At 42.9% G+C, this 57671-nt stretch carries 56 protein-coding genes, 3 tRNA genes and 2 pseudogenes (1 of these 61 only partly in view); 19 read left to right on the top strand and 42 right to left on the bottom strand.

Annotated features, from left to right (window positions below):
- The first annotated feature begins 106 nt into the window (after positions 1 to 106).
- From AXW61_RS01625 to AXW61_RS01610, 4 genes are read left to right on the top strand one after another with little or no spacing between them, the layout of a single operon-like run.
- Positions 107 to 601, top strand: a complete 495-nt coding sequence (locus AXW61_RS01625) for a transcriptional repressor (RefSeq protein ID WP_058868677.1) — start codon at positions 107 to 109, stop codon at positions 599 to 601.
- Positions 586 to 1368 carry a zinc ABC transporter ATP-binding protein ZnuC gene (gene znuC, locus AXW61_RS01620; protein WP_062031753.1) on the top strand — a complete coding sequence of 261 codons (783 nt, stop codon included), beginning with the start codon at positions 586 to 588 and terminating at the stop codon, positions 1366 to 1368. Before AXW61_RS01625 ends, znuC begins: the two co-directional genes overlap by 16 nt.
- Positions 1369 to 1371: 3 nt before the next feature.
- Positions 1372 to 2172: a zinc ABC transporter permease subunit ZnuB gene (gene znuB, locus AXW61_RS01615; RefSeq protein WP_062031750.1), complete on the top strand. Its 801-nt coding sequence runs from the start codon at positions 1372 to 1374 to the stop codon at positions 2170 to 2172.
- Between the two features lie 4 nt (positions 2173 to 2176).
- Positions 2177 to 2674, top strand: coding sequence for a DUF523 domain-containing protein (locus tag AXW61_RS01610; protein WP_062031748.1), 498 nt, complete (start codon positions 2177 to 2179; stop codon positions 2672 to 2674).
- Here the strand turns inward: AXW61_RS01610 and AXW61_RS01605 are convergent.
- The gene (locus AXW61_RS01605) at positions 2655 to 3275 is read right to left on the bottom strand and encodes a LysE family transporter (RefSeq protein ID WP_062031744.1); all 621 of its coding nucleotides are present in this window, start codon (positions 3273 to 3275) and stop codon (positions 2655 to 2657) included. The genes AXW61_RS01610 and AXW61_RS01605 overlap by 20 nt on opposite strands.
- A 161-nt stretch (positions 3276 to 3436) precedes the next feature.
- Between AXW61_RS01605 and AXW61_RS01600 the strand changes: the two genes are divergently transcribed.
- A complete protein-coding gene (locus AXW61_RS01600; protein WP_062031741.1) occupies positions 3437 to 4357 on the top strand; it encodes a Dyp-type peroxidase in 921 nt (306 codons plus the stop codon).
- 45 nt (positions 4358 to 4402) lie between these two features.
- On the opposite strand, the gene AXW61_RS01595 is transcribed toward AXW61_RS01600, so the two are convergent.
- From AXW61_RS01595 to AXW61_RS01580, 4 genes are all read right to left on the bottom strand, one after another.
- The gene (locus AXW61_RS01595; protein WP_062031737.1) at positions 4403 to 5161 is read right to left on the bottom strand and encodes a hypothetical protein; all 759 of its coding nucleotides are present in this window, start codon (positions 5159 to 5161) and stop codon (positions 4403 to 4405) included.
- A gap of 4 nt (positions 5162 to 5165) precedes the next feature.
- Positions 5166 to 7352 (bottom strand): LysM peptidoglycan-binding domain-containing protein, encoded by a 2187-nt coding sequence (locus AXW61_RS01590; RefSeq protein ID WP_062031735.1) that lies wholly within the window; start codon positions 7350 to 7352, stop codon positions 5166 to 5168.
- 2 nt (positions 7353 to 7354) lie between these two features.
- On the bottom strand, positions 7355 to 10669 hold the full coding sequence (locus AXW61_RS01585; protein ID WP_062031732.1) for a type VI secretion system Vgr family protein: 3315 nt from the start codon (positions 10667 to 10669) through the stop codon (positions 7355 to 7357).
- Positions 10670 to 10820: 151 nt separating this feature from the next.
- On the bottom strand, positions 10821 to 12521 hold the full coding sequence (locus tag AXW61_RS01580) for an NAD-dependent malic enzyme (protein WP_062031729.1): 1701 nt from the start codon (positions 12519 to 12521) through the stop codon (positions 10821 to 10823).
- A gap of 250 nt (positions 12522 to 12771) precedes the next feature.
- On the opposite strand from AXW61_RS01580, the gene AXW61_RS01575 reads away from it, so the two are divergent.
- The gene (locus AXW61_RS01575; RefSeq protein WP_062031727.1) at positions 12772 to 13371 is read left to right on the top strand and encodes a hypothetical protein; all 600 of its coding nucleotides are present in this window, start codon (positions 12772 to 12774) and stop codon (positions 13369 to 13371) included.
- Positions 13372 to 13379: 8 nt separating this feature from the next.
- On the opposite strand, the gene AXW61_RS01570 is transcribed toward AXW61_RS01575, so the two are convergent.
- The gene (locus AXW61_RS01570) at positions 13380 to 13664 is read right to left on the bottom strand and encodes a DUF2798 domain-containing protein (RefSeq protein ID WP_004684392.1); all 285 of its coding nucleotides are present in this window, start codon (positions 13662 to 13664) and stop codon (positions 13380 to 13382) included.
- 177 nt (positions 13665 to 13841) lie between these two features.
- Here AXW61_RS01570 and argS point away from each other — a divergent pair, with 177 nt between their 5' ends.
- Positions 13842 to 15647 carry an arginine--tRNA ligase gene (argS, locus tag AXW61_RS01565; protein ID WP_062031724.1) on the top strand — a complete coding sequence of 602 codons (1806 nt, stop codon included), beginning with the start codon at positions 13842 to 13844 and terminating at the stop codon, positions 15645 to 15647.
- Between the two features lie 278 nt (positions 15648 to 15925).
- Positions 15926 to 16528, top strand: coding sequence for an SPOR domain-containing protein (locus tag AXW61_RS01560; RefSeq protein WP_004684390.1), 603 nt, complete (start codon positions 15926 to 15928; stop codon positions 16526 to 16528).
- 30 nt (positions 16529 to 16558) lie between these two features.
- On the opposite strand, the pseudogene AXW61_RS01555 reads toward AXW61_RS01560, so the two are convergent.
- From AXW61_RS01555 to AXW61_RS01520, 8 genes and pseudogenes are all read right to left on the bottom strand, one after another.
- Positions 16559 to 17160 (bottom strand): annotated as a pseudogene (locus AXW61_RS01555) (alpha/beta hydrolase).
- Positions 17161 to 17171: 11 nt separating this feature from the next.
- Positions 17172 to 17813: a glutathione S-transferase gene (locus AXW61_RS01550; protein WP_062031721.1), complete on the bottom strand. Its 642-nt coding sequence runs from the start codon at positions 17811 to 17813 to the stop codon at positions 17172 to 17174.
- 131 nt (positions 17814 to 17944) lie between these two features.
- Positions 17945 to 18343, bottom strand: coding sequence for an OsmC family protein (locus AXW61_RS01545; protein ID WP_062031719.1), 399 nt, complete (start codon positions 18341 to 18343; stop codon positions 17945 to 17947).
- Between the two features lie 102 nt (positions 18344 to 18445).
- On the bottom strand, positions 18446 to 19393 hold the full coding sequence (locus tag AXW61_RS01540; protein ID WP_062031716.1) for a pirin family protein: 948 nt from the start codon (positions 19391 to 19393) through the stop codon (positions 18446 to 18448).
- Positions 19394 to 19623: 230 nt separating this feature from the next.
- A complete protein-coding gene (locus AXW61_RS01535) occupies positions 19624 to 20544 on the bottom strand; it encodes a restriction endonuclease (RefSeq protein ID WP_062031713.1) in 921 nt (306 codons plus the stop codon).
- Between the two features lie 92 nt (positions 20545 to 20636).
- A complete protein-coding gene (guaA, locus tag AXW61_RS01530) occupies positions 20637 to 22205 on the bottom strand; it encodes a glutamine-hydrolyzing GMP synthase (RefSeq protein WP_062031711.1) in 1569 nt (522 codons plus the stop codon).
- A 147-nt stretch (positions 22206 to 22352) separates the two neighbouring features.
- Positions 22353 to 22678, bottom strand: a pseudogene (locus tag AXW61_RS01525) (NirD/YgiW/YdeI family stress tolerance protein).
- 151 nt (positions 22679 to 22829) lie between these two features.
- Entirely contained in the window at positions 22830 to 23246 is a 417-nt protein-coding gene (locus AXW61_RS01520; RefSeq protein ID WP_062031709.1) for a DoxX family protein, read from the bottom strand.
- 194 nt (positions 23247 to 23440) lie between these two features.
- Between AXW61_RS01520 and AXW61_RS01515 the strand changes: the two genes are divergently transcribed.
- The gene (locus AXW61_RS01515; RefSeq protein WP_004684377.1) at positions 23441 to 24085 is read left to right on the top strand and encodes a DedA family protein; all 645 of its coding nucleotides are present in this window, start codon (positions 23441 to 23443) and stop codon (positions 24083 to 24085) included.
- Here the strand turns inward: AXW61_RS01515 and AXW61_RS01510 are convergent.
- The 5 genes from AXW61_RS01510 to AXW61_RS01490 form a co-directional block, all read right to left on the bottom strand.
- Positions 24082 to 24675, bottom strand: coding sequence for a LysE family transporter (locus AXW61_RS01510; RefSeq protein WP_062031706.1), 594 nt, complete (start codon positions 24673 to 24675; stop codon positions 24082 to 24084). The genes AXW61_RS01515 and AXW61_RS01510 overlap by 4 nt on opposite strands.
- A 215-nt stretch (positions 24676 to 24890) precedes the next feature.
- On the bottom strand, positions 24891 to 25280 hold the full coding sequence (locus AXW61_RS01505) for a hypothetical protein (RefSeq protein WP_062031704.1): 390 nt from the start codon (positions 25278 to 25280) through the stop codon (positions 24891 to 24893).
- Positions 25277 to 26131 (bottom strand): ParA family protein, encoded by an 855-nt coding sequence (locus AXW61_RS01500; RefSeq protein ID WP_062031702.1) that lies wholly within the window; start codon positions 26129 to 26131, stop codon positions 25277 to 25279. Before AXW61_RS01500 ends, AXW61_RS01505 begins: the two co-directional genes overlap by 4 nt.
- 86 nt (positions 26132 to 26217) lie before the next feature.
- Positions 26218 to 26610, bottom strand: a complete 393-nt coding sequence (locus AXW61_RS01495) for a SirB2 family protein (RefSeq protein ID WP_062031701.1) — start codon at positions 26608 to 26610, stop codon at positions 26218 to 26220.
- A 14-nt stretch (positions 26611 to 26624) separates the two neighbouring features.
- The gene (locus AXW61_RS01490; protein WP_062031698.1) at positions 26625 to 26933 is read right to left on the bottom strand and encodes a BolA family protein; all 309 of its coding nucleotides are present in this window, start codon (positions 26931 to 26933) and stop codon (positions 26625 to 26627) included.
- A 220-nt stretch (positions 26934 to 27153) separates the two neighbouring features.
- Between AXW61_RS01490 and AXW61_RS01485 the strand changes: the two genes are divergently transcribed.
- The 3 genes from AXW61_RS01485 (at position 27154) to AXW61_RS01475 (ending at position 27461) form a co-directional block, all read left to right on the top strand.
- Positions 27154 to 27229, top strand: a tRNA-Gly gene (locus AXW61_RS01485).
- A gap of 41 nt (positions 27230 to 27270) precedes the next feature.
- A tRNA-Gly gene (locus tag AXW61_RS01480) sits at positions 27271 to 27346 on the top strand.
- 39 nt (positions 27347 to 27385) lie between these two features.
- Positions 27386 to 27461, top strand: a tRNA-Gly gene (locus AXW61_RS01475).
- Between the two features lie 137 nt (positions 27462 to 27598).
- Here AXW61_RS01475 and AXW61_RS01470 read toward each other — a convergent pair.
- The 22 genes from AXW61_RS01470 to AXW61_RS17875 form a co-directional block, all read right to left on the bottom strand.
- Positions 27599 to 30787 (bottom strand): BapA prefix-like domain-containing protein, encoded by a 3189-nt coding sequence (locus AXW61_RS01470; RefSeq protein WP_062031695.1) that lies wholly within the window; start codon positions 30785 to 30787, stop codon positions 27599 to 27601.
- A gap of 827 nt (positions 30788 to 31614) precedes the next feature.
- Positions 31615 to 32049, bottom strand: coding sequence for a hypothetical protein (locus tag AXW61_RS01465; RefSeq protein WP_062031692.1), 435 nt, complete (start codon positions 32047 to 32049; stop codon positions 31615 to 31617).
- Positions 32050 to 32067: 18 nt separating this feature from the next.
- A complete protein-coding gene (locus tag AXW61_RS01460; RefSeq protein ID WP_062031690.1) occupies positions 32068 to 33288 on the bottom strand; it encodes a beta-ketoacyl-ACP synthase in 1221 nt (406 codons plus the stop codon).
- A complete protein-coding gene (locus tag AXW61_RS01455) occupies positions 33288 to 34013 on the bottom strand; it encodes a 3-ketoacyl-ACP reductase FabG2 (protein WP_062031687.1) in 726 nt (241 codons plus the stop codon). The genes AXW61_RS01460 and AXW61_RS01455 overlap by 1 nt, the downstream gene beginning before the upstream one ends.
- Positions 34010 to 34447 (bottom strand): hypothetical protein, encoded by a 438-nt coding sequence (locus AXW61_RS01450; protein ID WP_062031684.1) that lies wholly within the window; start codon positions 34445 to 34447, stop codon positions 34010 to 34012. Before AXW61_RS01450 ends, AXW61_RS01455 begins: the two co-directional genes overlap by 4 nt.
- Entirely contained in the window at positions 34444 to 35640 is a 1197-nt protein-coding gene (locus AXW61_RS01445; RefSeq protein WP_062031682.1) for a beta-ketoacyl-[acyl-carrier-protein] synthase family protein, read from the bottom strand. Before AXW61_RS01445 ends, AXW61_RS01450 begins: the two co-directional genes overlap by 4 nt.
- A complete protein-coding gene (locus AXW61_RS01440) occupies positions 35633 to 36190 on the bottom strand; it encodes a DUF3261 domain-containing protein (RefSeq protein WP_062031679.1) in 558 nt (185 codons plus the stop codon). Before AXW61_RS01440 ends, AXW61_RS01445 begins: the two co-directional genes overlap by 8 nt.
- Entirely contained in the window at positions 36180 to 37481 is a 1302-nt protein-coding gene (locus tag AXW61_RS01435; RefSeq protein ID WP_062031676.1) for an NAD(P)/FAD-dependent oxidoreductase, read from the bottom strand. The genes AXW61_RS01440 and AXW61_RS01435 overlap by 11 nt, the downstream gene beginning before the upstream one ends.
- An 18-nt stretch (positions 37482 to 37499) precedes the next feature.
- Positions 37500 to 39824 (bottom strand): hypothetical protein, encoded by a 2325-nt coding sequence (locus AXW61_RS01430; protein WP_062031674.1) that lies wholly within the window; start codon positions 39822 to 39824, stop codon positions 37500 to 37502.
- Positions 39799 to 40386 carry an outer membrane lipoprotein carrier protein LolA gene (locus AXW61_RS01425; RefSeq protein WP_240487426.1) on the bottom strand — a complete coding sequence of 196 codons (588 nt, stop codon included), beginning with the start codon at positions 40384 to 40386 and terminating at the stop codon, positions 39799 to 39801. The genes AXW61_RS01430 and AXW61_RS01425 overlap by 26 nt, the downstream gene beginning before the upstream one ends.
- A 61-nt stretch (positions 40387 to 40447) precedes the next feature.
- Positions 40448 to 40867, bottom strand: a complete 420-nt coding sequence (locus AXW61_RS01420; RefSeq protein ID WP_062031669.1) for an acyl-CoA thioesterase — start codon at positions 40865 to 40867, stop codon at positions 40448 to 40450.
- A gap of 9 nt (positions 40868 to 40876) precedes the next feature.
- Positions 40877 to 42409: an aromatic amino acid ammonia-lyase gene (locus AXW61_RS01415; RefSeq protein WP_062031666.1), complete on the bottom strand. Its 1533-nt coding sequence runs from the start codon at positions 42407 to 42409 to the stop codon at positions 40877 to 40879.
- 5 nt (positions 42410 to 42414) lie between these two features.
- On the bottom strand, positions 42415 to 43329 hold the full coding sequence (locus AXW61_RS01410) for an acyltransferase (RefSeq protein ID WP_062031663.1): 915 nt from the start codon (positions 43327 to 43329) through the stop codon (positions 42415 to 42417).
- A gap of 17 nt (positions 43330 to 43346) precedes the next feature.
- The gene (locus AXW61_RS01405; RefSeq protein ID WP_062031661.1) at positions 43347 to 44081 is read right to left on the bottom strand and encodes a glycosyltransferase family 2 protein; all 735 of its coding nucleotides are present in this window, start codon (positions 44079 to 44081) and stop codon (positions 43347 to 43349) included.
- A 13-nt stretch (positions 44082 to 44094) separates the two neighbouring features.
- Positions 44095 to 45756: an AMP-binding protein gene (locus AXW61_RS01400; protein ID WP_062031658.1), complete on the bottom strand. Its 1662-nt coding sequence runs from the start codon at positions 45754 to 45756 to the stop codon at positions 44095 to 44097.
- Between the two features lie 78 nt (positions 45757 to 45834).
- Positions 45835 to 46389 carry a septation protein IspZ gene (locus AXW61_RS01395; protein WP_062031656.1) on the bottom strand — a complete coding sequence of 185 codons (555 nt, stop codon included), beginning with the start codon at positions 46387 to 46389 and terminating at the stop codon, positions 45835 to 45837.
- Positions 46386 to 46634, bottom strand: coding sequence for an acyl carrier protein (locus tag AXW61_RS01390; protein WP_005012586.1), 249 nt, complete (start codon positions 46632 to 46634; stop codon positions 46386 to 46388). Before AXW61_RS01390 ends, AXW61_RS01395 begins: the two co-directional genes overlap by 4 nt.
- Before the next feature lie 9 nt (positions 46635 to 46643).
- Positions 46644 to 46904 (bottom strand): phosphopantetheine-binding protein, encoded by a 261-nt coding sequence (locus tag AXW61_RS01385; protein ID WP_005012584.1) that lies wholly within the window; start codon positions 46902 to 46904, stop codon positions 46644 to 46646.
- On the bottom strand, positions 46888 to 47700 hold the full coding sequence (locus AXW61_RS01380) for a lysophospholipid acyltransferase family protein (protein ID WP_062031653.1): 813 nt from the start codon (positions 47698 to 47700) through the stop codon (positions 46888 to 46890). Before AXW61_RS01380 ends, AXW61_RS01385 begins: the two co-directional genes overlap by 17 nt.
- Entirely contained in the window at positions 47694 to 48314 is a 621-nt protein-coding gene (locus tag AXW61_RS01375) for a beta-ketoacyl synthase chain length factor (RefSeq protein ID WP_062031787.1), read from the bottom strand. Before AXW61_RS01375 ends, AXW61_RS01380 begins: the two co-directional genes overlap by 7 nt.
- 144 nt (positions 48315 to 48458) lie before the next feature.
- On the bottom strand, positions 48459 to 49376 hold the full coding sequence (locus tag AXW61_RS01370; protein ID WP_004983930.1) for a LysR family transcriptional regulator: 918 nt from the start codon (positions 49374 to 49376) through the stop codon (positions 48459 to 48461).
- A gap of 696 nt (positions 49377 to 50072) precedes the next feature.
- A complete protein-coding gene (locus AXW61_RS17875) occupies positions 50073 to 50195 on the bottom strand; it encodes a hypothetical protein (RefSeq protein WP_004684300.1) in 123 nt (40 codons plus the stop codon).
- A gap of 376 nt (positions 50196 to 50571) precedes the next feature.
- Here AXW61_RS17875 and AXW61_RS01365 point away from each other — a divergent pair, with 376 nt between their 5' ends.
- On the top strand, positions 50572 to 51237 hold the full coding sequence (locus AXW61_RS01365; protein ID WP_081408242.1) for an epoxyqueuosine reductase QueH: 666 nt from the start codon (positions 50572 to 50574) through the stop codon (positions 51235 to 51237).
- A 2-nt stretch (positions 51238 to 51239) separates the two neighbouring features.
- Here the strand turns inward: AXW61_RS01365 and AXW61_RS01360 are convergent, their stop codons facing one another.
- Positions 51240 to 52634 carry a methylenetetrahydrofolate reductase C-terminal domain-containing protein gene (locus AXW61_RS01360; RefSeq protein WP_062031648.1) on the bottom strand — a complete coding sequence of 465 codons (1395 nt, stop codon included), beginning with the start codon at positions 52632 to 52634 and terminating at the stop codon, positions 51240 to 51242.
- A 520-nt stretch (positions 52635 to 53154) separates the two neighbouring features.
- On the opposite strand from AXW61_RS01360, the gene ribBA reads away from it, so the two are divergent.
- The 6 genes in view from ribBA to glmU are tightly spaced (at most 20 nt apart) and all read left to right on the top strand, a layout consistent with a single transcriptional unit that may run on beyond the window.
- On the top strand, positions 53155 to 54270 hold the full coding sequence (ribBA, locus tag AXW61_RS01355) for a bifunctional 3,4-dihydroxy-2-butanone-4-phosphate synthase/GTP cyclohydrolase II (protein WP_004983924.1): 1116 nt from the start codon (positions 53155 to 53157) through the stop codon (positions 54268 to 54270).
- Positions 54271 to 54288: 18 nt separating this feature from the next.
- A complete protein-coding gene (gene ribE / locus AXW61_RS01350; protein ID WP_004684294.1) occupies positions 54289 to 54759 on the top strand; it encodes a 6,7-dimethyl-8-ribityllumazine synthase in 471 nt (156 codons plus the stop codon).
- 4 nt (positions 54760 to 54763) lie between these two features.
- A complete protein-coding gene (gene nusB / locus AXW61_RS01345; RefSeq protein WP_004983920.1) occupies positions 54764 to 55219 on the top strand; it encodes a transcription antitermination factor NusB in 456 nt (151 codons plus the stop codon).
- A 12-nt stretch (positions 55220 to 55231) separates the two neighbouring features.
- Positions 55232 to 56149 carry a thiamine-phosphate kinase gene (gene thiL, locus AXW61_RS01340; RefSeq protein ID WP_062031645.1) on the top strand — a complete coding sequence of 306 codons (918 nt, stop codon included), beginning with the start codon at positions 55232 to 55234 and terminating at the stop codon, positions 56147 to 56149.
- Positions 56127 to 56648 carry a phosphatidylglycerophosphatase A gene (locus AXW61_RS01335; RefSeq protein ID WP_062031642.1) on the top strand — a complete coding sequence of 174 codons (522 nt, stop codon included), beginning with the start codon at positions 56127 to 56129 and terminating at the stop codon, positions 56646 to 56648. Before thiL ends, AXW61_RS01335 begins: the two co-directional genes overlap by 23 nt.
- A 20-nt stretch (positions 56649 to 56668) precedes the next feature.
- A protein-coding gene (gene glmU / locus AXW61_RS01330) for a bifunctional UDP-N-acetylglucosamine diphosphorylase/glucosamine-1-phosphate N-acetyltransferase GlmU (protein ID WP_062031640.1) crosses the window boundary here: on the top strand, positions 56669 to 57671 show its 5' portion. It continues 362 nt past the right edge of the window; only the first 1003 of its 1365 coding nucleotides appear in the window; it begins with the start codon at positions 56669 to 56671; the stop codon falls past the right edge of the window.

Genomic DNA, 57671 nt, shown 5'->3' with positions numbered 1-57671 from the left:
ATATAACAAATCGACAAAAATACCTATGCCTAATCGAAACTCTCTGCGCTTCATGTTAAGATTTAATGTCGTTTTTCTTTTATAAATTTTGCACTTGAGGTTTGTTATGAGCGCTTGTTCTCACGAACACCACCATGCTTTACATGATGTGCATGGTCATCACAACGTTGAGACGCGTTTGGCTGAAGCAGAAGTCTTGTGCGCAGCAACTGGTGCGCGCCTAACCCCCTTAAGAAAAGAAGTCTTGGCACTGATCCTAAATGCGACAGGCCCGATGGGTGCGTATGATTTGTTGGCTAAAATTAAAAGCAATGCCGACCGCCCTGCTGCCCCACCGACGGTGTACCGCACCTTAGACTTTTTATTAGAAAAAGGCCTCATTCACCGACTCACCTCGATTAATGCCTATATTCCGTGTTGCCATCCCCGTGAAGGCCATCAAGCAGCCTTTCTCATTTGCACTGATTGCAAATCAGTGACAGAGGCCTCTGCACAAGGATTATTACAACAACTCGATGCACTTTCCGCAGCCGATGGTTTTACGGCACAACATAGCATTATCGAAATTTCAGGAATTTGTCAGCAGTGTCGCCACAAATAAGCCTCGATCCTGTTCTGGTCGAACTCTCCCAAATTAGTGTTCGTATCGATGAACGCGACATTTTAAAGCATGTCGATTTTGTCTTACATGAACGGGAAATTGTGACCCTGATTGGGCCAAATGGTGCGGGGAAATCCACACTCATTAAAGTGCTGTTGGGTATTGTTCACCCTAATGCTGGCGACATTAAAACAACAAAGCCACTCAAGTTTTCTTATGTGCCACAAAAGTTTAATCCCTCACATAGCCTACCGCTTAGGGTGAAAGATCTTTTGGCTTTGGAAAAATGCGATCCTGTAATCAAGCAAGAAATTATCCACGATACTGGGATCAGCAAACTTGAAAATTCTAAAGTACAGCAGCTTTCAGGTGGAGAACGACAACGCGTTTTACTGGCTCGTGCGCTGTTACGTCAACCCAATATTTTGGTTCTCGATGAACCGATGCAGGGCTTAGACATTCAGTCTGAGGCTGAGCTGTACGACTATGTGCGCAGTTTACCCGCCAAATATGGTTGTGCTGTGCTCATGGTCTCACATGATTTGCAGTGGGTCATGCAAGGAACTCATCGTGTGGTGTGTTTGAATAAACACATTTGTTGTAGCGGCCTACCTGAAAACGTGCAACAACACCCTGAGTATCAAGCCATTTTTGGTACTAACCGCGTGTTCTATCAACATCATCATGATCACTGCGCACATGGTGATAGTGCAACGCCTTGTCAGCATGACGCTCGCCCACACATTCACCCTGAACCGGAAGCTTAAGTCATGATGGAATGGTTACAACTGCTGTTGCCTGCATGGATTATGGGCACGCTTCTGGTCTTTTTAACTGCGCCACTAGGCTGTTTGATGCTATGGCGCCGCATGTCTTTCTTTGCCGACACCATGGCACATGGCACGTTACTGGGTGTCGCGATTGCAGGAGCAATGGCGTTGCCCCTGTGGATGGGTGTGGCTTTTATTGCGGGCTTGTTAGTGGCAATCCTTTGGATTTTGCATGATCCACGGTTACCGAATGACGCATTACTCGCACTCTGTTCTGCGACCTTGCTCTGCTCGGGTCTGATGTTTATTCAACATATTCCAAGCTTAAGACCTGAGCTACTCAGCTATTTATTTGGTGATTTGCTCACGATCACATGGACAGACCTACCCGTTTTTGCCACTGTTATTGTTGTTGCACTCGCAGTGCTTTATAAAAGTTGGCAGGCTCAAATTCAAATCGCGATCGATCCTGATATGGCTGTTAGTGAAGGCGTCAGTGCGAAATGGCAACGTTTGATTTTTATGTTGCTACTGGCTTTATTTACCATTTTAGCGCTTCGTGCAGTGGGTTCTTTACTGATGGGTGCCTTGCTTGTCATTCCAGCACTTACCGCTCGACTACTTGCCCACTCTCCAAAACAAATGGTGATTTGGGCATTTGTGATTGCGCAAATTGGGGTGACGGTTGGTTTATGGTCCAGTGCAGGGCTGAATACCTCTACAGGACTCAGCATTGTTTTAACCATGTCGATTCTGTTTGCGTTGATTTTTATCGCGCAGAAGTCTAAAAAACTGACATAAATAAATGAGCCATAAACGTTATTTTATCAGCGCATGTCTACTCGGACAAAAAGTCCGTTATGACGGCAAAGACTGCTTAGTCTCTAAGTTAGTTGAAGCTTTGCTCGATAAAAATTATGTCAGCTCATGTCCTGAAGTCAGTGCAGGACTTCCAACCCCGCGTCCCGCAGCAGAAATTCTCCACGGGTCAGGTGCTGATGTTTTATTAGGCCACGCACAGGTTTTTTTCTCAGATGGCCATCAACTTAGTGATGTCTTTATTCAAGGTGCTTACAAAGCTTTAGTATTGGCGCAAGCCAATCACGTCACCCATGCTGTGCTCAAAGCCAATAGTCCGTCCTGTGGCAGCGATGGCATCTATGATGGCTCATTTACTGGGCAAAAAATTGCAGGGGAAGGAATCACTGCCGCCCTATTTCGTCAACACGGTATACATGTGGTTACCGAACAACAGTTTTTAGCAGAATTGACGCGGACTAAACTTACTGATGAACCAAACTAAGCAATCCCGCCGCACAACTAAATAACACTGCGAAAGTACGATTGAGATATTTTTGCTGTCGCGGTGATGTTAAGAGTTTTAAAACTTTCGCTGCCAACCCCGTATATCCTGCCATCACAATCAAATCAATCGTGACCATCGTGACGGCCATCACCGCATATTGACTCCACTGCGGTTTAGACAAATCCAAAAATTGCGGTAAAACTGCCAATAAAAAGACGATTGCTTTGGGATTGCTCATATTGATCAAAAAGCCATACATCACCAATTTGGAACGTGATTTATTCTGTTGTTCTTGTTGAATTTCAATCGATTGAATGGGTGCCATCCATTGTAAATAAGCCAAATACAATAAATAAGCCACACCAAACCACTTCACGGCCCAAAATGCCCAAGGCGTTGTGGCAAAGAGCACCCCTACCCCAGCCGCCACAATACCGATTTGTACCAACAAGGCGAGTTGTAAACCCAGCGCATTCCAATAACCATGCCGAAAACCATAGTTAAGGCCACTCGACATTGACGCAATGGCCCCTGCCCCTGGAGAAATACTAATGATCCAACATGCGAGTACAAAGCCAAGCCAAATTTGAAATGACATAGTGGTATTGAGAAAAAAATGACCTTTAGATTATATGATCTTTCATGCTATTAGGGTTTATTATTCATCAATGAATTTATCACTTAAGGCTATGAAGCAGAAACTGCATAAGGCACAATAAGTACAGCCAATAGAAATAACAATTTTTTTAGGAGCCATGAATGACCGCCCAATCTGTAATTCTACCATTACCTTCAGATCATGCCCGTTTTATTGTTTTACGTTTAAAAGATTTAAGTATTGAAGAGCTTAAAGAAAAATTAGAAGATTTATTTTCAACTCGTGATCGCCTTATTACCCAACATCCACATGCGCAGATTAAAACAGCGGTTGCTTTTGGCCCTGAACTTTGGGCACAACTTCATCCTACAGCGCCTACAGGGTTTAAACAGCTAGAGCCCATTTACGGCTCTTTCAATATGCCTGTTTCACCTGCGGATGTTTTAATTCATATTGCGTCTCAGCGTACCGATATTTGTTTTGCCCTTAGCCAATCCTTCTTTGAAGGCATCCAAGATAAAGTTGATGTTTTAGATGAACGAGTCTGTTTCCGCAATTTTGATGGTCGAGATTTGACTGGTTTTATTGATGGTACTGAAAACCCGCAGTTCCCCGATGATCGTGCTGCAACGACTTTATTAAGTGAAGATGCAGGAGTATTCGCAGATGGCTCTTTTATCTTTGCACAGCGCTATTGTCATGATTTGGAAAAGTGGAAAAAATTAAAAGTTGATGCTCAAGAGCAAGTCTTTGGAAGGACAAAACTTGAAAGTATTGAACTAGATGATGACGTTAAGCCTGAAAATTCTCACGTTGCACGTGTCGTGGTTGAAGATGATGAAGGCGAAGAAATGGAAATCCTACGTCACTCGCTTCCTTATGGCGATGGTAAAGGTGAGCAAGGTTTATTTTTTATTGCCTATACGAAAGATTTAAACATTATTGATGCGATGTTACTGCGTATGTTCGGCACCAGTGGTGATGGAATTCATGACCGTATGCTTCATTTTGTGACTCCTGTTGACGGTGCTTATTATTTTGCGCCGAGCGAAGAGTTGTTGGAAGCAGTGTTGGAAGGGTGAGTTTAAATTAGGAGTAACTATCATTTTTAGTTACTCCTAATTTAATCAATTAACAACAAACTCTCCATTATTATTCAGAGTAATTTTCAACAACTTCCCATTCTTTGTATAAAAGATTTCATAGTTTTCATTAATTGTTATATTGTTGGAAGCATCTATAGTAATTTTTTTAAATAGTCCCAATGCATTTACTGAGGTAAGATTAATTACAGCGCGACCAGAGTCAGAAGACGATGGAGATGCTATTAAGATCACACCATTTTTTGATTCAGGAAAGATAACTGAACTACCATAATTTTCATCAAGTTCGTTATAAACTTTCAATAAAGCAGAAACATCAATTAAATTTACTTTATCACAACCAGCCTTACTATTTTTCAAAATACAGTTGATGTGATCATCACTATTATAAGGTAATAAAGTTACAGAAAATCCATCATCATTTTTTTTATTAATTGCTTTTAAAACTCTACCATTATCTCTTCCAATTTCATTTAACCTGTTTATGTATTCCCCCCTATAACACTCTTCCTTTACCAATCCAACACCCTCCCCTAGAGTATAAGATTTTTTACTCTCACATCTATTCTCAATACCTTTTTTCCATAGGGTAAAATCTTTTCTTTCATTGTTTTTTAATTTCTTCAACTCTTTTTCAAGAAGAAAATTTTCTTTTCTAATACATTGAAATTTTTCCTCAACATTATTTGAATTGCAGCCATTTGTGCTAGTTTTTGCACATGCCACATTCAGAAAACCTAATCCTATAAAAAAAATTAAATAAAGAAAATTAAAATTAAACATGGTGTTAAATTCCTTTAAAATTATCTGGAAGTCTTAATTTAAATGGTTTTGGAATACTATCTTTTAATTCAGAAACTGTACCATGTGCATGAATTGCTTTTCCATGACCAAAAATTAGACCATCTCTAACAGCTTTATCATGAAAAACATTGACCCATGCTTTTCGATTATATTCATCAGAATAATATTTATTTGCATAATTCAAATGCCCCCCCACAATGGATGGGCGACCATTTGCTCTTTCAATCAAATAACTATTCACGAAATTTTTTATCCTTGAGCTAACAGCAGACATTGGCATATTTTGAACAGAACCATATGGCTCTAAACTTTTAGGTCCTGTTATTTTAGAGAACTGACGATGTGCATTGACAACATTTCTCACAGTACCTCCCCATACACCAGATTTCGTCCTATTTAATATAGTATCTACAACTCCAGCAGCTTGTTGTTTAAAATTATTTTCATTTTTAAATTTAATTACTTCAGTCTCCGTTACCTTCATAATATCAATAATATCTTGATTCGATAAAATCAACTCACTTTCTAAAATATTAGATTTAGGAGCTTCATTTTTAAAGATAATACCAGAACAACTGAGTAAAGATTGCTTATTTATTTCTTTTAGTAGAACAGAGAATAATTCTCCATTTAGATCTTTAACTGTTTTTTTAAAATAAATTTCATTTCTAGCAACCATTGAAAATTTTGTCACATCGTAATGTACCCATGTACTTGCTCCCGAAGAACCATCATTAAACTTTTCTGGCTCCATATAAATTTTATCATCTTGTCTTTGTTCTGAAGCATTCATCTTAGCTACTAATATTCTTTTACGTATTTTATTCATATCTTGAGGAGCTGTAGTTCTAACTCCATTTTTATTAAAATGTATATCTAAAGCTAGTCCCATATGGTTAACACTAGTTCTTTTCTTTTGTTTATTACTCTCGATACACCTATACCCGGACTCTATATATGCTACTTCGATATTTTCAGATTTAAAATCATTTTTTAGATAAAAACTTAATGCCTTCAACACCCATATTAAAGACCTATGTAAACCTGGATACTCATTTGCAGTATTTAATCCTGATTTCACCCCTCTAATATTATTACCATACCCTAAACACTCACCACACGGACAAGAAGCCTTCGCCATAAAACTTGCTATTGGATACTCATAGTAAAACTTATCCAAAGCGGATAAAACACTTCCACAAATTTTTCCAGTTTCAGTCACCCCCATATAATCTCTCTGAAATTGTCTAATACAAGCAGCTGTTAAGTTAGTAAACTCATCTGTGGGTAATGCACCACCAAACCCAGCTAAACGAATATTAATTTCTCTAATTAATTCACTTTTACCTGATGAAATACATTGAGGATTGGTTTTACATAAATTTTCAGTATTCGTTTTGGGTGTTCCACTCTCTTGGCTACGGTCTTCAACTGTCGGGATTTTAGAGCCTAAATTGTTAGTTTCATTGAGTATATTCTTACCCTCTTCATAAAGTTCATTCACCTTATTGAGGATTTCATTACCTAAATTTCCTGAAAAAAGTCCATCACCTTGTTTTTTTTGCGGACTCGCCTGAGAAGGCTTTTTTTCTTCTTGCCTCTGAGATATTTTTGATGTTGTACTAGGGGATGATTGATTTTTTGGTTGTGCGGTTGATTTTGATTTTTGTTGATGCACATGATTTCCTGCAGCTGGAATATTTACTTCCAACTTAATCACTTGACCAATATAAATCTTATTTGGATCATCTATCTTATTTAGGCGTTCTAATGCACGAACTGTCGTATTATTTTTCTGAGCGATATCAAATAAAGTTTCTCCTTTTTTCACAACATGTGTTTTTCTTTTATATTCTCCATTACTTCCCTGATTAGTGAATGTCGTTAAGTTTAAAAGAACTTTAGGGCTCGTAATCTTTACAATCATCCTATCTCTAGACATAACAAAGCTTTGGACTTTTAGCATTAAACCATCAAACATACTTTTGACATGAACATCTAATGCTGTACCTTTATCTCGGCTAATTTCGACAATGCACCCTTTAGAATTTGTTGCACCAGCTGCAATAACCTGTCCAGTCCTTTGGTTCGTCACTTTATATTGAGCTTTAGGAATTGGGCTTCCAAATAAATCTAAAATTTGTATAGTCACTAATGATTTTTTATTCATTTCTAATCCTTATTATTTTCATTATGATTTATTTCTAAATTCTCACCATTTACATTTTTATCAATACTAAAATCATCTTCATCAAAACTTTCGACTCGTAAGCCCCATTCATCATCAGATCCAACAAGCACTTGGACTTTTGTTGGGTCTGATGTGTTAATTTTTCCTGTACGGCCATGTTCATCTATTACCCCAGCAATAAATGCATTTGTCTCAGGAATAAAAGCTTTATAACTGAGCTGATTAAAATCACTTGCCCAAAATAAATTATAAATATCTAGCCGATTGCTAAAAGTAGAAGAGCAAGGTAATTCAGGAACCTCATAAGATACTTTTGCCCCACCCACAAAACTATGCTGACCCGCCTTACTTTCAAACTTTCCACCGGTTGTCGTAAAAATCCCATTCCCATTAATTTTGAGCTGTGAACCACCGGCAGTGAGCACAATTTCTTTCGGACTGGTTATTTCTATTTTATCTTCTGTTGAAATTAGCTTAATCACCTTACGCGCAATCGCCTCTATCGCATCATCTTGTGCCTGTAATTCAACTTTTCCTTTTGCAGCAAATGCCTTTAGCCCTTTTTGTGCAGCAAATAAGCTCACCTTATCCTGTGCATGCGCAATAATATTCTTCTGGGCACTTAAGTTAATGGACCCCTGTGCGCTTTCAGCGATGTCTTGAGTAGCTTGTAATACAATATCTTCAGGCGTAGTTAAGGCAATACCATTGGGGGAAGCCAGCAGCATTAAAGCCTGACGAAAGATCTTCGCTTGAGCTTGTTTCTGAGTATCCTGCGTTTGCTCTGCCTCTTGAGCATATGTCTCCATAAAGCCTTGCATGGAGCCCAATGCCTGCATGGGATTAACATTCAGTTTACTTCCTTTATTAAAACTGCCGCAGGCACTGGTCAGGTCAAAGTCTTTCATCTCAACATTGGCAATCACTTTGCCAACATCTTTTAAAGCGCCGAGTGGATCCGCATTCAATTTTTCTTTCACGCTTTGCAACTGACTTTTCAAAGCATCTGTGCCATGTTCTTCGAGGTTATCAATAAAGGCTTTTAAATTTTCTATTGAAGCCTCTGTATCCCTAAAATAATCTTTAAATTCATTAATTAAATTATCTGTGTCTTGACCAAATTTCTGAATATCCTCAATAAAGCCACCACACGTTTTTAATGCCGAAATCGGATCCTGACTAACTGCAGTTTTAAATAAACCAACGGTTGCTTGGAGGGCTTGATTGGCCCCTTTTAGCTCTACAGACTGAATCAATTTAGGCAGACGATTAACCACACTCAGTGCATCAGTCTGTTGTTTAACAGCCAAAGTACTCAGCATATGCATACTTTCATGACCTTGCTGCAAGATGGACTGGGCTTCGGATGCAGCCAAATGATCTGCGACCGCCTGATCCTGTGCATAGGTACTAATCAAGAGGCCTTTGCCTGCACGCATGGCCCCCCATTGATCCGTTCTTAACTCAAACCCCTCACCACGCCCGTCACTGTTCTCAGTTTCTTTTGGATGACTGAGGTTACCGAGATTGAGTTGACTCGCTCCATGACTGCTGTGTAGCTGCACACTAATTTGCCCTGTCGTATCATCAAAACGCAATTGGTTAAAGCCTTGCCCTGCAACCTCTTGTGAACGAATCCCACTGAGTTTTTTTGTCGCAGGTAATGTCCCTTTCACATCAAACATGGTTTGGTGGCGCTCGGCTTCATGAATGCGTCCTACTACAAAGGGTCGATCGACATCCCCCTCAAAGAAGTCGATGACCACAATTTCTCCGATACGCGGATGAAAACGTGCGCCATATCCTTCACCCGCCCATGGGGTCAACACATCGACCCAAGCCGAGTCCGTGTCATTGTCATTTGCACCCGCACCACCATCATGAGCATGGTCATCACTACGCGTAAACATGAAGCGAACTTTAATCCGCCCCCATGCATCCACATAAATTTCTTCCCCTTCAGGCCCGACGACTTTGGCCCGTAAAGGATAGGCTACTGGACGGTGTATCCACGCTTGATATTCAGGAACAATTTTGACCTCACGGCGTACGACAAAGAGTTCATTGGCTTGTCGTTCCTCACTCAGAGCTTGCCAGCGACTTCCTTTTAGTAATAAATTGATTTGCTGTAGCAACTCTTTGGGTAAATTATTTTGGTTATAAAAGACTTTGCCTAAAATGAGAAATTCACGCTCTATGGACACATGCTGGTCTATTTCAGGATGATCCACCATTTCAAACCAATAACCCACTTGTGCATCTCGAATGCTACTTTTTGCTGTGAAATATTTGGCCTGAAGCTCGTGATATTGGTTCAGTTGTTGGTTGAGACGATCTAGTTGACTGCTATTAGCAGGTGTGGCCTGATCCTCACCCTGTAGATCACCCGTCCATGCCGGACTGACACACCAGACTTGTTCCAGACCCAAACTTTCATTGTCTTGTTGATCACTGTGCTGATGTGCACTCAATACAGCCTGACTCTGATCTTGAGCTAAATGTTGCGCTTGCCAACGCTGCGCCTGTACCGTGGTGGATTGTAAGTGACGTTCAGCAATAAAACTGGTGATGCTATCAAAAGACTCGGTAGCATGGCTGCGGTGGAAACGAATCTTTCGGCGGCCTAGCGCTGTAAAAGCTTGATTATCATCCATCAAACGAAGTTGCTGTGCCTGAATCGGTTCGGACGAACTGAGCACCGTCGGAGCTTGTTCATCGATCAACCAATTAATACCTTCACTCCGCCATAGTCGAGTGAGAAACTCAGCGTCGGTTTCATTAGACTGCATGAAAAAGGGGCGTACATCATAATCACGACTCAAACCCTCTAAGTTCAGGCTTAAGCTGGCTGCAAATAATGTACTGTGACTTTGCCATTCGCTAAACAGAGTTTCAGTGATTTCACGAACACTTTTGCTCATAAACACACGACTGTTTCTGCGCTTATGCCACAGCGCTGTTGCATCTTCAATCGTCAGTTTATAAACAGTTAACGCGCCATCACTTTGCCCCTGACTGGCACTGGTAATCACCCCCGTCAGACGAGAAAGCTGCCCCACATCCGTGACCTGATCAACCGCGACTCGCCCACCAATGAACTGTTTTAAAGGCAAATAAGCATTGGTCGATAGACATAGGATTTCAGCTTTTAGGCCCTGATTAATGCGATGTTCACCCTCAATGCGCTGAATAAACACCTGTGTGTTCAAAGCCGGATTGGAAAAATGAATATGCAAAGCACGTTTTTGTGAGCCGAATCCAAAGGATTCCAGCATTTTATAAATAGAATTGAACATGATCATTGTTAAGTTATTGGTTTTTATACTTGTGCGCGGAGTGTACAAAATGTCTTTTTTTTAATCTAGTAAAATAATGTTAATGAAGACGCAGCTCTCAAAAAACAAAAAGGAGCATTACGCTCCTTTTTGTTCAATCTCATTTTCAGCTTTAGAAGGCAACACGTTTATAGTGACGATACTCTGGCTTCCAGAAGTTTTTCTCAATCGCGTGTTGCAATTGCTCATCACTAATAATCGGGGCTACACCTGCATCCATTGCTGCTTTGGCCACTTTAAAGGCTATCAGCTTAGAGACTTTCTGAATTTCATCAATCTCAGGCAATAAATCTGCTGTAGGGTTGGTCAACATCGGGGAACAATCTGCCAAAGCATTGCTCGATGCAATTAACATCGAATCGGTCACACGGGTTGCATTAGCGGCAATCACGCCTAACCCAATGCCCGGGAAGATATATGAGTTATTGCACTGCGAAATATTATAAATTTTGCCTTGATAATTGACAGGGGCAAAAGGACTGCCTGTCGCAATCAAAGCTTTGCCATCCGTCCAGTGAATAATATCTGCTGGCACTGCTTCAACACGCGACGTTGGATTAGACAATGGCAGCACAATCGGACGATCACAGTTCGACGCCAAAGTGCGAATCACTTCTTCAGTGAATAAGCCCGGCTGACCCGATACGCCAATCAACACAGTAGGTTTGGCATTTTTCACGACATCGAGCAGTGAAATCACTTCTTCAGCATTGCCCCATTGCGCTATCACGTCTGGCTTTTGCGCCAATTTACGTTGGAAATCGAGTAGATTCGGCTGATTTTCAGTGATTAAACCAAAACGATCAACCATATACACGCGTGCACGCGCTTCGACATCAGTTAAACCTTCAACTTTCATCTGTGCAACAATTTGCTCAGCAATCCCACAGCCTGCTGAACCCGCACCTAAGAAGGCAACGGTTTGATCTTTGAGCTGTTTACCTGCCGCACGTGATGCAGCAATCAAACTGCCCACAGAAACGGCTGCGGTACCTTGAATATCATCATTAAAACAACAGATTTCATCACGGTACTTATTCAATAAAGGCATGGCATTATTTTGCGCAAAATCTTCAAATTGAATTAAGGCTTTCGGCCAACGACGCTTGATCGCAGCAATCACTTCATCAACAAAAGCATAGTACTCATCACCACTGATGCGCGGTTGATTCCAACCCATATAAATCGGGTCATTCAGTAACTGCTGATTATTGGTCCCAACATCGAGGGTAATTGGTAACGTATAAGCTGGGCTAATACCCCCACACGCGGTATATAGCGACAATTTTCCAATCGGAATACCCATACCACCAATGCCTTGGTCTCCCAAGCCTAAAATACGCTCGCCATCGGTAATCACAATGACTTTGACATTTTTCTTGTTGATGTTATGCAAGATGTCATCAATATGCGCACGGTCTGGATAGGAAATAAATGTGCCACGATGGCGACGATAGATATCCGAGAAACGCTGACAGGCCTCACCCACCGTTGGGGTATAGATGATCGGCATCATCTCACTTAAATGGTTTTCAATCAGGTGATAGAACAAGGTTTCGTTGGTGTCTTGAATATTACGCAAGTAAATGTGCTTATTGATTGCATCATTAAAAGCACAATATTGTTGATAAGAACGCTGACTTTGTTCTTCAATGCTTTCTTCAACATGTGGAATTAAACCATGCAAGTTGAAGCGAGTGCGCTCTTCTTCCGTAAACGCCGATCCTTTATTTAACAGCGGCAACTCAAGTAAGGTATTGCCCGCATAAGGGATGTATAAGGGTTGTTTTGTCTTTAAATATTCTGTCGTCATTACCTATCTCGTTATACATAGATTTAGATGAACCTATGGGGAGAATCTATGCATCTAATTCGGCTACTAGCTTAGCGCCATTTACTCGTCTTTTGATATTTATAAGCGTGATGCAATTATCAAAGCGATTTAGTCTGAAAATAAAAATCAAGTTTGCGGCAATCTTTCAGCCAAATAGCGCATGGATAAAATTTGAACTTGAATAAAGCTCAAGCTAAGCTAGCGCTTTTATTTCTTCTTTATATGAAAAATGATCATCAAAAAACTGATGTTGTTAAGCCTTACATGTCTTTGCCTCACGCAAATGACAGCATGCCAATCCATTTCTACAACGCAAAATACGCTGAGTGATAAAATTACAGGGGTATTTAGTCATAAAGAAAAATTACCTGAAATCGATCCCAAAGGCATTGTCGATATCAGTAAAGCCACCATCGAGCAATATGAGCAACTCAGTGCAAATTTACCCTTGAACCAATGGGTCTATTTGGAGAATGAAAAACAAGGAATTTATCAGCTACAAAACAAATCGACCGAAGGCTTTGTGCTCTCACTACGTCTGAATTGTAAAATCAGCAGTCATCCGCCTACATTTGAGCTTCAAGATGCGCAAGGCAAACGTATCTTATATGGCTATGATAAAGAAGCAGGACAGATTCAGTTTTTACTCGACAACAAAAACTATGGCAATCCCTTTGATCCATTTCAACGCCAGAGCCTGAGTCTTTTTCAACAACAGCTTGCCAGTGCCAAAGTAATTAAGCTCTTTCATGCCAGCAAACTGTATCGTTTTCAAAACCAAAATGCGGAACTCCTCAGCAAACCTGTCTCATGCCGTGAAAATAGCTAAAATGGAGGTTATTTGGGTGGGTTCAAATGTGACATATCGACAAATACACCAGTCAAACGGCGCACAATCGGCAGTACAATGAGCACGACAGGATAGGCCACCACCCAAGACATCATCCATGCGGACAGCCAAACCTGTAGGAAATTGTCCACCCAGCCCAAATTGCGCCAAAGATTGATCATCGAGATAATGCCACTCATAAAAAATGAGATAAAAAACGGCAAAATAAACATGGCGTATTTTGCTGGTAACTTGGGAATATTGCCAATAATCATCGGCCGCTGTTCAGACACGTTTTATCCTTAAAAATATGCGTTTTAGTTTTCATCATACTGCGCTTTTCATGTTTATTGCAGCGCAATCGTTAGCAGTTTTCGAACAGTTTTTATTCTATGAAAATGGATTCACCTAAAGACGTGGAAATTTGCTATATTTAGCGTTTTTCTGCGACATCAAATTTTCGACTGAATATGAACACGGCAATCCAAGCAGCTCTCGAGCACGCAGTGCAAAACCTTCAAGCTGAAGGCGTCCTTCCAGCAGACTGGAACAACAGCAGTAATTTGACGCGTACCAAAGACCGAAGCCACGGGGATTTCGCGTCCAATATCGCGATGATTGCCTCTAAAGCTGCGGGTATGAAGCCTCGTGATTTAGCCGAAAAAATTCTTGCTGCGCTGCCTGAAGTGGCGGACATCAGCAAAGCAGAAATCGCAGGGCCAGGCTTTATTAACTTCTTTTTAAATGCTGACCAACGTTTTGCTGTACTTGATCAAATTCAAGCGCAAGGCAAGCAATTTGGTCGTACTCAAGCCAATGCTGCGAAAAAAATCCAAGTGGAATTCGTTTCTGCCAACCCAACATCGAGCTTGCACGTTGGTCATGGTCGTGGCGCTGCCTATGGGATGACGGTTGCAACGTTGCTTGAAGCAACAGGTGCAACAGTAGACCGTGAATATTATGTGAATGATGCAGGCCGTCAAATGGACATCCTTGCAACATCTACCTATTTACGCTACCTCGAATTAACAGGCCAAGAACTGGTTTTCCCTAAAAATGCTTATCAAGGCGATTACGTTAAAGAAATCGCGCAAAGCATTATCGATGCTGATGGCGATGCCTACGTCCGCCCTGTAGCAGACGTCTATAAAGATGTTCCTGAAGATGTACAATATGCAGAAGAACTCGATGCCGAAGGCAATAAAGTTGTCCTTTCAGGCGATAAAGAAAAGCACATTGATGGTTTAATCCATAATTCACAAAGCTTAATCGGTGAAGCTTACCGCGTATTCCACCAAGCAGCGCTGAATGCGATCTTAGATGACATCAAAGATGACTTGGGCGAGTTTGGTGTAACCTTTAACCAATGGTTCAGCGAAGCCTCATTGACAGACAAAATTGATGAAGCTTTAGAAACTTTAGAACAACGTGGTTTCTTATACGAAAAAGACGGCAACATTTGGTTCAAATCGACTGAATTTGGCGATGAAAAAGACCGTGTTGTGAAGCGTCGTAATGGACAAACCACTTATTTTGCTTCTGACATTGCTTATCACCTGAACAAATTACAACGTGGCTATACCGATATCATTGATATCTGGGGCTCAGACCACCATGGTTATATTTCACGGGTCAAAGCCGCGATTGATGCCTTGGGTTATGACTCGAAAAAACTCACCGTTCTATTGGTTCAGTTCGTCAGCCTATGGCGTGGTGGTGAGATGGTACAAATGTCATCTCGTTCTGGTCAGTTCGTGACTTTACGTGACCTGCGTAAAGAAGTGGGCAACGATGCTGCACGTTTCTACTACGTGATGCGTAAGTCTGAGCAACACATTGACTTTGACTTAGACCTTGCAGTTTCACAAAGCAAAGACAATGCGGTGTACTACATCCAATATGCGCATGCACGTGTCAATCGTATGGTCGATGTGAAAGCACCTGAAAAAGGTATTAGTTTTGATCGTAGCAAAGCAGCTGATTACGATGCGACCTTATTAATTCTTGACGCTGAAACTGAAATTCTTGCCAAACTTGCAGCCTATCCAGAAATTGTGCTTCGTGCTGCAAATAGCTATGAACCACACCAAGTGGGTAACTATTTGAAAGAGCTCGCGGCCTTATTCCATGGTTGGTATAACTTGGATAATACAAGAATTATCGACGAACAAAATATTGCCCTTTCGCAAGCCCGTTTATTACTTTCAATAAACGTACAACAAGTTTTGCGTAATGGTTTAGAGTTACTAGGTGTGTCTGCACCTGAGACGATGTAACCTGCAAAGCAAAGCTTCACACATGGCTGCAAGACCGAAAGCTATGCTTGAGGTAACGATGTAAAAAGCAACGCTTTGCACATCGTCGCAAGATGAAGGGCTTTGCCCGAAGTAGCCATATCAACCCCGATGTATTGCTCGCTTTGCGAAACTTGAATTTTGCAAAGCGATTCTTTATTTTACGATGACGCCTCTTTTAATTCCTTGAGGCTAAGTATTAAAATAAAGAAAAGAATGGGCCAGTCCCTCATATTGATTAAAAGAAAAGAGGTTTCCACGTGTTTGGAAAAACGCAGCGCGGTGTATCTGAAAGACCGAACAAACCCAAAAAGCCACTGATTCCAGCTTGGCTCGGTACACTTGTGGTCATTTTAATCGTGCTCTGTTTTGCTGTAGCACTGTTACTGTGGAAACCTTGGGCACCAGTGAAGCCGAAAGGTCAAATCACTTCGGAACATTATCAAGAAGAAACCAATAAAGACTACCGTTTCTACGACTTACTGCCACAGCAGCAAGTGACGCCAATTCCTGATCAAGCCATTCCTGAAACTAAAGATAATCCAAGCACCGTGGTGATTGTTGAAGCACCTGCTGCCGAAGAAAGCACCCCTGCTGAACCGGGTTTAACCGAAGCAGCACCAACACCGCAAGCGCCAAGTTTTATATTGCAAGTGCGTAGCTACCCTGACCCTGACAGTGCCGATGCACGTCGTGCAGAAATTATCTTAAATGGTCTTTCTGCCGATGTCGTCAAAACCGTTGAAGGTGGCCAAACATGGTATCGCGTGATTTCAGGGCCATATGACTCGCAAGAAGCCGCGGTGATTGCGCAACAAACCCTACAACATAGCGGGATTGATTCGATTGTGGTCAAACGCTAAAACAAAAAAAGGATGCCTCGGCGTCCTTTTTTATACTCTGAGTTTGGTGAGAAAATTTTGAATCAATTGCGCAACATGCGCCGCATGCACATAAGCCAAATCATGTTGTCCCTGTGACACGATGTGCAATTCTGCATGTGGTATTTGACGGTGTAAGGCCTGCCCCACCGCAACAGGACTAATCGGATCTGCATCGCCCCAAATCAACAAAACTGGACACTGGATACGCTCCAGACTGCTCGTCAAATCAGACTGATGCTGAACAAACCAATCTGGAACCGTAAAGCTCTGTTGATAATCCTCTCTCCAATCTGCCACCTGAAAAGGACTTAAATCAATACCGCCTGAGGTTGCCACAAGTACCAAAGCCAGCACCTGCTCAGGTTTTTTAGGGCAGCTTGTACTGCAAAAATGCCGCCCATGGATTGCACAATAACCACAGAAGGCTGTTGGGTTTGATTCAACACATAGGCTTGTAAGCCTTCAAAACTTTGCACATCCACATCATCAGGATAACCACCAAAGCTCGGATAAGCGACGATCATGGTTGAATTGTCCTGTGGAAGGCACTGGATAACAGGTTGCCAAAATGCCGTATTGCCCGACACACCGGGCAAAAAAATCAGGTTCAAACTAACCCCTACTAGAATCCACTGAGTTCTTTGGCTTTTTTAAATGCTGGCCGCTGCTGAATGCGCTGTACATAAGCAACCATTTGAGGATTATGGGCTTTTACCCGCTCTTTCATTGCCACCACAGGAAAGCTCATTTGAATATCGGCAAAGGAAAAATCACCTGCAAAATAGTCATGTTGAGATAAATAATTTTCCAAATATGCACTGTGCTCTTTCAAGCGTGGATTAATAAAACCGCCTTTCACCCCATCACAAATTTTATTGGCAAGCGGTTTAATTAGAAATGGAACATGCTTGGGTACATTATTCATCACCAAGGTCATAACCAAATAGGGCATCAACGAGCCTTCGGCATAATGCATCCAGTAGTTGTATTGCATTAAGTCCTTTGGATTTTGCGGTTTAAACTTGTGCTCCGTATCGTAGGTGGCTTGTAGGTATTCCAAAATCACCGCAGATTCTGCTATGACCAAATCACCATCGGTCAAAACGGGTGCTTTACCTAAGGGATGAATGTTTTTTAACTCAGGTGGCGCAGCATAGGTCGGTAGGCGTTTATAAAACTTCACCTCATACTCCAGCCCTAACTCTTCCAAAGCCCATAAAATACGTAAAGAACGTGAATGTTCCAAATGGTGCAGGGTGATCATTGTTTTACCTTTTGTTTTAATTGAAATCTAGCACTCACTTTACGCTAAAATTTGGATTTTGCACCTGTCGATACACATGAATATCCAGTCGCACAAAATCTTTTACCGCCTATAAAAAACCGTCAAGCGAGTTAAACAATTGAGGTTTCAATCTCGACGGAACGTAATAGGGTTTTAGTGACCGGTGTTTTTTGACAGATATCTAAGATTTTTTGGCGTGCCTCTTCTGTCAATGTTTGCTCAAACGACAAACGACGGCTGATCCATTCTCGGCCTTCTTTATTGGCATTAAAATCTGCTTCGACACTAAAAGCCCCCCACTCAATACCTTTGTGCTGCGCATACATCCGTAGGGTAATCATGGTGCAGGAAATCAAACCTGTACAAATAAAGTCATAAGGTGCTGGGCCTTTGTCCTGACCGCCAAAAGACTCTGGTTTATCGGTAATGAATTGATGTCGCCCACTGCTTACTTCACCAGACCATGCTTCGATGCATGTTTTGACTTCCGCATTCGCAATGATTCCCATTTTTTTATTATCCTATTTTTCATTGATATTATTTTGAATAGGTTTCAAGTATTGAAACTGCCCACCTATTCTATTTTTAAACAACTTTTCGCAGTATTGCCTTTATTTTGAAGCGCGCATTTGGTCTGGAAATGCCGGTGCTTCCAGTCGTGGCCCTTCATAGTCAGGAATTGAACCAAAACGTTCATCTTGCGCAATCCACTGATCACGCGCAATTTTCAATTCTTCTTGAGTACGACCCACAAAATTCCACCACAGTAAAATTGGACTTTCAAACGGTTCACCACCTAACAGTAACAAGCGGCTGCCAGCATGAATTTCAATTTCAATCGCACTAACCCCCTGCTCGAGTACCACCATATTGTCTTCAGTCAGTTCGTGCCCATTAACCGTGGCCGTTCCTTCTAAAGCCATAAAGCCATATTCAAAGTTAGGATTAAGCGTTAAACGGGTTTTGGTGCTTTCTGCCGCACTTAAGTCCACCCCTAACAGCTCGGTATAAACACTCACAGGTGAGGTCGTATTTAAAAACTCTCCGACCAAAACAGTAAACTCCACCCCATCTTTTTCCACCACTGGCAGTTCTGGGTAATGATCGAAACGTGGTTCAACAGCAATTTGTGCATCAGGCAATGCAATCCACAATTGTGCTGCATGCATTTTGGTTTCTGTATCTGGTGCGACTTCTGTATGGGAAATCCCGTGTCCTGCGGTCATTAAATTGACCTGTTTTGGACGAATCAACTGTTTGCTGCCCAAACTGTCGGCATGCATCATGGTACCTTCAATCATCCATGTAAAGGTTTGCAAACCGATATGTGGATGTGGGCCAACATCTAAACCGTCCCCTTGAGGGAAGGTTACAGGGCCTGCGTGATCTAAGAAACACCATGCACCAATCATTCGTTTATGGCGACTTGGCAGCGCGCGTTTGATGACCGTCCCTTGGCCGATTTCAGCACTTCTCAGTGGAAACTCTTGAATGAATTGATTTACGTATTTTTCACAGTCATCCGAATGTGAAAGTTCAGTATAGTTATTATTCGTCATGTGCTTACTCATTACAGATCCATATGTTCTAGATCATAACAAGTGGATTCCCTACTGCACATCCCCAAAAATAGAATGCTGATTCTTAAACTTGGGACAATATCTTGTGTTTTCAAAACCTAACTACAAGACAATGAGTGGATGTAAAAATGCTGTTACATCTTTCTAAGGTATGTTTTAGCTCTGCTAAAGTGTTTTAGAGGCGATGGAAAGCAATGACTTAGGAAAAATCAGAAGTTTTCTTCATCAAAACGATCTTGATCAATTTTATAGATATGGAAACTACGCTCCACTTGAACACCTAAACCAAATTCAATCATGAGAGCTGTTAATTTATTACCATCAATTAAAACAATGCCTGATTTTTTAGCCGATTCCATCGCCTCTTTACTAAAATTGGAAGTTGTAATAAAGACACCTTTCTTAGCTACTTGATCTGCTAGTGCGCCTTTAAATTGCTGTATCTCAGGCCGACCCACTGTATTTTCCCAGCGTTTAGCCTGAATATAAATTTTGTCTAAACCTAAACGGTCTTCACTAATAATTCCATCGATACCACCATCACTAGTTTTGCCAATCGCTTGAGCGGCATCTTGATGCGATCCTCCATACCCCATAGCAACGAGTAAATCGACAACCAGTCTTTCAAAAAATGATGAGGAATTGTTTTTAATTAAAGTTAATAGCTCATCTTTCAAATCATTATTTAATATTTTTGATTGCTGGTAAATAATCTCAGGAGGTGTTAATTCCTCAGAATCTGAACTATCTTTTTGTGTATTTTCAATTTTTTGCACTTTTTCATTTTTTGAATTTATTTTTCTAAACTCATTAAAACTATCAAATCTGGATAAATATTTCTTATCTATTTTTTCAACTTTTCTTAAATCTAAATCTTTTCCCACATTCGATAAATTAAAATGTGCTCTTTTAGAATAATCTATTAATCCTGCTTTCTTTAGATAAGTTTTCGCCCATTGTAAACGATAAAAGATGATGTTTCTCCCATCTTCCATCGTTTCATTACGTTCTTCTTCTGGACATTTTAACTCTTGCAGTAATGCTTCATAAGCCTCTTTTAAACTATATGTCACATCATGTGATTGCATAATACGTAGTAAAGGCAACATTAAATCATAATGCGTATACATAAAAACTCAAATTTGAATCCTAATTTTCATTCAGTATAAAATAAAAAAGAGCGCCTAAGCGCTCTTTTTTTAACATAATTTTCGTTAGAAAATTATTCCCATTCAATCGTTGCTGGTGGCTTAGACGATACGTCATAAACAACACGAGAAACATCTTTAATTTCGTTCATGATGCGTGTAGAGATTTTATCTACAAGATCATAAGGAAGATGTGCGAAGCGTGCTGTCATAAAGTCAACCGTTTCAACGGCACGAAGTGCAATCACCCATGCATAACGACGACCATCACCGACGACACCAACAGATTTCACCGGTTGGAATACAGCAAAGGCTTGCGCAGTTTTATCATACCAACCGCTAGCACGAAGCTCTTGCATGAAGATGTCATCTGCAAGACGTAAAATGTCTGCATATTCTTTCTTCACTTCACCCAAAATACGCACGCCCAAACCTGGACCTGGGAATGGATGACGATATAGCATTTCAAATGGTAAACCTAAAGTTGTACCTAAACGACGTACTTCATCTTTAAACAAATCACGGATTGGTTCAACTAATTCAAAAGCTAAGTCATCTGGTAAACCGCCCACATTGTGGTGAGATTTAATCACATGTGCTTTACCATTTTTAGTTGCCGCAGATTCGATCACGTCTGGGTAAATCGTCCCTTGAGCAAGGAAGTTTACGCCATCAAGCTTACGCGCTTCTTCAGCAAAAACTTCGATGAACTCACGACCAATGATTTTACGTTTTTTCTCAGGATCAACTTCACCCGCAAGTGCAGTCAAGAAACGCTCTTCAGCATCGGCACGAATCACACGGATACCCATGTTTTTCGCAAACATGTCCATCACTTGCTCACCTTCGTTCAAACGGAGTAGACCGTTGTCAACGAATACACAAGTCAATTGATCGCCAATTGCACGGTGTAAAAGTGCCGCAACAACGGATGAATCCACACCACCAGACAGACCTAAAAGAACTTTTTGATCACCAATTTGCTCACGTAATTGTTCAACGCGTAAGTCAATGATGTTTTCAGAGTTCCACAGGCTACGACAGCCGCAAATGCTGTGTACAAAGTTAGATAATAACTCTGCACCTTTTGCAGTGTGCGTTACTTCTGGGTGGAACTGAATCCCGTAAAAACGACGCGTTTCATCAGAAACCATCGCCACTGGACAGCTTGGTGTGCTTGCAGTGATTTGGAAACCTTCAGGAATCGCTGTCACTTTGTCACCATGGCTCATCCAGACTTTAAGTTGGTCTTTGGTATCTTCAAGATCACCAATCAACTTGTCACGAACTTGGATGTTTACTTCGGCATAACCGAACTCATGTACAGTACCCGGCTCAACTTTACCGCCAAGCTGTGCAGACATGGTTTGTAAGCCATAGCAAATACCCAAAACTGGTACACCTAAGTTGAACACAACTTCTGGCGCACGTGGGCTGCCTTCTTCGTGTACGCTCTCAGGACCACCTGACAAGATGATACCGTTTGGATTAAATGCACGAATGTCTTCTTCAGACATGTCATAGGCATACATTTCAGAATATACGCCAGCTTCACGTACGCGGCGTGCAATAAGCTGGCTATATTGAGAACCGAAATCCAAAATAAGGATACGATCTTCAGTAATTTGAGTATTGGTAGTCATGACAAACAACTATGAAAGGCAAACGAATATAAGCGCCGTATTCTAGCATTTTTCCGCGCATAACGCACATAATTCGGACAAGCTTTATACAACGCTTAAAACCCAATGGTTTTTATATCAAAAAGCACGCTTTCGCATGCCTGATGTTTATTTCAAAACTTTTTCTATTTTAACGACTTCAATATCGGTCGGTTTATAACGATGTGTATCCACCTCTCCGACAACCTGCACTTTATCGCCTGCTTTAATATTGGATGCTTTCCATAAATCGTCATCAATATCCAGTAAAATAACCCCTGTACCATCGCTGAACTCGTAGTGGTCTTCATTAAGATGTTTCAGCATGTCCCTTTTAAAGTGACCGCCGTTTCATCTTTGAGCTTTGCAATGGCTGATACAGAGACATGATTCTTTGCTGCTGCTTGTAAAAGCATATGGTCATCTTTAGCCCATGCACCAGCGGCAAGACTTATGACTTGTAATGCATAACCCTATTTTAAAAAGATTTTTCATCTTATTTTCCTCATGTTTTATTGATCTTGATCAAAACAAAAAATGGACGTCCACACCGTACTTTTTTGTAAATAAAAAAGCAGTATCGTGAATGCTGCTTTTCATTTTGAATTATTTTTCAATCAGATGATCTAGACTCATTTTTCCTGCACCATGCAGCATTAGAAAAAATAAACCACTCGCCATTGCAAAGTTTTTCATAAAGTTAATACTGTCTTGCGCGCCATCGTGAAAAATAAATGCGGTAATAACACTAAATAGACCTAAGCCAAACGCAGCAAAGCGGGCTTGAAAACCAAATAACAGCGCTAAGCCACCACCAAACTCAACTAAAATGGTTAAAGGTAATAGCGCTCCGGGAACCCCCATAGACTCCATATACCCTACAGTTGCGCTATAAGCTGAAATTTTTCCCCAGCCTGCAACAAGGAAAATATAAGCCATAAGTACACGGGCAATTAAAGCTAAAACTGCATCGATATTGGGTTGATTGACAATATTTTTGGCCACAACATTTGGATTAAATATTTTTACACCTTTAAATACGTTTTATTTGAAGTTGTAGCTATCTTAATGTTCTCTATTTTTAGAATAAATATCCATTTTCATCACACATCGTTTTAAGATAAGAACACTGATAGCTAAATTTATTTACGTTTTAATACTGACTTCTGATAACGAGACTGCTAGGATTTCCGCACTCTTTTGCTTATTTGTGCCCCATGGAACTGATTGATTTTATATTACATGTCGATGACCATCTGCTTGAGTTTATCACCAACTATGGGGTTTGGATTTATGCAATTTTGTTTCTCATCATCTTTGTGGAAACAGGTTTGGTGGTCATGCCGTTCCTACCCGGCGACAGCTTATTGTTTGCCGCAGGTGCCTTAGCAGCATCTACAGGTGCAATGAATCCGTGGACTCTTGGTGTTTTACTTTTTATCGCGGCCGTACTGGGCGATACGCTGAATTATCACATTGGTCGTTATATTGGACCGCGCGTTTTTGAAATCGAATCCCGTTTCATCAATAAACAACATCTAATTAATACACAAAAATTCTTTGAAAAACATGGTGGTAAAACTATTATTTTTGCGCGTTTTATTCCTTTTGCGCGGACTTTTGCACCTTTTGTAGCAGGTGCAGGAAAAATGGATTACAAATTTTTCCTATCTTATAACCTAATTGGCGCATTCTGCTGGATTGGTTCATTCATTACTTTAGGCTATATTTTTGGTAATGTGCCTGTGGTCAAAGACAATTTCACGCATCTGATTTTCGGCATTATTATTATTAGTGTCTTGCCGGGAATCATTGGTTTTATTCGTGCCAAATTAAAGAAAAAATCAACCACTGAAGCTTAAGCAAAAAAACGTAGAATCACGGGGAACATACACACCAACAACAACATGGCCGATCCTTTATATAAGAGATCGGCTTTTATTTGTTTTGACTCACCCGATAAAATGGCACGGCCAAAAGACATCCAGAACAGTGCCGTTGGCAATAACACCAGACTAAACACCGCAAACACCAAAAAGAAATTGGTGGGATTATCCCAAGCTTCATAGGGAAAAATACCTGCAGCAAATAAGACCGCTTTCGGATTTTTCAAAGTAGAAAAAAATAATTGTTTAGGTCGAATCGAGGTAAAACGTTGATTATGTTTTTCTAAGTGCGAGCTTTTCCACAAATGAAAAGCCAACCAAAATACATAAACTGCACTGAGTGCATGTAAAAGATCAATCAAATAAGGCCAAGTCGGTGTACTGAGATGAATCAGGAGTGCCCATAAATTGATGGCATAGAAATACCCAAACAGTTCTGCGGGTACAAGTAAGCTGGTCTTCGCCAGACCTTGCTGATGTGCAGAGCTTGCGAGTAAAGCATTGGTCGGTCCCGGAATCATCAAGACAGCAATCATTGCCAATACAAACAGCCAACTCTCAATCATAGACATCCAACAACAGCATTAAAGATGCGCAATTTAGCCGAAAAAGAGCGGTTTCCTCAAGTCAAAGCGGAAAAAAATACAGAACCCATGAGGTAAAAAAGTGCGTGTTAAAACGATAGTCCATTGTTTTATTAAAATTATTTTCGAAACATTTTGCTAAGATTTTAATGACTGCTGAAAGGTTGAACCCTTCAGCAGGATGAATAAATGCGGCATTAATTCGTCTTATTTTGCACGGTAATCGCACAGCCTTTGAATTTTGCAGCTTGTACAATCGCCTCTTGCTGACCCAAAAGTCGTGAAATTTCAGTTTTTTTGGTATTCGATGATTGTCCCATATTCACTGAAACGCTTGGACCAAAGCCCCAACCGCCACCATGACTCCAACCGCCGCCCAGCCCTACACCTACACCCATACCAGTACGTTTCGCAGTGGGTACACCTTCATCTAAATGTTGCTGAATCCGATTATATTCTGCTTGTAACTGTTGGCAGTTCAAAGCCTGATACTGTGTAGGAGAGACATAAGTCGGTTTAACCGTTGTGGCACAGGCGCTCAATAACAGCGTGCTGCTCACTAAAAAAGCAATTGTGATCTTTTTCATGCTGAATCTCGTAATTTATTATTCTCAATCTCATTGAACAATGATTGATAGGCCTGCGTCAATTTATGATCGTGTGCCAAATGAATTAAGGGTAAATTTTTGTGATGCGATTCTTTCATCAGCACCGATGGAGGCAACATACTTTCTAGTATAGGAAGACCTTCATCCTTCAGCTCTTGCACCACTTCACGCGGAAGTTTGGCCTGCGCTTGGAACTGATTCACCACAATGCCTTCAATTTCCAAATGATCATTATGATCGTCTTGAGTTTCGAGCACATTTTCGATCAAAGTTTGCAGTGCACGTTTAGAAAAGACATCACAATCAAACGGAATCAGGACTTTATTAGCTGCAATCAGTGCCGACAAAGTAAAGAAGTTAAAGGCTGGCGGTGTATCGATATAGACACGATCATATTTTCCGGCAAGCTGTTGTAACGCATCACGCAGTTTATAAATTTTATGTTTTGACTCTAAAGCATATGCCAATGCCCCGAGGCTTGGGCTGGCTGGAATCACATCCAAATTTTTAAAAGGGGATTGGTGTACATAACTTTCTAAACCTTTAGCTCGCCCTTTGAGGATCGAACCAATGGCGCTGCCCAATAGACTTTTATTTTGAGTCGTTCCAAGCACTTCTTCAAAATAGTTTTCAATATTGGGTTCTAAAGCTGGTTTATCTGCCGAATAGGTTGCGTCATCGCCCAATACATACTGACTCGAATTCGCTTGCGGATCGAGATCAATCAATAAGGTTTTTAAGCCTTGATGTGCACTAATTGCCGCCAAATTCACTGCAATACTGGACTTGCCGACACCACCTTTTTGATTAAATACCACACGTGTATGCATGAAATCCCCCTCCCTCTTGTTATTTTTCCGCTATAGCTAGCAGTGTAGCGCAGAACAATCGCTGTGCCGATGATTATGTCTAACAATTAGCCAAAGTTTGGTTTAATCATAACTAAACCTAAAATGGATATCATCGCAACCACCGCCAAGAATAAACCCGCTCGGCGCTGTGTAAGTAAAATGCTGTCTTCTTTTTTATAAGCTTTCGACAAAGAGGACAACATCACTAAAAATAAAACCACTTTGGCATAAAACCATGTTTGTACATCAAAGTTTTTCATCACTAAAAGTGCAACCCCAGTCAGTACAATCACCAGCATACTTAAGTGCTGAAGGGCTACAAAAGCCGTTCGACCCGCTGGATTGGGCTGATTGCCTTGGACGCCTTTAAATAGCATCATGGCACGCGCCAAAATCACGACACATGCCAAGCTGACCGCACTCATATGCACGATCTTAATCAATAATTGTGTTTCCATGACTGAATCTCTGCTTAGCTTTTCGGGGCATGTGCACAATTTGGACTAGAAGTGTCTTGTCCTTGCCACTCCTCGGGTAAAAAAGCATGTATAGCCAAAGCATGAATTTTACCTGGACTGAGTAAGTCTCCTGCTACCGCATAAATTTTTTGATGGCGCTGAACTAAACGTAACCCCTCAAAACTCTCACTCACCACGATCACTTTAAAATGTGATTCTTTACCTGGAAAATAGCCGCCATGACCAGAAGATTCATTCACGACTTCTAAATGTGATGGGGAAAGCAGTTGTAAGCGTTCAATCAGTTGCTGCTCCAAGCTCATACCTGTCTCCAAAAATAATGATTCGTTCAGAGTATACCTGTTCCTTCGAGATGTTGAATGCGTAAAACCCTTTCGGCTAGCATCAGGTACAACGTTTCGTGAACAAAAGTTAAAAAATCTCAAGACATCGTCTAAAACTGGCTTTATTTTATGCAATTAAACTCAGCTTTTTCATAAAGCTATTGACCCTGAACTTGCTTGCTGTATCATACAGCGCTATGCGGGAATAGCTCAGTTGGTAGAGCACAACCTTGCCAAGGTTGGGGTCGCGAGTTCGAGTCTCGTTTCCCGCTCCAAATTTTTTTCAGTGTAAGTTTTAGCAAAAACTGCTCAATATGCGGGAATAGCTCAGTTGGTAGAGCACAACCTTGCCAAGGTTGGGGTCGCGAGTTCGAGTCTCGTTTCCCGCTCCATTTTTTTTAGTGTAAGTTTTTATAAAAACTGCTCAATACGCGGGAATAGCTCAGTTGGTAGAGCACAACCTTGCCAAGGTTGGGGTCGCGAGTTCGAGTCTCGTTTCCCGCTCCAAATTCAAAAAAGCCCTCATCGAAAGATGGGGGCTTTTTTATTTGGCAATATCTCAAATACATCTCCATTCAGATAGCAAAAAGGTACTGTGCATATATTCACACAGTACCTTTTCTGATGAATTACATGTTGATTACTTAGTAAACAATTTGGTTGTTATTTAACAGACTATTTAACAGTTGGTCATTTGTTAAGTTTAAATCTGCTGGAGAAATATTATCCAAAACCAAAAGATCTGACGCAGAAAATCCATTACTCGCACCATCACGGTCAATACTAATCACTGCTTTACCATCCGCATTGGTTTCTACTGAAATATAATCCCCAATATTAGCTGATGTTTGCAGACCATCCAGTAACGCCGAAATATCGATCTTGTCTGCATCAGCACCAAGCTCAAAGTCGGTCCAAGTATCTGTACCATTGCCACCCGTTGCATCCGCATTATCTAACAAGTAATAGATAGCAGTATCTGCACCATCTCCACCAGTCAGAATGTCATCACCAGCACCACCCTGCAAAATATCATCGCTAGCTGTACCAGAGAAATCGATGGTCTCATTTACTGGATCTGTTGTGATGGTTAAAACGGCATCTTCAGTATTGTTATACTCGTCTTGAACGGTATACGTGAAATCATCAACTACTGAAGTAGCATTTCCTGATGTTACTGTGGACGTATAGATATAATGCCCATCTTCGTAAAGATGTAATGTGCCGTGATTACCTGTGATGATAGCGTAATTGCCATTTACATCTGTTTGGTTGAAGGTAATAGGAACTCCGTTGACTTCAATGATTAAACCATTTACAACGTCATCGTTCGCAAGCACATTCCCTTCGGCAACATATGTTTTTTCATTAACAGCATAAACATCAGCGGTAATATCAGGGAATAATGATACAGGGTTGCTTAAAATATTTTCTGCAACTATGGTTAACAAGTCATCGGCAGCAGGTAACAAGCCACCAAGCCCTAAACTACTCAATATCTGATTTATCCCGCCAAGCAATCCACCTAAAAGATCAGCTAACCCAGTGTCTTGTAACAGAGCATCAGTAATAACATCATCAATTAATGGTTCAACGACTTCATTATAAATAACTTCACCAAGGTTATCGACTTGAGCAAGCAAACCATTTACAAGACCACCTAATGTGGCCCCTAAACCCAAAGTGCTAATTAAACTACCCAATAAGCCTGTAGAATTACCTGCCAGAATATCACCAACCGAAGTATTTAAGAGCTCTGCTGCTACTGCAGTATTATCACCGAATGGATTGAGTAAAGATAAAACGGTATCTACTGTATTCAGTAAAGTTTCTAATGTATTAATCAGAGCCGTTGACACATTGGTCGTTTTCGCTAAATCTAACACTTCCTGCAATGTTAACTGTTCTAGAATACCCTCTAAGACAGTATCATCGGCATTGACCAAAACATCTTTCACTAGTCCTTTTACAGTATCTTGAATGACATCATTCACAGTATTACTGCCAAGTTCGCTTAATTTCACTGTTTCTAAAATGTCTGCTAGTTTAGAGCTATCGCCATGTACAATAACACTATAATTACCTTCGGGCAGATCTTTAATATCTAGTCTTAAACAAGAACCATCGTCAACTACACCAAGTGCCTGTAAACCAAGTGCACCTGCAATCAATCCTCCTTGACTTGAACTAGCTGCTGCAACAGTAAATACCTCACCTGTAGCGTTATTCACTACTTCAAAACTAAATGCATTTGCAACAGTGACTAGATTTGTACTTTCAACCACAATCACAGCATCCTTCGCCCCACCAGTCACATCAAAGTTGACTTTTCCAATCTGAGACTGCCCTTCCAAGATCCCTAAAATTGCTCCTTCATTATAAGTAGCAAGTTTATTGGTTGTATCCACACTCTGATCAACCAAAGATGTACTTACAGCATCATCTACTAATACCAATGGATCATTTGTAAAGATTAAGTCCCCAGCCGTTGCTGTATCTGTACCTGTATTCCCAGCCTTATCCGTCACTTCTACTGTGACATCATCACCTGCCTGAACCGCAGCTGTGTCTACTGTCGCGCTGAATGCACCCGTACCATCGGTCTCGCCTTCCCAGATCGTGTTGCCATCTTTGTCTTTGATCACCACCGGTGCATTCGGTTCATCCGATGTCCCTGTAATCAGTACTTGATCTGCAACACCATCTGCTGGGTCATCATTATCAATCGGGGTTACCGCTTCTATCTCGACGACGGGTAGTACACTATCCACCGTGGCTTCCGCCAAAACCTCGTCAGATTCGTTACCAGCAGCATCTTTAATGCTTACTTCAACTTCTAATGTTTCACCTTCGTTCGGTGAATCCACTTTAACGATGATTTCACCTGCAGTAATGTCGTCAGCCGTCAATACTGTTTCTTCACCGTTGACGATAACACTGTCACCAGCTACGACATCTACGGGTAAGTCAATCGTAACGTCGACTTTGCCATCTGCATCAATTTCATCTGCGGAGATCCATTCATCGCCATTACCAATGATGACCGAATCTGGTGCTGAGGGTGCTGTAGTATCCACAGTTGCTTCTGCTTGAGTCGGATCCGACTCGTTACCGTCTTTATCTTTGATGATCACATCAACTTCTAATGTTTCGCCTTCATTCGGCGCATCCACTTTAACGATGATTTCACCAGCAGCAATGTCGTCAGCCGTCAAGACTGTTTCTTCTCCATTGACGATAACACGGTCACCAGCGACTGCATCTGCAGGTAAATCAATCTTAACGTCGACTTTGCCGTCTGCGTCAATTTCATCTGCTGTAATCCATTCATCACCATTACCAATCACCACTGATTCTGGGGCACTTGGTCCTTCGTTCGTTTCGCCTATCCCCTTATCAGAATCATTTCCTGAATCATGCCCTGCCCAAGCTAAAATGCCGCCTGCAGTCAATGGAACTGCGGCCCAAGCCCATGGAGAAGCAGCATCATTCTCACCATATAATAGTGGCCCTACATCATTGAGTTCTGCATAGGTCGCACTTAATGCTTCACCATTAGAGCTAAACTCAACCCAGAGCAATTTATGATTAACATCATCTTGTAAAACAAGGCTGTTATCTGCATCAAAAAAGCCCATTATTGTTATTAATTCACCACTTTTTAAAACAACAACGAGATTGTTACCTTCCTTTTTGTATTCTTTAATATCTTCTGAAGAGATTTTAAGTTGAACGACCGAGGGGTTCTGCGCTGACAATTGGATTTTGTCTGATGCATTTATCTCGATGCCTTGGTGAGACTTTTTATCAATTAACGTGGCTTTCTGATCCATGTGTACATCCTTTTTCGAGTTTCATTTTTAAGTATTTTGAAGCTTTAAACTGAGTCACTAAATGAAAGGTGTCATGTACTAGAAAGTTCTTTAACTGATCAGTTTCGGATATCAATTGACGATTCAACTTAGCTTCTAAGTTTTCCATTATCAATTATCTTAGCACTGAATTTTTGCAATAAAATACATCTGTCCTATATTAAAATCCCAAAAAATAGGGATTCAAAAATTGTTTAAAATATCTACACAACCTAACCTAATTCCAACTTTTAAAAATCTATAGATCGCCTGCATACACTGGTTCAAAGTGGAAACCATTCGCATTAAAAATCACATTAAAAGCTTTCTTATTGTTCATTTTTTTTGAGTTAAACACAACGCTTTATGTTTTACAAATCACATTATTTAAGTTTTTATTTACAATCGTATTTTTAAATTTTTGTTACTTTATGTAAAGCCAACCAAAAAGGTTGGTTTTTACCTCATAAAGGTATTTTATCTATCAAAAATAATGATCAAAATCGCCTTTTTCGTCATGAGGTATAACTCATCTCTGGGAAAGACGCAGACTTTTGGAGACGCTCTAACACTCTTTAATTGCAATCATTTTTCTTTATTTTTGCCGAGAATAGAATCTAATGAATGAGCTCATTTTTACGCATGAAAAATCAAGAAGAATAAAGATTTCAGGCCCGCAAATGACTTTGCGAGCCTGAAATATCCCAGTATCTATTGTTCGTTAAATATTAGATTTATATACGGATCAAATTTTAAAAATGGCTTATGTTAAATTTTGCATTGAATCAGGCCATTTAAATCATTCAATATTAAAACTTCACCAAATCCGCTTTCAACGCAACACCCGCCATCGCAGTTCCTTTCGCGCATTGGTAGGTGGTGGTACTACGTGTTTCATTCGACTTATAGAAACTCACCAGATTAGTCACAGCATTTGCACCACTGGCTTTGGCGGTATTCTGGAATTGAATTAGTGCTGAACGAAGTACGTGATCACATGAACTTTCCGCAGATTTGGCAAAACCATTGGTCTTTTTATTGGTCACTAAGCCTTTTTCAATCACCTTGCCGCCCGACTTGGTTCCCGCCAAATAAAATTTTACTGAGCCATCTAGCACGCCATCTGCAACAGCACGGTTTACAGCTTCTTGAAATTTAAAATCATACATTTTGTCAGCCGCTTGAGCCGATGCAATCGCTCCTAAAGACAACACAGCGGCTGCACAGATTTTTTTGAATAACATGGTTCTACCCTTATCTTATTAGACACGTTTAAAAATCAGGGAGGTATTAATCCCCCCAAAAGCAAAATTGTTGCTCATCATCATTTGCGTTTCTGCTGAACGCATGTCTGAAACAATATAATCCAGATCACCACAAGCGCTGTCAATCTGATTTAAATTCAGCGTAGGCACCAGCTGATTGCGTCGCATCATTTCAATACTCAGCCATGCCTCAATTGCCCCACACGCCCCGAGCGTATGCCCAAAATAACTTTTTAATGAGCTAATTGGCTTTTTACCCAAGATACGCGCGGTTGCTTGTGATTCGGCAATATCCCCCTGATCGGTTGAAGTACCATGCGCATTGACATAGTCAATATCCACCGCACTCAGCTGTGCATCTTTCAGTGCCAACTGCATGCAGCGCCCCATCATTTCAGAATCAGGTCGAGTCACATGCTGACCATCGGTATTGCTACCATAACCGACGATCTCAGCATAAATGGTCGCGCCACGCGCTTGAGCATGTTCATATTCTTCTAAAATCAAACAACCTGCACCTTCACCGACCACCAAACCATCCCGGTCTGCGTCAAAGGGCCGCGGGGTTGTCTCTGGATGGTCATTTTGCACACTAGTCGCCAACAGCACGTCGAACACGGCTGAACCGGCTGCACTGAGCTCTTCTGCCCCACCTGCAATCATCACAGTTTGTTTGCCATATTTGATCGCTTCATAAGCTTGACCAATGGCCATGGAACCTGAAGTACAGGCACTTGAGGTCGGCAGCGTTAAACCTTTTAGACCGAAATACACCGTCATATTGACCGCACTGGTATGCGACATCATACGAATGTAGGTCGTGGCATTCAGTTGACTCATATTGTGCTCAATCAGCATGGCGCCAAACTCACGCACCGCATCCACACTGCCCGCAGAGGAACCAAAAGCCACGCCTGCATCGCCACTTTTTAAGATATCAGCATGTAGTAAACCTGCATCTTCCAATGCTTTTTCAGCACATACAGCAGACATTAAAGCAACACGCCCCATGCCACGGGTCACCTTACGGTTAAAATGCTTCGGTACAGTAAATGACTCTACTGGACCAGCCAATTTACTGCGTAAATCAGGATAAATTTCCCAGTCAGGCATATAGCGAATACCGCTTTTCCCTTGTGCAAACTGCTCAAAAATTTGCTCTGCGGTTTCCCCCAAAGAGGTAATCCCAGACATGCCTGTCACAACAACACGTTTCATTAGATCAAGCCTCCATTGACTGAAATCACTTGGCGGGTGATATAACTGGCATCATCACTACATAAAAACTTCACCGCTTTTGCAACCTCTTCCACCTGCCCCATGCGCTGCATCGGGATCATTTTCAAGGCATGTTCTTTCACTTCTTCCGTGACCATTTCGGTTTCAATCAAGCCCGGAGCCACACAGTTCACCGTAATTTTGCGTTTTGCCAATTCCAGTGCCAATGCTTTGGTCGCACCAATCAAGCCTGCTTTGGCAGCGCTATAATTCACCTGACCACGATTCCCCATGATTCCTGACACTGAAGACAAGGTCACAATACGTCCGCCCTTTTTCAAGCGGATCATCGGCATCATCAGGGGTTTTAGCACATTATAAAAACCGTTCAGAGAGGTCGAGACCACGTCATCCCAGTCTTCATCAGTCAGTGCAGGGAAAGCACCATCACGGGTTAATCCTGCATTCAACACAGCGCCGTAAAAAGCACCATGCTGTGCTATATCTTGCTCTAAAATAGCGGCAATCTTTTCACGCTCATTCACATCGAACATCAGTACATGGCTGGCCTGTCCAAGCGCTTGAATTTCCTGAGCCACCGCTTCGGCCTCAGACTGTCTTGAACGAGCATGGACCGTGACATCAAAGCCTGCCTTTGCCAACTCCAAAGCAATCGCTTTACCTATTCCACGACTCGAACCCGTGACTAAAATTCTTCTGTTCACACTAATTTTCCAATGATTTCATTCATATTTTCAGGCTCAAATACGCTCAACATGGCGCTGAACCGATGTTCTTGATATTCAATTTCACAATTAAACTGCCCCAAACCTTCGTGCAGATAACTTTGTTCTACTCGAATCCGCACGGTTGTGCCCAAACTAAAATAGGCACAAGGTAACTGCATTTTACGCGTTCCCAATAAAAAGCCAATTTTCGGTGGCAAGTCCTGAGTTTGTCCTTTATAACCGGCATAGGCACTAATGGTCTGCGCCATCAACTCAATGCTGCTCCATGTGGGCAAGCCTTCTGGCTCAAAAAACATCAAATCTGGCGTGATGTGAAGTTCTGCAATAGCAAATTCATCATTGGCTTCAATCAAATGGCTCACGAAAACCATCGGTTTCGCATGCGGAATAAACTGTACTGCATCCATCATGGCAAAGCCGTCCCGAAAATTAAACTGATATTGCTCCCCCCAAAAGCAAAAGAATTACTCATCGCATAGCGAATGGGTGTATTCAAATGCGGTGTAAACAGATAGTTTTGCCCAGCCAAAGCATCGTCCAATTCGCCTGTATGATGCAGCGGCAACCAGGATTGATCTAATAAAACCTGCTGGCAAATAAAAGCTTCGATTGCACCCGCTGCCCCCAGACAGTGCCCCGTTTTATGTTTGGTGCTGCTCAAGGCCACAGCTGCATCTGAGAAAACAGTCTGTACCGCCTTAATTTCCATCGCATCATTTTGCGGTGTGGATGTGCCATGCAAATTTAAATAATCAATATCGCTTGCTTGAAGCTGTGCAGCGTCTAAAGCTTTTTGCATCGCCTCCGCAGCCCCTTTCCCTTCTGGATGTGGTGCTGAAATATGCCATGCATCCATTGACTCGCCGCTCGACAGTAACATCACAGGGGCAGGCGCTTTAGAGAGTAAAAAAAGTCCTGCGGCTTCACCAATATTAATGCCGTCACGGTTGGCACCACAGGGCTGGCAAATTCCGCTCGATAAACTTTCTAAACTATCAAAACCATTTAAGGTCAGCTTGCATAGGGTGTCGACTCCTCCGACTAAGACCGCATCGGCCAAATTAGCATTCAGCAGACGTTGCCCCGCTGCCATCGCTTTAGCCGCAGAGGAACAGGCAGTAGAAATAGTATAGGCAGGCCCTTCCCAACCCAAGTACTGTTGTAAGGCTTTCGCTAAACTGCCCATTTCTTGTTTTTGGTGCTGTACGGACTGTGGTGCTGGCTGTTGAAACTGAGCTTTCAATACAGGCTCATTATCCGCGATGCCTGAGGTTGACGTGCCGATAATCACTGCGAGACGTTGTCTAGGAAACTGTGCAGTATAAGCATGAATCTCGGTTTCAATTTGTGCCAGAGCCGTCAGGGCAAAGCGTAAATTCCGTGAGTCTGCACCGCTCAAGCTTGCAGGAACTGCTTGAAGCAAGGCTTGGTCAGATGTACCTACCCATACTGTACGCCCCGCGATCAGATCCTCTCGTTGGGATAAGGTATTTTCGGTGCTTGTTAAGGCATGTTGAAGCTCAGCGGCATTGTGTCCCAAAGCCGACAGCGCAGCACTGAACTGAATGCCAACAGCTGGAACAGGCTGTAGATTTTTAGTCATGATGGTCACCTTGATCATCTTCTAAAGTATTGCTCACCGCGCTGATGACCATCTGATAAGGCACTTGCAGATTATCCAGCTCAATTACCCCATCATTTTGCTGAATTTTCAACACAGGCTGCTGCTGTATATAAATGGTATCGTCTTTCTGCACGACAGCATTTTGAGCAGCATGTAACCTAGCAAAATTGGGATAGGTCGCATACAGAATATCGCGCACCACATAATCAAAAGGCAACAATTTCATCGGCTCAATCCGCTGTTCAACGTCTACCTTTCGACCATCAAAACTGAGCTTGAATAACTGCTGTCCTGTGAGGCTCAGTGCTAGCATATCAAGCGACTGTCCACGTTGCTGCTGGTACAGTAAAAAACTGAAACTCTGGCTTTTCCACTGCACTTCAATTTGATCTTGGCGCTGGTAATTTTGCGCAGCCCACTCTGGGGTCGCGAGTCCTTGCGCTTTAGGGATCCAACTTTGGCAGGCACTACAGAGCAAAGCACTGGCTAAAACCCAACTGGCAGTTTTCAAACGCAGCTTAAGTTTCATCGATCAGTGACTCTTTTTTTGGTTGTTCTTCTCGGCAATATTCGGCCAACGTCTTTAAACGTTGCTTGGCATTGCGATGAATCGGGTTATTCGTATCCCATGCATAACCCGCCAGTAAAGATGCAATCATGCGGCGGATCTTCTCATCTTGATTCTTTGAAAACACCACATCCTGAAACTCTCCTGAATACCATGATTCAACATAGGCACGGAACACTTGAATACCTTTACGTAAAGGCTTTTCATATTGCTCCATCCAATCGACCACCTGACCTTGTAGCACTTGCTCGACCAAAGGCACGGCTAGACTAGACGATTTTAAGGCAATCGTTACACCTGAAGAAAAGACAGGATCGAGGAACTCACCTGCATTGCCCAGCAGTGCGTAGTTTTCAGATGCCAAATGTTTCACATCGGCAGAGTAGCCCACCAAAGTACGCACAGGAGTATCATGTTTGGCATGACGCAGTACATGCGACAAGCTGGCATCATCGGCTAAAATATGTTTCTGCAAGGCTTCTAGGTCATAATCTGCACTGCCGTCATAACCGTATTTTTCAAAGAAATCCTGCTCCGCCACAATGCCAAATGAAGAACGTCCATCGGCAAAGGGAATCAGCCAATACCATGCACGGTGGTCTTTTTCATGCACAGTAATTAAAATTTTCTCACGGTCAAATTCAGGGTCATTCAATAGACCGTCTTCAATGTGGGTAAAGACCGCACGGCGCACTGGAAAATCCGACGGACTTTCTAAATCGAGAAACTTCGGCAGAATGCGGCCAAAGCCGCTGGCATCTAAGAGGAACTTGCCTTGAATTTGATAGCTGTCACCTTGCGCATCTTCCACCGTCAAAATCGGCTGTGTGGATGCCACATCGACCGCCAAAACTTCATGACCAAAACGGATATCTACGCCCATTTTTTCAGCTTGCTGCGCCAAAAGTTGGTCAAAGTTGGCACGTCGTACTTGCCATGTAGTGCCCGGGCCTTCGCTAAACTTTTGAGTAAAGTCATAAAAACTGCGCTGCGTGCCTCTTAAAAAAGCCGCGCCATTTTTAAACTGAAAGGCATATTCGTCGGCATGCGCACGCACCGTTTCCAATAAACCCGCTTCTTCTAAAAACACCATACACTGCGGCAATAAAGACTCGCCGATGGAAAAACGCGGAAAAAATTGCTTTTCGATGACCGTGACTTGGTAACCTTTTTGACGCAGCAAAGCTGCAGCCGAGCTGCCTGATGGTCCCGCCCCAATAATTAAAACATCTGTCTGTTGCATGGTGCTCATTGCACTGTACCCTTTGACTCAGCTCTTTGGCTGATATTGTTGAACCACCACATGTTTTGCATCGGAGGATGTAAAAAGTGTGGCATAAATAAATGAAAAAATAACGCCCAGCAACACTGTTAAGCCAAAACTGTGAATGGCATAAGTATGACTAAAAGACAGCAAACCAAAACTAAAAAACGTCGACATCATGCACAGGAACAAAGCCATACCCACCACCTGCGGGTGATCATGTCCGTGGCGGTAGAAAATCGCATAGTCCACCCCAATCCCAATAATCAGGAAGGTGCCCATAATGCTGAATAAATTAATCTCGACACCGAGCCAGGCTTGAATCGCAAACGTGGTCATTAGAGCCATACTGACAGGCAACACCAAAGGCAGAATTGATTTTTTGCCATAAAGTGCGCCTAAGCCAACAGCTAACATCAGCAAAGCGCTGAGCAATAGCCACTGTGCCTGCACACGATGCTGTTTAAACAACTCAGATAATTGATGAACGGGACGTAACAGTTGTACATCCGCATCTTCAAGCTGCTGTATGGCTTTAACATCATGCACATTTTGCAGCATCACCAAACGTTGCGTCGGACTCATCTGCAAAAAATGCAAGGGATGATCTTTAAAGACTGCTTCGGTCAGCAACGGTTGGTCTTTTAAATGCGCTTGCCAGTTTAAAACATCGGCGGTATTGAGCTGTAGTGCTTGCGCATATTTCACCAAAGCGGGCTGAGGAATCGCCTGTAACATTGCAATATTGTGCTTCTGCTGCTCAAGCGATGGAATCCACTGCCCTAAAGCTTGTACAGCATCTAACTTGCCAGCCTGCTGCAAGGGCGCAAGCTCTGCCAACAGTTGCTGTTCGCGCTGCTCTAACTCTGCTGGGGTTCTGCCCTGTACCACAAAATATTCACTGCTTTGCTGTTGCATAAAGCGCGAACGAATATATTGATCTTCCTGCTTTAAGGTGGCATCCATACTTTGTAAGTTACGGATGTCATCATTGCTTTTCAGAAAGGCGAGACTGCTGCCTGTCACCAGTAGAATCAGTGCAATCATGCCATAACGCAGCGTGTTGTGGTTTTGCACATAACTGCGTGCTTTGCCAATAAAGCCCAAAGCACGTATCGCAGGTTCCGCATTCAGCGCAGGCAAACGTGGCAGTAATAAAATACTGGTCACCCATGCAGCACTCAATCCAACCATGGAAAAGACTGCAATTTGTTTAAAACCTGGAAATGGGGTAAAACTCAGCACCACATAGGCCAACAGTGTGGTCATCAGACCCACAAATAGACTCGGCAGCAATGGTTTTAAAACAGCAAATCCATCGATCTTTCGGTGCTGAGACTGCATGGCCATAAAATAAAATGAAAAATCGACACAGACTCCAATCAGACTGGCGCCAAAGACCAGTGTCATTAGGTGAATTTCGCCGAAAACCCAATAGGTCACAGCAAAGGCCACTAAGCTGCCTGTGCCGACTGCAACCATTTCCGTCAGCATGGGTCGTATCGAACGGAAGCCAAACCAGACTAGAAGCAAAATCCCGATGGTCGAACCCACGCCAATGGTGGAAATTTCCTCTTTGGCAGAGTTAGTGCCGAACTGTGCAAACAGCAGCGTACCTGTCCAGTGCGGTTTAACTTGCAACTGGTTGAGCTGCTGATTGATATTTTGGATAAACGCAGCGGTCTGCTCTTGGTAGGCAATATTATAAGGACTGTTATTGAGCTGAAGCACCATCAGGCGCGAGATACCTCGCTCATCACGAATGGTCGCAAAGCCCTGCTCTAAATTGACATCGGCATTACTTTGTAAGGAACTTAAACCGACTGCATAACGCGGAAACAGCAACAAAGGGTCTTGCTTGAGCATTTCAGCCGTAATCGGCATGCCGAGACTCATCAGTTGTAACAAGCCCTGCTCTATCAGTGCGGCATCATCCTGCTCCTGCACAATCTGCTGATCGGTCTTGGATAATAGCCCTGCTTTGTGCTGATACAGCGCTTGGGCAAATTGATCAGGATCCAGCTGTGGACGAACAGGTAAAAACATCTGACTTTGGTCGGCTTGGGTTTTGAGTGCTTGCGTTGCCTGTTCGAGTTGCTGATCCGTTTTGGCATCCAACACCACAAAAACTTTGTCATTTAACTGCTGACTGACATATTGCTGTGCTTGTTCCAGATGAGCATCTTGATGGGCCTCTGGCAGCAAAGCAAAAATATTGGTCTCAATCTTAATGCCTTTATTCAGCCACGCCGCGCCCAGTGCCAAAGCAATGACACACAAAATCAGTAGCCAAAGGGCGCTAAACTTATTTTGCCAATTGGAAAAGCGCATTTTCCGCAGCCGTTAAAGTTTGAGGTTGAGCAGTTTGCTGGCTAAAACGAATGATAGTGCGGTTGTTGGCTTGTTCCAAAATTGTAATACGGTCCACATAACGCTGACCTTGCGCATCAACTTGAACAAAAAGCTTTTTAAATAGACTGCTTTTCGGCGTCAAGCTGACATTCCACTGCGTCGGACTGTAATTGGCCGACACCACATTAAAGTTTTTAGTGAGTGCCGCTTCATTGCCCGACATCAACTGTAAAAACATCGTCGCTACAGAGCCATACGGGGTTTTGTCGACTTCAATTTGACTGCTAGTACGCTGCGTCTTTTGTACCAACTTACGCGGTGTCACCACCAAATCAGCTTTAACCGGACTTTGAATCTGCCACAGCACACCTTGGTTTTTGCTGAACAGCACCGTGCCTTTGGACACATAGGTTTTATTCAACGCTGCCAGTTTTTTCTGCTGCTCAAATTGGGCACGTACCACAGGCGTTGCACCGAGCTGAGCAAACACCTGCTTCAATTCAGTATTTTGTGCATTCGCTGCGGGAGCAAGCAAAGTCATCACACTGGCTGTACACACAACCAAAATCGGCTTAAAAAATTTGTGTCGAATCATGCTTGCATTACTCCGCCTTAAACTCAGGCCATGCATTTAAACAGTCCAACAATACCTGTGGCGATTGGAAGCACATTTCACGTTTTTCAATGTGTACCGCCACTTGAGAAGTAAAGCCCTTGGTCAGCTTTCTGCCCGAAACCGCATCAAAAATCAGATATTCAATTTTCAGGCGGTTTTCCCATTCTTTCAAAATGGCACGCACGCGAATTTTCTGTTCGAACTCAATGCCTTGTACATAACGGACATAGCTTTCAATCACAGGCCATGCATAGCCTGAGTCACGCATTTGATTATAGTTATAGTGAAATTGATCCAACAGTTTGCAACGTGCAATTTCAAAATATTTTAAATAATGACCGTGCCATACCACATGCATGGTATCGACATCATGAAAGGGCACTTCAATAATTACATCAGCATACATGCTCATTTCCTATGCGGATTCAACAGCAACACGATTTAACAGCTCTAAACTCTCAAAACGATTAACCAAGATCTGGAGTTCCTGTTGCAAAGGACGATCTTCCTCTACATAGGTGAAGCTCTGAAGCACCCAGTGTTGAAATGCGGTTAAAACAGGGCTGAGTTCTGTATCTACACCTTTGAGTTTGACCGCCTGAACCGCTGCACAACTGAGTGCTGCAATCACTTGTTCGGTCAGGGTAATGACACGGCTGGCATCACGCGCGGCAATGGTACCCATACTGACTTTATCTTGATTATGACATTCGGTTGATCGTGAGAAAATTGACGCAGCGAGCGTCTGCTTCAAGGCTTCTGCTGTCCATGCCGAAACCCCAATTTGCACCGCTTTAAAGCCATGATTCAGCGGCAAACGCTCAGCACTTGAGCCAGTTAAATTGCGTGGCAAGCCATTGTTCATTTTGTAGTCTACCAACTGCGCCAATTGACGATCCATTAAGTCGGCAATATTGGCAATCATGATTTTTAGACTATCCATAGCTTGGGCAATATGTCCGCCATAGAAATGTCCACCATGCAGTACGCGTAAGTTCACGGGGTCAATCAATGGGTTGTCATTGCTCGAATTCAGCTCATTTTCAATAAACTGACGCAGCCACACTTTGGAGTCTTCAAACACCCCAATCACATGCGGTGCACAACGTAGTGAATAACGGTCTTGCAGGCGTGAACTTTGGTGCTCGGTCTGTACCTCACTGTTTAACCAGTCACGTAACTGGGCTGCAATATGTTGCTGTCCTGGATGAGGTTTTTGCGCAAACAACACTTCATCAAAATGGCTTGGATTGCCCTCAAGGGCTAAAACATTCAGTGCAGTAATCAAGGTACTGGCAAAAGAAATCTGTTCTGCTTTTTTATAATTCAGGCAGGCGATGGCGGTCATGACCGCTGTACCATTCATTAGAGCTAAGCCTTCTTTAGGACGCATCACCAAAGGCTGCACACCCTTTTCGGCATACACTTGTGCAATCGGCACGATCTGACCTTGATAGTACACATCGCGCTCACCGACCAAGGCCCCAGCGATATAAGACAAAGGCGTCAAATCCCCACTGGCACCCACCGAACCCTCCGATGGAATCACAGGAATTACATCTTCATTCAGCATCCAGACCAAACGCTGTAACAAGGCATGCGAAACACCCGAATAGCCACGCGCTAAAGAACATAAACGCACTACCACGACAGCACGTGCGGTAATTAAGTCTAAGTTTTGTCCCATGCCGCAGCCATGAAAACGCGACAAATGTAGCGGCAGCTCATGCACTTGGTGGGCTGGAATTTCAACCAAGCACGAGTCGCCATAACCCGTGGTCACACCATAAATAACGCCTTCGTCTTGCAACAGCTGATCGAGGAAATCTGCACCGCGTTGAATCAATGCCGTCCATTCAGCAGAGGTAGGCAATGCCACCTGTTTTTCTTTACGCGCTACAGCCACAACATCTTCAATACTGAGCGGAGTTTCCCCAACAATTAACACAAGACTTATCCTTTATTCCAAAAATTATAAAAATTAAACCATTGATAGGGCGCGCGTATGCAATGCTGTTCCAACAGTTCCACATACTGTCGTGTGGTCTGTTGCATGGCCTGTAAACGCTCTTTACGTGGCCAATTTAACTGCTCCGCCACTTGATGAATATGCACTTCAAAATGTGTATTAACTCGATAGCAAAACACCGCCAACACTGGGGCTTTTAATAAACTGGCCAAAATCCATGCACCCTGAGGCCACAGCGCTTGCTCACCCAGAAAAGCAACCGATTGTACCCGATCCGACTGCACGGGTACGCGGTCTGCTGCCACAATCACCCATTCACCCTGATCCAATTTATTCTGCAAAATCAGTGCTGTTTCGATTCCTAGCTCATCCACCGAAACCAAATTAACATCGGCATGTTCATTCAGTTTTTTTAAAAATTCATTGAATTTGGTGGCATGTTTTTGATAGACCAACACATTAATTTTCTGCGGATGCTCTGCTTTGATGGCGCGAAGCAATTCAATATTGCCAAAATGCGACACCACAATTACCGCACCTTTTTGATAGTGCGAACGAAAGTGCGCATGACCATGCAGCTTTAAGTTCTGCTCAGGAATATGCCCGAGCCAGCCCTCAATTTTATCTAAAATACATTCGCCAAATTGCATCAAATGCGTATAGCTGTGCCAAAGCTGCGGCTCAGCCTGAAACGGCGACTGCGCACCTGCAAAATGATGTAGTTTTTTTAAGTACAACAGGGAAGCCTGACGCGCGGTATTGGAAAAGAGCCAATACCATAAAATCACAAAGTACAAGATGACTCGGCACAACCAGCGCCCACCTAAACGGTAGAAACCCAGCATCAGCATCAGCGGTAACATCCCGCCCCGCTCTTTCACGGCGCTCCATTTCTGCATATGCTTCTCTGACCGCCTTAGCCTTTGACTTTCTGATAAATCAGTTTGGGGAAACGTAGCAGCATGCCACCCAATAAGCGGCTATGCGCGCGCGCCATGCCCAGATTGTCACGCCAAACATCGAAATGTGAAATGCCGCCTTCAGGGTAAATCACATGCGTAGGCAGATTGATAAACGGCACATTGTCCCATTTCAAACGCACCAAAATTTCCGAGTCAAAACCCATCCGCGGTTGAAATTTGGCTGTGTTTAGAATGTTCACTGTCTGTGCCAAAGGATAAACACGAAAGCCACACATGCTGTCTTTAATGTCAAAAGACAGGCTGTTAATCCACACCCAAATATGCGTTGCATAGCGGCCATAGAGACGTTTTTTCGGAACAGTCGCATCAAAGATCGGCTGACCAATAATCATGGCTTTGGGGTGCTGGATAGATGTGTCTAAAAAGCGTTGCACATCCTGCCAGTCATGTTGTCCATCGGCATCTAATTGCAAGGCATGGCTATAACCCCATTGATAAGCATGCTTTAGCCCAGTGGTCACCGCCTGCCCCTTACCTTGATTGTGGGTATGTTCAACCAAATCGACCCTAGGGTAGTCATGCGCGAGCTGATGTAACACTGCCGTACAAGCAGTATCACTGCCATCATTCACCATAATAATCGGTAACTCAAAAGAGTTTAAATGTGACAATAACGCAGCCAAATAATGCGGATGGTTATACACAGGAATCACAAAGCAGTGTTTCATTTTGTCTCTCAGCTTAAACGTTTGAAGGGACAGCAAACAGCAAACGTCCTGATGCCAATATTTTGTCATGATTTTTCAGCTCAAAACTGACCTTATGCGCTTTACGGCTGAGCACCAGTTCCACCGTTTGATAGGGTTGAATCAGTCCTTGAAATTTTAACTGCTCAAAACCATTGCACCACAGTAAATCCGCCCAGTTTTGTTTGGCAAAATGTTGAATAAATCCAATTTGCCCTACGCCCGGATAAATCGGGAAATTCGGGAAATGTCCTTTAAAGCACTCCAGCTCAGGAATAAATTCCAAAGCATAACTGACCTGCATATCCTGAGATTGCTGCGTCAATACCACAGGCAACGTCATCGGTTGAAAGAGTGATTTTAAATACTGTTTATTCAGCTTCGATTGTGCATTTTGTGGCATTTGCGTTAAAAACCGCCACTGCCGCGGAATCGCAATACTTTCCAGTTTTTGTTGTAATTTTTTTTTCAATTGTGCGGTAATTACAGCTTTGCCCTTTTCGGTGAGCAACACCCTTGCATCCTCGGTCAGCACCGCTACCACCGCTAACATCTGACGCTGTTCTTTTTCATGAATTAAAACATGGCACTGCTGTATTTCGACCAACTCAGCGATTTTCGCTTCTATTGCATCCAGACTTAAACGCTTTTCTTCGAGTTTGACAATGCGATCCAAACGCCCCAATAACTGAAATGGACTTTTGGGATTCTGTACATCTGCAACCTGCACTTGATCCCCAGTTAAAATCCAATCCGCGCTAAAAGCATGATTAGTTTTAACGGCTAACTCTTGCTGCTCGGCGCACTGAATTTCGACATTAGCAAAGGGGGTCCATAGCGCATCATCCGCCTGACGGTGAGCGATGCCGCCTGTTTCAGAACTACCAAACACTTCCGTAATCGGACGGTTCAGCAAAGGACGCACGCCGGCATCCAACTTTCCGCCAGAGGAATAGACCCTATAACAGTCTTGCAATACCACATCTGTGGTCCAGCGCTTCAACAAAGCGGGGCTGGAAATCAGATAATTCGGCAGCTGCACATGGGCAATTTTCTTTTGAAGATCGACCACATCCTCAGGAAAAGCCAGTTGTTTTTGATAGAAACTGCGCCCACTGGCTAAGGGCCACAACAGCTTAAACAACAAACCATAAATATGTTGATGACTCACCGTAGCAATCGCAACCGCCTGCTCAGGCAAATCAAAACTAGCTTCTAAACCACAAACTTCATTAAACAGTTGTTGCAGGGTGCGCGGAATCTTTTTCGGCTGCCCAGTTGAACCCGAAGTATAAAAATACAGCTGCGCCTGATTGAAAAAGGCGGCATCAAATTGAAGCTCGAAGGTTGACGCTACTGTCGACGGCAACCGTTTTAAAAAATAAATCTGCTGCCCAGCCAATTCTTTTTCTAAGTCGCTGACCCGATGCGGCGGCAATAGCACTTGCTTGCCTGCTTGCAAGGCCGCAAACAACAACACTAAAAACTCGTAACTGTCTTCTTGCCAAAGCGCCCATACAGGCTGTTCCAACGGCTGAATTTGCGCAGCCTGTTCAGCCACATCCAACCAAAAAGTGTGAAAGGAAACGAAACTTGAGTCCGCCTGAATACACAGGGGACGCGATGAATGAAGATGCTGCTGAAAATGACAAGACATAAAATTTGTTTTTTAAAACCGTATTTCTAATCGCTATAGTTCGAGGCCGCTGTTTCAACTGCCCTGACGGAAACGCTGTTATTTCTGTGCCTGATGCAGCCGCTGCTGGCGTTTGCGCAACACAAACTCACCCAGCAACAGTCCACCCATCAAGACATAAGAGATCAAGCCGTTATACAGCACCCAAATCTTCATTGGTGCAAAGAAAACAGTGATCAGGGCAAGGACCGCATTGATGCAGAAAAACCCACACCAAACTTTGGTCACTTGACGGGTCCATTCTACCCCTTCTTCGGGCAAATTAGGCTCTGCCAAACGTGCAAAACGTTCAATCATCGAAGGCGGTCGAATCAAGGTGTTGGCAAAAATAAATAGCGCCCCGAGACTCATAAAGACAGGATAGAGTTTAAGCCACGCATGATCTTTTAAAATCAAACTCAACCCGCCACATAAAATGGCAAAACCTGTCAATGGCCACAGCAAAGTATTGCCCTTACTGAATAGACGCAAGATGCCCAGTGCAATCAATACCGCACTGACCCAAACATACTGTCCATGCGCTAAAGCATAAGCCACAAAAAAAGGATAGAGGATCAATCCGACCCCTGCTATCCCTTTTAAAATGTTGTTCATGCAGCCGACATATTCTGAATCACGACCACCACATCTTGAACGGTACGCACATTTTTAAAGTCTTCAGGATTGACTTGCTTGCCTGTCAGCTCTTTAATTTTTACGACCAAATCAATGGCATCAATACTGTCAACATCGAGGTCTGAAGCTAGGTTTGATTCTAACTGCACATCTTCAGGCGCAATTTCAAACAGCTCTTCCATCCACTCACGTAATTTTTCTAACACGGTTTCTTGTGCAAGCATAGCAACCTCTTATGCTGTTTTCTGTGCTTCAACCAAAGCCACTAAGCTTTGAATTGATTTAAAATGTTCTTTGGTTTCTGCAGACTCTGCATTTAGATGAATGCCATAGCGCTTTTTCAATGCCAAACCCAGTTCTAAAGCATCAATCGAGTCCAAACCCAGACCATCACCAAACAAAGGTGCGTCTGTATCAATATCTTCAATACGGATGTCTTCAAGGGCGAGGACATCAATAATCATTTGCTTTAATTCATCAGCAAGATTGCTCATTTACGGATAACTCTTGGTTAAAAAACCACTGTAATTGTTGATTTAATTGACGCACATTTTTGGGATTGACCGTTACATCATCCAATACGTCTTCCACTCGGATCGCATCCAACACTTTCACATGGATATGAAAAGGCTGTTCTGGAATGTGATACCACTTTTCATTTTTGGTCAGGGTCGATGGCGTGCAGCTAATCAGTACAGGGCGAATCGGCACACCGGCACGCAGGGCAATATTGGCCGCACCACGCTGAAAGTCGTTTAGCTGCTCACCTTTTGCTGTTCGCGTCCCTTCAGGAAAGATCAATAAGGACGCCGCATGATCTTGCTGTAATTTTTGTACGCAGTCCTGAATAAATTGTTCGGAACCTGCATTTAAAATATAACCCGCACTTTGCACAGGACCTTTGGTAAATGGATTCGACCACAGCGCCTGCTTAACCACGCAGTTTGCTTGTTCCATTAAACCAATTAAAATCACCACGTCAATCAGTGTCGGATGATTGGCAATGACCAACTCTTGTTGACTGTTTTGTAATTTCTCTAAACCTTCAACCGTATAGGTCATAATGCCCAGTTTCACCATCATTTCGGTGAAACCTTTAAAACTGTGCTTAATCACCTTTTGGGTGCGCTGCTTGCGAAGCCCAAGATCTGCTGAGCTCAGCTTGACCAGAGGTGCAATCAAACCACCAATCGCCACGCCGCCTAAGCCAAAGCTCGCAAAGCTAAATCCTGTCGCTCCAACGCGCCAGACATAGTTGGCTTTTTGCTTGATTCGGTTTAAGTTCAGCATTTCGTCCACGCTTCAGATTCAGTTTGATCAGGATTAGTCCAAAACGTGTTAAATGCTAAAGCTTGCTGATAGGCTGGCGTTGCACTCGTATGCTTTGGCGTCAGTATCAAATTTGCAGGCGCTAATGAAATCATCGCTCCCATCGCAAAAGCAGAAAATGGCTGATGCTCGATATACATTTCAGGCAAGGCTTCATCATAATACACCAGCAAAACCTGACAGGCTTCTAGCCTTGTTTTTAACCACGCATAGGCTTCAATCAACCCATCATTCCACGAACCCGCCAAACTGGTCGCAGGTGTCGCATCCTGACATAAAATGGAATATAAGCCTGAAATTGCATTATGTACCGAGATTGAAAATTGAGTCGGTGAGGGCGTTTGCTCGCTTAATACATCTTCTAAAATATTTAGTGTTTTTGATTCATCGCCATATTGCGACACCCAAACAATATAATCAACATTGTGGGTGTCTAAAGTCTGCATTGCGCTATTCAAAGCCAGCTTTGCCAGACGCGATAAGCGTCGGCGTTGCATCGCAGGAATGTGTTCTATAGCTGATAATTCTTGATCAACCAAGCTCATATTCAAGCGGGATACGTGGAGTTGCATCATCATGATCAGTGTTTAAAAGTTGATAAATTATCAGGCGCGCAATTATAGCACTGAGCCACATTTTTCACAAAAAATAACAAGCGCTGACGGGTTCAAAAAAGGAGGATACAGCAACAGTGATCCTCCTCCATAAAACAAGAGCGACTAGAGGTAATATTGCGTTCTTTTTTTGGCAAATTTATCCAATTGTTTTAAAAAGCCTTCGAAATAATCCTTCTCTTTTTCCTCAGTGCGATAGCCTGCATAGAGGGTACGACGCAAACCTTCAGGCGCTACGCAGTCCAAACGACGCGAAGTCACCCAACCCTTTTGTTCATATTCGTTCACCACCCAATCGGGTAATGCCCCAATGCCACGTCCACTTGCCACCAGCTGAATCAGCATTTGGGTGAGGTCGGTGGTACGGATCTGTTTCGGCAGAATATTGGCCGGAATAAACAGACGCGACATAATATCTAAACGGTGCTTATCTACTGGATAGGTCACCAAGGTTTCTTCTGCAAGTTCTTGCACAGTAATATCTTTAGCACGAACCAAAGGATGGGTGTTGGATAGAACCAAACGCGATTCATACTCAAAAATCGGGAAATACTCCACCCCTTTTAACGCAATCGGGTCGGCCGTAATCAATAAATCAAATTCACCTGTCTGCAATAACTCATGCGGATTGGCCTCAAAACCTGAAGCAAAGTCCAGATCAACATCGGGATACTGTTGGCGATATTGATTTAACAACGGCATTAACCAATCGAAACAGCTATGACACTCTGAGGAAAAAGTAATGCGTCCAGTTTGACCATGCACAATACGGGTGATGTCGCTTTGCGCAATTTGTACCTGCGGCAATACTTCATCAGCCAGTTTTAATAAACGCTGGCCAACATTAGAAAAGCTAACGGGACGGCTACGACGGTTCACCACCTCCACCCCAAACCACTGGTCTAACTCACGCAACTGGTGCGACAAAGCTGAAGGCGTTAAGCATAGGTCTCCTGCAGCAGCCACCAATGAGCCATGCTCTCTTAAAGCGGTTAAGGTTTTTAAATGGCGGAGTTCTAACATCTGGCGCGGCCCAATTTTTTAATCTTGATGAATACGATATAGCTTAACCTATAAAAGCGACATTTGATTATTTTTTTTCATCTTAATTTATACTTAATTAGTTTATTTCACTTTAATATTTATGATCCACAACGAAAATATTCGCCCAATTTACAGAAAATGAAAAATTTAAGCATTTAAATTCATAATCTTCATGATCCGTGCATGAGCGCTAATCGAAGTAAGGCTTTCTTTTATAACTGTGGATGACTTTTAAGACTATCTCTTGGTCATGCCTAGGTTGAAGCGTGATCCCTTCAGTTTTTGAGAGGTACAACGACCGAATCCAGCCCACCAACGGTCCTATTTAACTCGTGGCTATGCATCGAACTCTTGTGATATCTCTACGTTGATATAGCGAAATCATTTTACAGCAAGCAGTATGCTCTTGTACCTGAGTTAAATTCAGTTCAAATATTGAGAACTGATGATTCTGATCTTCTATCCAAATTGAGCAGGCTAAAGCGCTGAAAAAGCATAACGTGCTGACAACAGAACTTCTCACAACCCTAGTCTTCGGGCTTTTTTATGTTCCACGTGAAGCATTATGTAAATATCGAATCAAAGTCACTTGTCTCTCAAACTGATGAGAAGCCAAACAGAACATGTAAAAACGAAAAAGCTTCCAAAATAGGAAGCTTTTTTTAAGTCTTAGATTTAACCATCAATGGTGAGCTTTAAAATCTCAGCTTTGGTATAACCCCGTTCTTTTAAAAGATGTTGAATGGCTTTTTTCTCATCTTGATCTTCAAGGAATTTACAGCGTTGGATCAAACGCATATCGGTCTCATACTGAAAGTTATGACGACACTCTAATTCCTTATTGGAAGGCGTAGTAAAAAAATGAAGCACAGCTAGATACTCTCTTTCATGCTGTTGAAGTGGCCCGCCTTCAACGAATACCTATCTAACACAACTGTTAAACACCCTTTGTGTAAATGATGACGAATCTCGCTCCATTATGCAAGTTTGGACCTCTCAAATGTTCTCTCTCTACTCATCTACAGCGCTCAAAGCAGGTCTTAATCATCTACCAAAGTCGATTTTAATCATGAAAATTCATCAGCTCATCCTGAGAATTCTTCATCCAATCGCCGTTGATCCGCTCGTTAGACGTTTTAAACTGTCTGGTTTAAATAGCTAAAAATCATTCAATATGTCGAAGCTCGAACGTCAGAAACTTACCCTCCCCACAGGTCATGACAAACTGCTCTTGCATTCCTGCTGTGCGCCTTGCTCAGGTGAAGTCATGGAAACCCTGATTGAATCGGGTATCGATTTTTCTATCTTTTTCTATAATCCCAACATTCATCCTGTAAAGGAATATCTGATTCGTAAAGAAGAAAATATCCGCTTCGCAGAAAAACATCACATTCCATTTATTGACTGTGATTACGACACAGATAACTGGTTTGCACGTGCCAAAGGTATGGAAAATGAACCAGAGAAAGGCATTCGTTGCACCATGTGTTTTGATATGCGTTTTGAACGGACGGCATTATATGCAGCAGAACACGGCTTTAGCCTAATCAGCAGCTCTCTCGGCATTTCCCGTTGGAAGAATATACAGCAGATCAACGAGTGTGGCCACCGTTCTGCTTCACATTATGCAGGCATTCACTACTGGGACTACAACTGGCGCAAACATGGCGGTGCGGTACGCATGCTGGACATCAGCAAACGTGAAGAGTTTTATCAACAAGAGTACTGCGGCTGTGTGTATTCACTGCGGGATAGCAACCGTTGGCGCATGAGCCAAGGCCGTGAACGCATCAAACTCGGACAAAAGTTCTATTCCAATGCCATGGATCAGGACAGCTGATTTCAGCCAGCAGCCTCCACATACCAATTTTTCCAAGAGCTGGTTCCACGCACCGCAATCGACACGGTCGGAATCAGCTTTTCTTTTAAGATCTTGGTTTGTCCAACGGCTTTGGCTAAGCGTGCTTTGACGGAGTGAATGCATTCACGGTCACCAAATTCACAGCGGTCTAAGCTGGTTCCACCACAGGGCCCATTGGCCAAGCCTTTGGGGCAAGTTTCAGGGCAAATATACAGAGTCTCGCCTAAACGGCATTGACCACAACTCTCACAGCCCACCACCACATGTTTACTCAAATGTTCTGTTTTCAGTAATGCTTGTTTGGCACGCGAGCGATCCCATACATTGAAATTAAAAATAAACCGCCCCACGCCTTTAGCCAATTTAGATTCAAATAAAGCATCATGCATCAGATGCAGATGTTGGTATTTAATGATCTGACTTGAAGTCGCAGGCCGTGAATAATAAGCCAGCTTTGGATGAAACTCTGTACCGGTTTGCACCTGCCAATGCGAATTCCAAAGTCGTTCACACTCAGCAAAACTCAAGTGTCGATATTCTTCAATATAGCCTTCTAGCAATACTTGCTCTTCAGGCTGATGGCAAGCCGATAAATGCACCCCCGCAAAACCCAAATGTCGACACATTAGAATCTGTAATGCGCAGCGCACATAAACGCGATCACTTAAACCCTGTTCTTTTTCCTGCTGCAACACCTTCAATATATGCGGGGTGATCACAATGCCGGCCACTTTATGTTTCAGCATAAACTTGGCCCGTGCCAACGTCAGTGGCATGACGCAGGCTAAGATTTTCTGCGCATACTGATGTTGCACTAAAAATGCATGCGCATCCTGTAAAGCAGCCATGTCATAGCCCAATTGGGTAATCACATAATCAGCCCCTGCTTTCATCTTTTTATGCAGTTTCAGATATTGCGCCTCTTTTTCCGCTTCCGCATATTTAAACGGGTTAAACGCGACACCAATATGAAAACCACCTTGGCGTTTGGCTTCCATGACAGCATTCACAGACTCCAAATAACGTGTCCGTGGCTCTAAGTAATGGCTGTAGTGGTGCTGTTTTAATTTATCGCCTGTTAAGAGCAACAGGTTCTTTTGACCCTGTGTTTTTGCATCTTGCAAAAACTGCTCAAAGTCTTGTATATCCCGTGCCTTCCCAGAAAAGTGAATGACTTTTTCAATCTCTTGTGGATACTGTTTGGCGACTTGCAAAGGAGCTTCATCGTCATCTGCATGCACCCGATCGGCCAGCGTCATAGCCGCAGGAAAGCCTGAAAATTCAGTTTTGACAGACCACTGGGCTTGGTGTGCGCTTAAGTATTCAACCAATACGCAAAATTGTTGCCGTGCAAAATATTGAGCAAGTAAGGACATCACAGAAGAAATAATCCAGAGGATTAAAAAAAGAAGAATTATAGTACAAATCAAAAATAGATGACGAATCGTCTGATTATTCACTACGGCATATTCAATATTTTTTGACTCATCCTCCACCCGATGAGTGAACGCAAATATCCACCCCGGCCTGATTCATTAGTTGCAGTGCCCTGCTAAAACTGAACCTGATGGTCAAATTCAAAAAAGAAGGTACTCCAACGCTCAACTACACGCCGCCCCTAGCACAACATTTGTCTAGACCCCTTATTTACTACGTCGATTGCCTTATTTTCGATAAGATTGTTCTTTTTTATGCTTTTCAATCGCTTAAAGACTAGGCACATTTCAGCTTTTTAAAATAAAGGCATCTTTTCAAGCTGGGACTGACTGTGTATAACAATGGACGACTCAAGGAAATGATTCGCACATAGGCAAAAGCCTGAAAAAAGCTTAAACTATGTGCCAATGAAAACAAATGATATGTCGTCCATGGCGACAACGATGAAGGTGAAGGTTGATGCCGCTCAATACCGTTGAAGAGCTAGTTGCAGATATCCGTGCAGGTAAAATGGTCATCCTGATGGATGACGAAGATCGTGAAAATGAAGGTGATTTAGTTATCGCAGCGACCCATGTTCGCGCAGAAGACATCAACTTTATGATCACCCACGCACGTGGTTTGGTGTGCTTAACGCTCAGCCGTGATCGCTGTAAACAATTGAATCTTCCATTGATGGTCGATGCCAATGGCGCACAACATGGCACTAACTTCACGCTCTCCATTGAAGCGGCAGAAGGGATTTCTACAGGGATTTCACCTGCAGAACGTGCGCATACCATTCAAACGGCTGTAGCAGCACATGCCAAACCATCAGACATCGTTCAACCTGGGCATATTTTCCCCTTGATGGCGCAGCCTGGCGGCGTTCTACACCGCGCAGGTCATACCGAAGCAGGTTGTGATTTATCTCGCCTAGCGGGTCTAGAGCCTGCATCGGTCATCTGTGAAATCATCAATGAAGATGGCACGATGGCGCGTCGTGCCGATCTTGAAATTTTTGCTGAAAAGCATGGTTTAAAAATTGGTACCATCGCGGATCTGATCCACTATCGTATGACCAATGAGCAAACGGTTGAACGGATTGATCAGCAAAGCATTGATACCGAATATGGGACGTTTGACTTATACCGTTACCGTGAATTAGGCAATCCAGATATTCACTTGGCTTTGGTGAAAGGTGAACCAAAAGAAGGGGTAACCACCGTTCGTGTCCATGGTTTCAACCCTGTTCGCGACCTGCTCAAGCTCAACAAAAAAGACGGTGAGCCAGCATGGAATCTCGACAAGGCCCTGCAAGAAATCGCAAGCAGCGATCGGGGTGTTTTAGTCTGGATTGGTCAGCGTCATTTACAAGACTTAGGCCCAGCGCTAGACAGCCTTACAGCACCAAAACCAACCAAATCCAATGCTGCTTTATCTCAGCAGTACCAAACCATTGGGGTGGGCGCACAAATTTTACGTGATTTAGGCGTAGAAAAGATGAAGCTTTTGAGCTCACCTTTACGCTTTAATGCACTTTCTGGGTTTAATTTAGAAGTGGTGGAATATATCACCGCACATCAAACAACTTAAAAAATCATCGAGGTTGCTATGGCAATTCGCCGTATTGAAGGTATGTTACATCTCGCTAGCGAAGGTCGTTATGCGATTTTAGTGGGTCGTTTTAATAGTTTTGTTGTCGAACATCTATTAGAAGGTGCAATTGATACATTGAAACGTCATGGTGTATCAGAGGATAATATCACTGTTGTTCATGCACCAGGCGCGTGGGAACTTCCTGTCGTGGCTAAAAAATTAGTGGCGTCTGAACGCTTCGATGCCATCATTGCACTGGGTGCTGTGATTCGTGGTAGCACACCTCACTTCGACTTTGTTGCAGGTGAATGTGCCAAAGGTTTAGGCGTGGTTGGCCTAGAATCTGGTCTTCCAGTGATTAATGGTGTATTGACTACGGATAGTATTGAACAAGCGATTGAACGCTCGGGTACAAAAGCAGGTAATAAAGGCGGCGAAGCTGCTCTTACTGCAATTGAAATGGTTAACTTGTTAAAGGCTATTTAACGCTATGTCGCAAACATTGCAAGCAACTTATGCAGCAAAACGTAAAGCACGTCGCTTTGCTGTACAAGGAATTTACGAATGGCAAATGAGCCACAATCCAGTCCATGAGATCGAAGCACGTACGCGTGTGGAAAATGCCATGCACAAAGTGGATCTGAGCTATTATCATGAATTGTTAACCCAAGTGGTTGCCAATCATGAAGCATTGGATGCGCTCTTAATCCCTGTGCTTGATCGCGAAGTTTCTGCGCTTGACGGCGTTGAACTTGCGACCCTTCGTTTAGGCGCATATGAACTCAAGGAACATCTTGAAATTCCATATCGCGTGGTTTTAGACGAAGCGATCGAGCTTGCTAAACATTTTGGCGGTGCAGACAGCCATAAATACATCAATGGTGTATTAGATCGTTTAGCAACAACTTTACGTGCAGCAGAAAAGCAACAAGCGAACTCACAGTAGTAGATTTGTTGTATGGCTGAGTTTTCGATCATTGATACCTATTTTAATCGTAAGAGCCCTCATTCTGTCGATTTAGGCGTCGGTGACGACTCAGCCTTGCTCACCCCACCACCGCAGCAACAATTGGTCATTTGTGCCGATACTCTGGTTGCTGGACGTCACTTCCCGCTTGATACTAGCCCACATGCGATTGGCTGGAAATCTGTCGCGGTCAATTTATCTGATATCGCCGCAATGGGCGCGAAACCTCAGAGTATTTTACTGGCCTTGAGCTTACCCCAAATTGATCATGACTGGCTTAAAGGTTTTAGTCAGGGGTTATATGATTGCTGTGATCAATTTGGCGTGAGTTTAATTGGTGGAGACACCACCCAAAGCCCACATCTCACCATTTCCGTGACTGCACTGGGCTGGGTCGATATCGGTCAAGCCGTTACTCGCTCTGCCGCTCAAGTGGGTGATTTGATTTGTGTCAGTGGTACGGTCGGTGATGCGGCTTTTGCCTTGCAACACTTAGGCCACCCTCTGCAACAACGTTTGGACTACCCCACCCCACGCTGTGAACTGGGTCAGGCACTCAAAGGCTTAGCGCACAGCATGATTGATGTGTCCGATGGCTTAGCACAAGATCTCGGTCATATTTTAAAAGCATCCCATGTAGGCGCGACCCTACAACTTGATCAATTGCCCATCAACACCACGCTACAAGATTTAACACGAGAACAACAATGGCAATATGCTTTGGCGGGTGGCGATGACTATGAATTATGCTTTACAATAAGTCCGCAGAATTATGAAAAACTTTTGCAACAACAAAACCATAGCAGCATCAGTATCATTGGAAAAATTGATGCCGAAAGTGGTCTGCGTTTTCAACAAAATGGCTTAGACCACTCCTTGCAATTTAATGGATATCAACACTTTGCATAAGCCTCCTATCCTCTTTCGTCAGATGTCTTGGTATGACCGTTTCATCGTGTTTTGCGGTGTAGGGTTTGGCTCAGGGTTAGCACCCAAAGCACCAGGTACCTTTGGTTCAGCCTTTGCACTGCTGTTCGTCCCGATTTGGCTTGCAATTGGCTTATCCAACACCATTATTGCCATATTCCTCATGTCTCTCATTGGTATTTATATCTGTGGGCATACCGCCAAAGTGATGGGCGTACATGATGATGGGCGTATTGTATGGGATGAGTTTGCTGGCCAGTCCATCACCTTTTTACCTGTTCTATATTTAGGGCAAATGAATTGGCTCTGGCTACTGCTGGGTTTTGTTTTATTTCGTATTTTTGATGTGTGGAAACCTTGGCCAATTCGCGTCATTGACCAAAAAGTCGAGGGTGGTTTCGGCATCATGCTTGATGACATTATTGCTGGTCTTTGGGCTGCACTTTGTATTGGGCTTTATTTTTATTTCACCGTGGCTTAGGCCATTTTTAGGATTAGAACATGTCAACGACTGTTATTATTCTTGCTGCAGGTAAAGGAACGCGTATGCGTTCGACGTTACCCAAAGTGCTACAACCACTTGCAGGGCGTCCTTTACTCGGTCATGTGATTGAAACAGCAAAAAAAATCCACGCTGAAAACATCATTACGATCTATGGTCACGGTGGCGATCGGGTTCAATCAGCTTTTGCAGATCAAGACATTAAATGGGTTGAACAAGCAGAACAACTCGGTACTGGGCATGCGGTACAAATGACCCTGCCCGTTTTACCTCAAGATGGTATTTCCCTCATTCTCTCTGGTGATGTGCCTTGCATTAGCCAGAATACGCTACAAAAACTATTAGATGCATCGAGCCAAACTGGTATCGGCTTAGTCACACTCACTGTGGATGATGCAACAGGCTATGGTCGTATTGTCCGTGAGAATGGTCAGATTCAGGCGATTGTTGAACATAAAGATGCAACAGAGCAACAGCGCCAAATCAAAGAGTTTAATACCGGCATTTACTGTGTGAGCAATGCCAAATTGCACGAATGGTTACCCAAACTCAGCAATAACAATGCGCAAGGCGAATACTACCTCACGGATATCGTTGCAATGGCCTTAGCCGATGGGATGCAAGTCGCATCGGTTGAGCCTGAACAAGCCTTCGAAGTTGAAGGAGTGAATGATCGTATTCAGCTCGCCGCATTAGAACGTCAATTCCAAATAGACCAAGCCAAAAAGTTGATGCAGCAAGGTGTCCATCTGATTGATCCAAGTCGCTTTGACCTGCGTGGACATTTAACCGTTGGACAGGACGTACGGATCGACATCAATGTGATTGTTGAAGGCGAATGTGAATTCGGCGACCATGTAGAAATTGGTGCAGGTTGTATCATCAAAAATACCAAGATCGCAGCAGGTACAAAAGTTCAGCCGTATAGCCTCTTTGATAATGCTATGGTCGGTGAAGATGCACAGATTGGGCCTTTTGCCCGCTTACGCCCAGGTGCCAAAC

Origin of the sequence: Acinetobacter sp. BMW17, assembly GCF_001592855.1 — a bacterium.
GTDB classification, from domain to species: Bacteria; Pseudomonadota; Gammaproteobacteria; order Pseudomonadales; family Moraxellaceae; genus Acinetobacter; species Acinetobacter johnsonii.
The sequence above is the reverse complement of the archived record's forward strand: the minus strand, read 5'-3'. Positions and strand labels throughout refer to the sequence as shown.

Excerpts from the sequence above, each read along its gene's own strand:
- AXW61_RS01580 (WP_062031729.1), bottom strand. The coding sequence starts at position 12,521 with ATGACGACAGAATATTTAAAGACAAAACAACCCTTATACATCCCTTAT.
- AXW61_RS01605 (WP_062031744.1), bottom strand. The coding sequence starts at position 3,275 with ATGTCATTTCAAATTTGGCTTGGCTTTGTACTCGCATGTTGGATCATT.
- AXW61_RS17875 (WP_004684300.1), bottom strand. The coding sequence starts at position 50,195 with ATGCGTTTGATCCAACGCTGTAAATTCCTTGAAGATCAAGATGAGAAA.
- argS (WP_062031724.1), top strand. The coding sequence starts at position 13,842 with ATGAACACGGCAATCCAAGCAGCTCTCGAGCACGCAGTGCAAAACCTT.
- AXW61_RS01395 (WP_062031656.1), bottom strand. The coding sequence starts at position 46,389 with ATGAACAACATTTTAAAAGGGATAGCAGGGGTCGGATTGATCCTCTAT.
- AXW61_RS01405 (WP_062031661.1), bottom strand. The coding sequence starts at position 44,081 with ATGAAACACTGCTTTGTGATTCCTGTGTATAACCATCCGCATTATTTG.
- AXW61_RS01440 (WP_062031679.1), bottom strand. The coding sequence starts at position 36,190 with ATGAAACTTAAGCTGCGTTTGAAAACTGCCAGTTGGGTTTTAGCCAGT.
- AXW61_RS01550 (WP_062031721.1), bottom strand. The coding sequence starts at position 17,813 with ATGATCACCCTGCACCATTTGGAACATTCACGTTCTTTACGTATTTTA.
- ribBA (WP_004983924.1), top strand. The coding sequence starts at position 53,155 with ATGCCGCTCAATACCGTTGAAGAGCTAGTTGCAGATATCCGTGCAGGT.
- AXW61_RS01575 (WP_062031727.1), top strand. The coding sequence starts at position 12,772 with ATGATCATCAAAAAACTGATGTTGTTAAGCCTTACATGTCTTTGCCTC.
- nusB (WP_004983920.1), top strand. The coding sequence starts at position 54,764 with ATGTCGCAAACATTGCAAGCAACTTATGCAGCAAAACGTAAAGCACGT.
- ribE (WP_004684294.1), top strand. The coding sequence starts at position 54,289 with ATGGCAATTCGCCGTATTGAAGGTATGTTACATCTCGCTAGCGAAGGT.
- AXW61_RS01505 (WP_062031704.1), bottom strand. The coding sequence starts at position 25,280 with ATGAAAAAGATCACAATTGCTTTTTTAGTGAGCAGCACGCTGTTATTG.
- AXW61_RS01425 (WP_240487426.1), bottom strand. The coding sequence starts at position 40,386 with ATGACTTTGCTTGCTCCCGCAGCGAATGCACAAAATACTGAATTGAAG.
- AXW61_RS01370 (WP_004983930.1), bottom strand. The coding sequence starts at position 49,376 with ATGTTAGAACTCCGCCATTTAAAAACCTTAACCGCTTTAAGAGAGCAT.
- AXW61_RS01500 (WP_062031702.1), bottom strand. The coding sequence starts at position 26,131 with ATGCATACACGTGTGGTATTTAATCAAAAAGGTGGTGTCGGCAAGTCC.
- AXW61_RS01380 (WP_062031653.1), bottom strand. The coding sequence starts at position 47,700 with ATGCTGAACTTAAACCGAATCAAGCAAAAAGCCAACTATGTCTGGCGC.
- AXW61_RS01360 (WP_062031648.1), bottom strand. The coding sequence starts at position 52,634 with ATGTCCTTACTTGCTCAATATTTTGCACGGCAACAATTTTGCGTATTG.
- AXW61_RS01510 (WP_062031706.1), bottom strand. The coding sequence starts at position 24,675 with ATGATTGAGAGTTGGCTGTTTGTATTGGCAATGATTGCTGTCTTGATG.
- AXW61_RS01545 (WP_062031719.1), bottom strand. The coding sequence starts at position 18,343 with ATGGGAATCATTGCGAATGCGGAAGTCAAAACATGCATCGAAGCATGG.
- AXW61_RS01495 (WP_062031701.1), bottom strand. The coding sequence starts at position 26,610 with ATGGAAACACAATTATTGATTAAGATCGTGCATATGAGTGCGGTCAGC.
- AXW61_RS01515 (WP_004684377.1), top strand. The coding sequence starts at position 23,441 with ATGGAACTGATTGATTTTATATTACATGTCGATGACCATCTGCTTGAG.
- AXW61_RS01490 (WP_062031698.1), bottom strand. The coding sequence starts at position 26,933 with ATGAGCTTGGAGCAGCAACTGATTGAACGCTTACAACTGCTTTCCCCA.
- AXW61_RS01420 (WP_062031669.1), bottom strand. The coding sequence starts at position 40,867 with ATGTATGCTGATGTAATTATTGAAGTGCCCTTTCATGATGTCGATACC.
- AXW61_RS01365 (WP_081408242.1), top strand. The coding sequence starts at position 50,572 with ATGTCGAAGCTCGAACGTCAGAAACTTACCCTCCCCACAGGTCATGAC.
- guaA (WP_062031711.1), bottom strand. The coding sequence starts at position 22,205 with ATGACTACCAATACTCAAATTACTGAAGATCGTATCCTTATTTTGGAT.
- AXW61_RS01610 (WP_062031748.1), top strand. The coding sequence starts at position 2,177 with ATGAGCCATAAACGTTATTTTATCAGCGCATGTCTACTCGGACAAAAA.
- AXW61_RS01600 (WP_062031741.1), top strand. The coding sequence starts at position 3,437 with ATGACCGCCCAATCTGTAATTCTACCATTACCTTCAGATCATGCCCGT.
- znuB (WP_062031750.1), top strand. The coding sequence starts at position 1,372 with ATGATGGAATGGTTACAACTGCTGTTGCCTGCATGGATTATGGGCACG.
- AXW61_RS01390 (WP_005012586.1), bottom strand. The coding sequence starts at position 46,634 with ATGCTTGCACAAGAAACCGTGTTAGAAAAATTACGTGAGTGGATGGAA.
- AXW61_RS01385 (WP_005012584.1), bottom strand. The coding sequence starts at position 46,904 with ATGAGCAATCTTGCTGATGAATTAAAGCAAATGATTATTGATGTCCTC.
- thiL (WP_062031645.1), top strand. The coding sequence starts at position 55,232 with ATGGCTGAGTTTTCGATCATTGATACCTATTTTAATCGTAAGAGCCCT.
- AXW61_RS01470 (WP_062031695.1), bottom strand. The coding sequence starts at position 30,787 with ATGGATCAGAAAGCCACGTTAATTGATAAAAAGTCTCACCAAGGCATC.
- AXW61_RS01375 (WP_062031787.1), bottom strand. The coding sequence starts at position 48,314 with ATGATGCAACTCCACGTATCCCGCTTGAATATGAGCTTGGTTGATCAA.
- AXW61_RS01595 (WP_062031737.1), bottom strand. The coding sequence starts at position 5,161 with ATGTTTAATTTTAATTTTCTTTATTTAATTTTTTTTATAGGATTAGGT.
- AXW61_RS01625 (WP_058868677.1), top strand. The coding sequence starts at position 107 with ATGAGCGCTTGTTCTCACGAACACCACCATGCTTTACATGATGTGCAT.
- AXW61_RS01585 (WP_062031732.1), bottom strand. The coding sequence starts at position 10,669 with ATGTTCAATTCTATTTATAAAATGCTGGAATCCTTTGGATTCGGCTCA.
- AXW61_RS01400 (WP_062031658.1), bottom strand. The coding sequence starts at position 45,756 with ATGTCTTGTCATTTTCAGCAGCATCTTCATTCATCGCGTCCCCTGTGT.
- AXW61_RS01435 (WP_062031676.1), bottom strand. The coding sequence starts at position 37,481 with ATGAGCACCATGCAACAGACAGATGTTTTAATTATTGGGGCGGGACCA.
- AXW61_RS01450 (WP_062031684.1), bottom strand. The coding sequence starts at position 34,447 with ATGATGGATGCAGTACAGTTTATTCCGCATGCGAAACCGATGGTTTTC.
- AXW61_RS01445 (WP_062031682.1), bottom strand. The coding sequence starts at position 35,640 with ATGACTAAAAATCTACAGCCTGTTCCAGCTGTTGGCATTCAGTTCAGT.
- AXW61_RS01540 (WP_062031716.1), bottom strand. The coding sequence starts at position 19,393 with ATGACGAATAATAACTATACTGAACTTTCACATTCGGATGACTGTGAA.
- AXW61_RS01460 (WP_062031690.1), bottom strand. The coding sequence starts at position 33,288 with ATGAAACGTGTTGTTGTGACAGGCATGTCTGGGATTACCTCTTTGGGG.
- AXW61_RS01535 (WP_062031713.1), bottom strand. The coding sequence starts at position 20,544 with ATGTATACGCATTATGATTTAATGTTGCCTTTACTACGTATTATGCAA.
- AXW61_RS01465 (WP_062031692.1), bottom strand. The coding sequence starts at position 32,049 with ATGTTATTCAAAAAAATCTGTGCAGCCGCTGTGTTGTCTTTAGGAGCG.
- AXW61_RS01430 (WP_062031674.1), bottom strand. The coding sequence starts at position 39,824 with ATGCGCTTTTCCAATTGGCAAAATAAGTTTAGCGCCCTTTGGCTACTG.
- AXW61_RS01590 (WP_062031735.1), bottom strand. The coding sequence starts at position 7,352 with ATGAATAAAAAATCATTAGTGACTATACAAATTTTAGATTTATTTGGA.
- AXW61_RS01335 (WP_062031642.1), top strand. The coding sequence starts at position 56,127 with ATGGATATCAACACTTTGCATAAGCCTCCTATCCTCTTTCGTCAGATG.
- AXW61_RS01410 (WP_062031663.1), bottom strand. The coding sequence starts at position 43,329 with ATGCAGAAATGGAGCGCCGTGAAAGAGCGGGGCGGGATGTTACCGCTG.